The sequence below is a fragment of the Gottfriedia endophytica genome (assembly GCF_017814275.1).
In the GTDB taxonomy this organism is placed as follows: Bacteria; Bacillota; Bacilli; order Bacillales; family Bacillaceae_G; genus Gottfriedia; species Gottfriedia endophytica.
The window spans coordinates 153,186-210,856 of the sequence record NZ_JAGIYQ010000001.1 but is presented as its reverse complement, the minus strand read 5'-3'; the positions used below and the strand labels follow the sequence as shown (position 1 = coordinate 210,856).

The window sequence follows — 57,671 nt, the reverse complement described above, 5'->3', positions numbered from 1 at the left end:
TGTAAATGCAGCAGACGATAAAAAAGCTGAGGATATTGTTGTACTAAATATGAATGGAATTTCATCTGTGGCTGACTATTTTATTATTTGTCACGGAAATTCAGATAAACAAGTCCAAGCAATTGCACGTGAAATTAAAGACCAAGCTAATCAAAATCAAATAGATGTAAAGCGTTTAGAAGGATTTGAAGAGGCTAGCTGGGTACTTGTTGATTTAGGTGACGTTGTCGTTCATGTTTTCCATCGTGATCAACGTGGATATTATAACTTAGAAAAGCTATGGGGAGATGCTCCAACACTTGATGTATATGGAGAAATCCTTTCATGACCTATAATCGATTTGCCACGCTCTATGATGGTCTAATGCAAGATGTACCATATGATAGCTGGCTTAAGTTTCTAGAAGATGCTTTTAGAGATTTAGGATTAACGAATCCATCGATTGTTGATATTGGCTGTGGAACCGGGACATTACCAATTTTACTTGCTAAAAAAGGATATTCGGTTACAGGAATTGATTTGTCCGAAGAGATGCTTAGTATGGCGATGGAAAAAGCAGAACAAGAAAAAGTAACGATTCCATTTTACATGCAAAACATGATGGAATTAGAAGGCTTTGAGAACATCGACTGTATCAGTATACTCTGTGATTCATTAAATTATTTACAAAGTGAAGAAGAAGTTGCAATGACATTTCAGAAAGTACATGAAAGTCTTAAATCTGGTGGATTATTCATTTTTGATGTTCATTCAATTTATAAAATCAAAGAAATTTTTGCAAATGAAACATTCTTCATTGATGATGAAAATTTAAGTCTTGTTTGGAACTGTTCGCAAGGTGAAGAAGACTACAGCGTTGAACATGATTTAGTCTTTTTTATGCGAGATGAAGAAAGTGATTTATATGAGCGATTTGAAGAATATCATATTCAAACAACTTTTCCGGTTAAAACATATGAAAAGCTTTTGAAGGAAGCTGGTTTTCAAATCAAAAAAATCAGTGCTGACTTTAATCAGACGGTCCAAGAAAATTCTGAACGAATTTTCTTTATTGCACAGAAAATGTAAAACCCTTTACGAAAAAATCGTTTTTCGTAAAGGGTTTTTTCATTTTTTGTAAGGCGAAAATTGAATTTTAGATTTTTGTAAAAAGATGTCTGAAGATATACAGTAAAGTTGTTAGAACTGGTCACTAATTTTATTAACTTCTTCACCAAATTTTTTGTGTGTTTTTTTAATCATTTTTTCAAATAAGTCTCCAATATTTGATTCTAGTGCTTTAATTCCTTCACCAGTGATTCCACCCTTAACACATACCTTTTCCTGAAGAGTTTTCAATGAAAAATGCTTTTGCTCAATCAATTTTCCGAAACCGACAATCATCTCTTCAGCAAGAAGGGTTGCTTGCTCAGTTGAGATGGACGTTTCTTCCACAGCAGCGTTAATGAATTTTTGTAATAAAAAACTAAAAAAAGCAGGACCACAGCTTGTGATATCAGACGAAATACGAGTAACTTCATCTGAAATTAAGGTAGGTTTTGAAATATGTGAAAATAAGTTGATTAGTTTTTCTTGCCATTCAGTCGAACAATGGTTACCAAAGCTTACTAACGTCACACCGTGTAATGCTAAATTCGTAATACTAGGAATAATTCGAGCAACATGACATGGAACAATCGATTCTATTTGTGAAACAGTTACTGGACTTGTAATCGAAACTAAGCACTGATCAGGCTTAAAATCTGTTTGTAATGAAGTAAGGAGTTGATGGATTTCGTGTGGTTTTATACAAACAATAACAAGTTCGCAATGTTTAACAATTTCCTTAGCTGTATCAAGTACATGAATTTCAGGAGAAATCTTTTTTAGATCATTTGCTTTATGAATTGACCTATTTGTAACGAATAGTTCGGAAGGCTTTACGGCTTTAGACGTTATAAAAGCATGGGTCAGCATTGATCCCATATTACCAGTACCAATGATGCCAATATTCATGGGTTCATCCCTTCCTTTAAATACAATCTCTCCTACACTATATGTTATAGATGGGGAAATGATGATTATTCTTATGGAGGCTAAAATATGCCACAGTTGTTTAAAAATAAACTAGTTTGGTTAGCAGGGGTTATTGTAGTTTGTCTTATTTATACTGGATATCAAACAGTACATAGTAATCAAGTCGATTTTTCTGAAAAAGAAAAGAAGGTACTAGAGGATAAAAATAACATTTTTAAACAGAAAGAAACAAATGTAAAAAATATAATTGTTCAAACATATATGGTGGATGTAAAAGGTGCGGTAGTGAAGCCAGGCATTTATCAAGTAGGTATGAATAATCGAGTAGACGATGCCATTAAACTTGCTGGTGGCTTCAAGTCTACAGCCGATTCAACAAAAGTAAATTTAGCTCAAAAAATAAAGGATGAGATGGTCATCTATGTACCTGCAAAAGGAGAGAAAGGATTACCATCAAATGATGCAGGAATAACAAATGATGTTAGCGGTCAGGCGGATTCAAAAAAGGTAGACATCAATCATGCAACTGCGGTAGAACTTCAAACGATTCCTGGAGTTGGGCCGTCAAAAGCTCAAAAAATAATTGATTATATTCAGCAAAAGGGCCCGTTTACTTCAATTGAACAACTAGATAATGTGAGTGGTTTCGGACCAAAGACAGTTGAAAATATAAGACCATATGTCATCGTTCAATAGGTACGAATGATGGATGTTTATTTAGTCTACATACTATTATTCCAAATAGGAGGAATTCTGCTTTATACAAAACAGATGATTCTATTTGGTCTTTTTATCATTTTTGTACTGTACTATCTTTTTAAAAATGGTCATAAAAAGCTAATTGTGATTTGCCTAAGCTCCTTATTAATTTCAATTTCAATCTGTTATTTACAAGATTTCATCGATAAAAAATTTTCAGTAAAACCGAGCAATATAAGTAAAGGGCAAATTATTTCAAGCCCATTAATTGATGGGAATAAAATTTCATTTATCTTTAAAATCAATCATAAATCAGTAATGGTTTTTAGTTATGCAGATAAAAAAAGTGAATTGGAATTTTTTCAGAACAGGCACGTAGGTGACATTTGTTTATTAAGTGGAGATATTAATCACCCGGAACAGGCGTCAAACCCGTATTTATTTGACTATGAGCAGTACTTAAAAGATAAACATATTTATTGGATTTATCAAATCAAGAGTACTAGTCTCCAAAATTGTATGAAAGGAAAGTTAACTCTGGTTCAGTCCGTTTGGTATGGTAGAGAGTTTTTAACAGAATATGTTGAAAATCATTTTGGCGAACGGACACAAGGATATATTAACGCATTACTATTTGGAGATCGTTCCAAAATGAGTCAAGAAACCGAAAGCTACTATCAATTGGTTGGAATTGTTCATTTGTTAGCAATTAGTGGATCACATATTAATTTGATCAGTGTATTAATCTATTTTCTGTGTATACGCGTGGGGATGACAAAAGAGACCTCATTACTAATTAATATCCTATTTCTTTTAGTTTATTTATTTCTTGCAGGTGCATCAGCATCAGTAGTCCGCGCAGTAATTGTAGGAGTGATTGTTTGTACGATTAAGTTAATTAAAAAGAATAGTAGTTTCTTCTCTATTCTTTGTATAACCTGTATCTTTATGTTAATGATTCATCCAAACTATCTGTTTGATATCGGATTTCAATTTTCTTATTTGACGAGTGCTGCACTAGTTTTGACGTTTAATAAAAATAATACAGGGAACAATCCTCTTAAAGAAATGTTAAAAGGGTCAATTGTTTCTCAAATAGTTTCATTACCAATCTTATTGTGTAACTTTCATGAATTTTCCCCTTATAGTATTTTATTGAATCTCTTATTTATTCCTTTCATTTCACTAGTCATTATGCCCCTTTGTATCGCTTGTTTTCTACTTTCTTTTATTTCATCCTATTTAAGTACTATTATTGAAAAAGTTCTAGAACAATTGATTATTTTTTCTGAGTATCTATTAAAAATATGTATGAAGTTACCCTTTATTAAACTAATCTTCATACATCCTCCATATTGGCTCGTGCTGATTTATATACTTTGTATCATCTATCTGTTTGATGCGATCCAACAAAAAAATCAAAAGCAGCTCAAAAAGGCTTCTGTTTTGTTTTGTGCCGTTCTTTCTATGCACTATTTTTCACCGTACATTAATCCATTTGGTAAAGTTATGTTCATTGATGTTGGACAAGGGGATTCAATTTTAATCAAATTACCATTTAATAGGGGGAACTATTTAATTGACACAGGTGGGAAGATGAGCCTAAAAGACGAGGCATGGAAGAAACGAAAAAATTCATTTTCAACCGGAAAAGACATTGTTATTCCGATGCTTAAAGGTGAAGGAATTAGTAGTTTAGATAAACTTATTTTTACTCATGGTGATTTTGATCATATTGGTGGAGGAATTGATTTACTTAAGGGTTTTAAAGTGAAAACTTTATGTGTGGGAGATAAATTACAGTACAAGCCAGTTGAAAGGGACATGATTCAATTTGCAATGCAAAATGGAATAACAGTTAGTAAATTACACGAAGGACTTGGCTGGGAAAATAAGAGTGGCGAATTCCATGTTTTGTCTCCACAGAGTCACTACCAAGGAGAAGAGAATCACGGTTCTGTTGTTGTTTATGCAATAATCGGAGGACATTCATGGTTGTTTACGGGAGATTTTGAACAACTAGGTGAAAAACAGTTAATTCAGCGTTATCCAAATTTATCAATTGATTATTTAAAAGTTGGTCATCATGGAAGTGAATCCTCAAGCTCACTCGAATTTTTGAAAAAGATTAATCCAAAAATTGGAATCATTTCAGTTGGCAAAAAAAATCGATATGGCCACCCTAAACCAGTTATTCTAAATCGTTATGCATCAATGGACATTCCTATTTTACGTACAGATCAACAGGGTGCAATAATTTTTCGATTTTTTGGTAGACATGGAACCTTTTATACATTCAAGACATATCGTAAATCATAAGCAAAAAAAAGAAAAAGACTGCAAGTTGCAGGCTTTTTCTTATCTACCAATATACTCAATAATTGTAGCAATGATGAAGATTGTTGCAAAGAAGCCGAATGCAACGCCAAATCCAACGCCAGCATCTGTTGCATCATTACGAGTACATTGTACATTTTTTTCAAAAGTATTCACAATAACCCCTCCTAATTCACAATTTCAGTATAAATCAATTTTTCTAAAAAATCTATACAATGTTTGACAAAAATATGAAATGTGTCATATAATTCGATATTCTCAAATAACTGTTTTTGTTAAACGATTACTTCCCTCTATGAAATTTCACTTCTACTTTATTTTTCAATTTTTCATGTGTAGTTTTGTTGATGCCTAGCAAGCTCTTTTTCTATTATACTCCAATGTCTGTCGATGGTAAGCGAGTTGCTTCCGCATTTCTTATTGTCTAGCTGCAGCAACTACCTTCTCGGCCATTTCACAAAAACCAAGTGAAGTGAAAAGCACACTTCCCGTGGTTTTTGCTCCAATGTCTGTCGAAGGTAAACGAGTTGCTTCCGCATTTCTTATTGTCTAGCTGCAGCAACTACCTTCTCGGCCATTTCACAAAAACCAAGTGAAGTGAAAAGCACACTTCCCATGGTTTTTGCTCCAATGTCTGTCGAAGGTAAGCGAGTTGCTTCCGCATTTCTATGTATTATCGTTTTAAACATAGTGTCCGGGACTTTGTTTAAAACGTTTATTATATAAAAGGGATATGCGATGAGCTATCCCTTTCTTAATGTAATTCTATTAAAGTAAGTTTAATATTAATGGTGTGATGAATAACTGTTGAGATGTGAGCAGCATTATTATTATGTTCACTGAAGAATTTACATAAAATATTTATAGTTAGAATAAGAATGGATAATTAAACGGAGGATCTTTTTTCAATTTAATTTCTTCACAATCCCATAAAAGACACTGAACGCATCAGTGTCTTTCTTCGTGGGCGGTGTAGAAGGACATCACTATTTATTTTTAAGTCGTTCAGGTACTGGCTTAAGTTCTGTGCCCCAAACATTCCAAAAGAATAGGTCTGCGGCATGTTGATCTGCTGCAAAGTTATGAACTTCTTTAATTCGTCCATTCTCGATTTTATACGTTAGAACCCAGTTCATATCTACTTGATGTTCCCCATATTCACCCCATCCACGATGTACATCAACAACGTGATCTTCACTAGCGGAAAGTGTGATAACTTCAGCTTTAAAGTTAGCTTTAGCTATTGTTGCAAAATAAGCAACAATTTCATCAGCACCTTTCTTCACACCAGCTAGAGGATGATGACCAGGAATAATCCATGAAACATCTTCAGCCAAAATTTCACTTTTCATTGTTTCTAAGTCACCAGTTGCATAACACTCAAAAAATTTTTGTACTAATTTTAGATTATCATTTGCTTGTAACATTGTTGATTCAATCCTTTCAAAATAATATTAAGGAAATATACTCTAGATTATGTGGACACAAACTTTCTTTAGAACAAATTCTTAAGAGTTTTAAAAGAACCTAGAATGTTAAGTTCGCAACAGAACATTTACTTAAAAATGTTTAATAAACAACAATTTTTACGAAAACAGCTAAAGAAATGAGAAAAAGCCAATCCTATTTGTAAGGGATTAGCTAAAAATTAGACGGCTTTTTTCTTATCCTAGTCATCAGACTGGATGAAAAAGCAGAATCAGAACGGAACAATTTCCGGAATATAAAAAAAGACGCTCTCTATGAGCGTCTTTTGTATGTAGAATGTATGTTCGTTTTGTGGAGCTCGCAAATTAAGAAGTTAGTAACCTCGAATTTCATATTATTAGTATAAACCAAATTAAATTATAAGTCTATACTTAATTTTTAGAATATTTTATCATATTGATACCTGGCCGGGATTTAATGAAAAAATGAACTTTAGAAAAGAGGGGATTTTTTGAAGTTGCAATTATGGGATGTCAATTTGAAAATACGATTAATTGGTGAGACGTTGTTTAATTTGTTATATTGGATGTATTTTCCTTTTATTGCGGTTTATTTTAGTGAAGCATTAGGCAAACATATGGCAGGAGTGTTGATGAGTGTTCCGCCGATTATAATGATCCTTGGAAGTATGGTTGGGGGAAATTTAGCGGATAGGATGGGCCGTCGTCCTGTCATGTTAATTGGTACTTCCATACGGACCATTATGTTTGCATTGTTTGCTTTGTCCGGTTCTCCTTGGCTGAGCTATTTCTCCTTTATCGGAGTTGGATTAGGAGGTGCTATTTATTCACCGGCTAATGATGCCATGGTTGCTGATTTAATTCCTGACAAGGAGAATCGTAGGCAAGTTTTTGCCACATTTATTACGGGTAATAATATCGGTGCTGTATTAGGGCCAGCACTAGGTGCATTTTTTTTCTTTCATTATCGAAGTGAGCTATTGTTGACCTGTTCGATTGTCATGCTGCTTTACTCCATCATGATCTTTCTGAAAACACATGAAACTATGCCTGATTCCACAAAAAAGGTAGTTAAATTTAGTGAAATTTCAACATCCATTAAACAACAATGGAAAGGATATGGCATCATTTTCAGTGATAAAATATTTCTCCTTTATATTTTGGGTGGGGTTTTCTCCACAATAACGATTATGCAATTGGATTTGTATTTAGCTATATATGTAACGAATTATGTCCCATCCCAGCCATTTCTCTCTTGGGGGAATTGGTCATTTGTTCTTTCTAGTAAAGAAGCTTTTGGATGGATACTCGGATTAAATGGACTAATGTTTGTTTTATTAGTCTTACCTGTTGCAAAATGGTTCAAACTTTGGAAAGACAGAGACCTGTTTATTCTCTCTTCAATCTTGGCTGGGGTAGGGATGTTCGCAGTTGGTTTAACGACAAATATTTGGTTCTTATTCATACTCACTGTTATTTTTACGTTTGGAGAAATTGTGCGTTCCCCAGTAATGAATAATTTTGTAAGTGAATATGCTCCTGTAAACGCAAGAGGGCAATATATGGGTGCTTCAAATTTACAATACACGTTTGGAAGATTTTTAGCACCGTTGACCGTTTTTATATCTGCATGGGTGCCTCCAATGGGCGTTTTTAGTGTCATACTCGTATGTGGATTCATTAGTGCCGTTCTCTATTTTAAACTTTTTAAAATGCATGGACAGCGGCAGTTTTAATTTCGTTATTTTCTAAACAGAGTCTCTCATTAAAGTGAAATTAATCAACTAACACATACTTAAAAAGCAACAATGTATATGAAAAAAGCCTTCACTAGAAAACTTACTGGTATGGACATGCTATAATGTAGATATGAAAAATAATTAGGAGTTTAGATTATGTTAAAGGATTTGGAAAAGCGATTAAAAAGTAATGTTGCCCCAATATATTTATTAGTTGGTACAGAGGAGTACTTATTAGAGAAGGCAGAAGATTTAATTGTCAATGAAGTACTGAAGGGTGAGGTAGACGATTTCAACTTTCAAACTTATGACTTAAAGGAAACCCAAGTGTCTGTTGCCTTAGAGGATGCGCAAACTCCTTCATTTTTTGGAAATAACAAAGTGATCATTGTTAAGCCATGCATATTTTTAACTGCACAAAAAGAAAAGTTATTACAAAACATTGATTCTTTAACAGAATATATTGAAGATCCATCGCCTTTTACTACGCTTATTTTTGTTGCACCATTTGAAAAGCTTGATGAGCGTAAAAAGATTACGAAGCTGTTAAAAAAACATGCCGAACTTGTTGAATGTAAGCCAATTGAAATAGATAATTTAACAGATTGGATCAAACAACATTTTCCACCAACTATTACAATAACTGAGGATGCTATTCAAAAGATAAAGGATTTAGTTGGCAGTAATTTATCGATTCTTAATTCTGAATGTGAAAAATTAGCTTTGTATATCGGAGAATCAGGAGAAATAACGGCTGAACTAGTAGAGAAGATGGTAGCTAAATCAATCGAGCAAAATGTCTTTTCCTTGGTTGAAAAAATTGCCGCAAGAAATACCACGGAAGCCTTAACGATTTTCCGTGAATTATTAGCTGTTGGAGAAGAACCAATTAAGATTCTAGCACTATTAGCTAGTCAATTTCGTTTAATCTATGGAATTAAAAACCTATCATCAAATGGCTATTCAAATAATCAGATTGCTTCCTCATTAAGTGTTTCACCAGGCCGTATATTTTATGGTCAGAAACAAGCAAATTTATTTGAGGATAAAGAATTAAAACACATCATTCAGCTAATTGCTGAGACAGACTATGCCATGAAAACAGGACAAGCAGATAAAATTCTTCTCACTGAATTACTGATGTTAAAGATGAATTGTATAGGTTGAGTAATAGATAAAGGTAAGTAGGATGTTAGTGAAATACTAGGATCTTGCTTACCTTTTTTGACATTTTTACCTATAGTCCAACATAACATTAAAGTGACCTGATCAAAGTAATTTTGGAGGAGACTAGGCTTATGAAAGCAGTGATTTATACAAAATACGGCCCACCAGATGTTCTTCAGATCACAGAGGTAGAAAAACCTTTTCCAAAGGACAATGAAATACTCGTAAAAGTATATGCGACAACAGTATCATATGGAGATACGAGAATACGAAATGGTACAAGAAAGACCCTACCTTTCTGGCCCATCTCAAAAATAGGTATAGGTCTCAGAAAACCGAAAATTCCTATACTAGGGTTTGAGTTAGCTGGAGAGGTTGAATCTGTCGGCAAAGAAGTAAAACGATTTAGGAAAGGTGACCAAGTTTTTGGAACTTCAGGGTTTGATTTTGGTGCTTATTCCGAGTACAAATGTCTTCCTGAAAACGGGGTGGTGGCAATAAAACCTGACAATATGAGCTATGAGGAAGCCGCCACTGTTCCAACTGGGGCATTAAGTGCATTACATTTTCTTAGAAAGGGAAATATTCAAAGCGGACAAAAAGTTCTTATCAATGGAGCTTCTGGAGCGGTGGGTACTTATGCTGTACAGCTTGCCAAGTACTTTGGTACAGAAGTTACCGGGGTATGCAGTACAACGAATGTAGAAATGGTGAAATCTTTAGGAGCTGATACGGTTTTTGATTACAGAAATGAGGATTTTACTAAAAGCGGACTGACCTATGATATTATTTTTGACACAGTAGGCAAGACTTCGTTTTCACGTTGTAAAAGCTCTCTAAAGAAAAATGGAATCTATCTTTCAGCTGTGACTGTGTTGCCACTTCTTGTTCAAATTCTATACACTTCAAAAATAGGCAGCAAGAAAGCGATAGGTGGGATAGCAAGAGTGAATACTGAAGATTTAATTTTCCTTAAAGAGCTTATTGAGGCAGGAAAGATAAAATCGGTCATAGATAGATGCTATCCGTTGGAACAAATTGCCGAAGCTCATAGCTATGTCGAAAAAGGACATAAAAAAGGAAATGTAGTAATAACTTTGGAAAATAAAGATGAATAGGATAAGTTGAACAATAAATTAAGGTAAAAAAGATGTTAGTGAATACTAGCATTTTACTTACCTTTTTTTGTTGGAAATGTTTAAAGATTAAAGATGGATCGTGGTATGAAATGATGGGTCAGTCAAATAAGAAAAGGAGGAAATACAATACATTTATGAAGAAAAAAATTAATGATAAATCATAATGATAACAACATTAACAAGGAAAGATAATTTCGTTTTAACATTCAGTGGGGGAAAGAAAACCCCACTTATGGAAGTTTCACTTTATAGTTGATTAGGTGGAGTAGATGCTAATTATAGAAACCGAGGTGTTGCGTCTATGTTAATGGAAAAGCAGCACAACTATTTAATCGAAAAAGGTTATACTATTGTTCAAACAAAAACAATGAATAAATGGCGTAGTATGTTAATTTTAAATAGTAAATGTGGATTTGATGTGATCGGTACTTATACAGATGAAAATGGCCTTCATAAAATCTTGAAAAAAAATTAATGTAATTTCCGGATAAGTTGCCTTTATAATAAATAGAAAAAAGCGAGGTACGTATGTTAATTTACAATAAAGTTGAACAGAAAATAACAACAAGTAAAGTGAGGAAACCAACCGCGGACGAGGTGGTTTGGATTCGCCTGCTGTCGCCAAAAAAGGAAGAAATCATCTATGTTCTGAAAGATTTATTTGATTGTCATAATCTGATTGTTGAAGATTGCTTGAAGATGAACCAGCGTCCCAAAATGGATAGGTACAAAAAGAATATATTTATTTCTTTTTTTGCGGTAGACGAAGAGCTGAATGCCAAGGAAATTGCCTTAGTCATAGGGGAAAACTACGTTATTTCGATCTATGAAGAAAATTTACCTGTTTTAAATCAACTTTATGAAGAACTACAACAAATTGAAGGGAAGATGAATAATCCTGGACATATTTTATATTACATTATGAATCGTTGCGTAGATGAATACGTACAGGTTGTGGATCATGTTGAAGATAAGGTTGAAGAATGGGAAGAAGCTATTCATGAAAACCCATATGCTAAAATAGCTCATGACGTTTTCCACTTGAAACGGGTCACTCATAAATTGCGTCGGATATTTGTGGAAGAAAGAACGGTACTAGGTACCATAAGTCATGAACACTTTCCATATACAAGTGAAGAAGCAGATGTCTACTTTGTCGATATTTATGACCATATTTCTAGGGTTGTAGATTCGATTGATGCGTTTCGTGATTCATTAACCGGTCTACTAGATATGCAAATTTCCATGAAGTCGGACCGAATGAATGAAATTATGAAGACACTAACTGTTTTTAGTACCGTTTTCTTGCCTCTTTCATTCATCGTAGGCTTATATGGTATGAATCTAAAAAACATTCCTGAGTACAGTTGGAATCATGGATATTTGTATGTGTGGGTTCTGATGATTGTTGTTACAGTGGGAATGTGGGTGTATTTTAAGAAGAAAAAGTGGATGTAATGAATAATCCTTTCTACGTAAAAAAGAAGAGGTACTATGTTCTCATATTGAACAAAGTACCTCTTCTTATAACAGTATGTTAACAGGTAACTCGTTGTTTTTTGTTTCTATTCATAACGAACATAAATCCACAAATAAAATACAAAACACCTGCTATATAAAACAAAACATGGATCGTGAAAGTTTCTGCCAGAAAGCCAGCGGATAAAATACAAATCGTTGTAAAAAGTTGAACAAAAAACAATCCGTAACTAGATTTTTGCCAACTTTTATTCTCTTGCTTGATCAGTTCTTTTTCAGCTAATTTATACAATCCTTGAAAAATCCCGTTCCAAGTTTGCAATAGAAATAATAAATAGAGAGAATTTATGTTTGGTATAACGAAGAAACCTATACCCATCCCAATAAATGAAAGAGATGAAAGAATTTCAATATTGATTTTATTAGTAAGAGTTGGTAAAAACAATGTCGCCAATGCACTTGAGAACGAAAAAAGTGCATATAACAGCGCAAACAACCCATACACATTGCCAACATTTTTTAGAATTAAAAGGTAATATGGAAAAACAACAGTCCCAACTACCGAAAACATAATTTGAGAGAGTACTAGTCTATTTCGCATTTTTGTACCTTTCATAGAAAGTAGAGTAAAAGAGTTCTTTTGGATCGTACTCTTTTTTCGTTTTTATAAACTCTTGGAAATTAGGATAAGATTTTACAACTTCACTATCAGTAGCATATGGATAATAAGGTAAATAAAAAGTGCCATGATGGTTTAAAGCAACATCCATTACATGTTGTAATGATTTACTTGTGCTTTTAATTGAATCTTCAGATTTACCATGATTAATTAGTGCAACAAGTGCAATCATATCTTCTTTTTTTGCATACCCAAGTGTTGAAACTTGATCCTTTGGTACATATCGAATGGTTAGATTCAACAAATTGATTTTTTCCTTCTTTAAAACACTTTTTAAATCACTTACATAAGATGAAAATTCATCAATCGGTATAAAATATTCTTGTAAGATATCAGTGTCATTTTGGTTTTTATATAATAGAAAATCACTTTCTGATCTCATGTTGTTATTTCGTGTAATCAGTTTACCATCTTGTAATGTTAAAAATTTTTTCTGTAAATCCCAAAATAAATCTTTACCCCAATCAGAATGTCTTGCTAACTCTAAAACAGAGGCAGTTGTAAATGCACCTACATCTTCTTTAAGTGGGTCAAGTTTTTTCTTTGAATCAAATTTGTAATATTCAATCACATATAATTGATTCAATAAAGAACTAGGAGCAACAGAAATTCGAGCATAGCCCATTTCGATGGCTTTTTGTTTTTTCATATTATGAACATAGTTTGAAAAGTCATTGATGTTGATTTTTTTGGTTTTCGTTTTGTACCAAACATCATTAGTAGCTTGCAATTCGACATCCAAAATGACGCCAAGCAAACCGTACCCACCAATTACATGAGAAAATAAAGTCGGATTACTAGTTCGACTAACTTTTTCAATGGTACCATCAGCTTTTAATAAACGGAACCAATTAATTGTGTTACCTATCGATCCATTAGAACAGTCTCTACCATGAGCATTTACACTTAAACTTCCACCAACCGAAAAGATTTTAAGTGATTGCATGACTTTTACAGATAAACCGTAAGGATAAAGTGCTTTTTGTACATCATCCCATGTTGCGCCACTTTGAACATGAATGGTTTTTCGATTTGGATCTACATTCAGTATTTTACGATAAGTGGTCATATCTAAAACTGTTGCATCTTTATAAAAAGTGTGACCTCCTTGACTATGACGCTCCCCAGCAATGCTGATTTTTCCACCATTTTCACGAGTTTCGTTCACAATTTTAACTAATTGTTCTTCTTCTTTTCCTTTCACTACTCGTTCTACTTTTGTTGGCAATAACCGACCAACATCATTTATCACACCGTTTTGGTATAAATCATCTCGGTAATGCGATAAAGCATAACGAAAACTACCATACGACAAACAAAATACCACTAATAAAAACGAAAGTAGCATTAAGATGATTTTTTTTATTTTCATACGAGGCACCTCTGATATGTATAGATAGAAAAAATTAAATTCTCATTAAAATATGAAAATTATACCATGATTTACATAAAAAAAGATCACCTAAAAGATGTCTTAAGCGCGATTTATTACTGTTTTCTTTGTCTTTATAACAGTCATTGAAACCTATTAAGTAAGTTCAATTGGTCGAATATGCGTTATATGAAAAGACTTCACTGAAACTCAAATAACGAATAAAACCAATAAGGTTGATAAAAACTAAAAAAATTTAATAAAACCACAATGAATTGTTAATAGGTTTATAAAAAATAATTAATAACAAAAGGTTATATTTTTATTAAATCAATGCCATGTTAAATGGTAGAGAGCTACATAACGAAAGGATGTAAAGTATGCAAACGAACGAAAGTAATATGAAAATTATGCTTAACAAGGTACCAGAAGTTACGATTTTCTTCTGGATCATCAAAATTTTATGTACAACAGTCGGCGAAACATTTGCTGATTTCCTAAATTTCAACCTTGGATTTGGGTTAGCTAACACTACCATACTTATGGGAATTGCGTTTTTCATTTTCTTGTTTTTCCAATTTAGAGCAACTAAATATGTTCCAGCAATTTATTGGATCACTGTTGTTCTAATAAGTGTATTTGGAACATTGGTAACGGATAATTTAACAGACAATGTTGGAGTAAGACTAGAGGTTAGTACAGCAGTTTTCTCTGTGTTGCTAGGTTTAACTTTTCTTTTTTGGTTTCTTAGTGAAAAAACACTTTCAATCCACTCAATTTATACAAGAAAAAGAGAAGTTTTCTACTGGCTTACTATTCTTTTCACATTTGCACTTGGAACAGCAGTCGGTGATTTATATTCCGAACAACTAGGTCTTGGTTATCTTAAAACAGGAATAACAGTTATTGTAATAATTGCTATTATCTACTTAGCATATAAATTCTTGAAACTTGATGCGGTATTAGCATTTTGGATTGCGTATATTCTTACTCGTCCACTTGGAGCTTCATTAGGTGATTTGCTATCTCAACCAAAAGTTAATGGTGGGATAGGTTTGGGAACAACTACTACTAGTGTAATTTTTCTAGTAGCTATACTAGCAATTATCGTTTTCCTTGCCGTTACAAAAATTGATACAACGAAAGGTAATGCGGCAGAGATTAACGAAACAAAAGGAAATAAGAAAAATGTTTTAATCCAAACGGTTGTGGTCCTAATTATTTTCTTAGGTGTTGGTATTGGCGGTTACGTTGGACTTAGTAATGCAGCATCACAATCTGCAACCACTACATTAGCTGGACAATTAACAGATTTTATTAACATCGAAAATTCTATGCTAAATCATGTAAACTCAAATAACTTTACTGCGGCGAAAAATGACGCTGACAATTTAGAGCATCAATGGGACGCAGCGGAGTCTAAACTTCGAAAAATAGATGGCACAACATGGACTAAAATTGATGGAACGTTTGACATTGTATTAGCGTCAGTTCGTTCATCAAGCCCTGATGCAAGCAAGTGCAAATCTGTCATTACTAATTCGCTTAGTGTCTTAAACGGAGCAAACAAATCAGTAACGAAAACTGCATCACAAAATACATTAGTTGGAAATTTAACAGATTTTGTTAACATTGAAAATGATATGCTAAAAGATGTAAACTCAAATAACTTTACTGCGGCGAAACAAAAGGCAGACCAGTTAGAACATAATTGGGATGTGTCAGAGCCTAAACTTCGAAAAATAGATGGCACAACATGGACTAAAATAGATGGAACACTTGACGTTGTATTAGCATCAGTTCGTTCAGGAAGCCCTGATGCAGGACAATGCAAATCTGCAATTAACAAGTCACTTAGTGTTATAAACGCAGCAAATAAATAAAAATTTTAAGGAATCGCAAAATTTTTGCGGTTCCTTTTTTATGTTCTTTCTAGCCACAATCTTTTCTAATTATGGTAAAAAGCCCCTTCGAAGGGGCTTTTCGTATGTTCCAACAATTGTAGTTCCAGGTACCCGTTTTTGATTCGTGTTTTGGAGTGATTTAAATAAAAAAACCAAACGATTTATAATTTTGTTTGACGATAAATAAACATTCTTGTATTATGTTTATAAAATAAATATATTAGGAAGGGGTGGTTAAAAATGGCTAGATAAACTTAAGCCTTATGGAGAACGTGGATATAACTCAGAAAAATTAACATGAATAGGGGGATAAAGCTTGATTTCAACTGAAGAAATAAAAAAAGAAGAATTGGCTTCACAGGAACTTAAAGAAAATAGACTTACGATATTACGTCCAATGATAAAATTCTTAATTCCACTACTTTTAAGTAATCTATTGCAATCAATTGGTCAAGTATTTGGAATGATTGTGGTTGGACATTGGTTAGGTGTAAATGCATTAGCTGCAATTTCAGCATTTTTTCCATTGTTATTTTTACTAATTTCATTTGCAATTGGGATTGGATCAGGTAGCTCAATTTTAATTGGTCAGGCTTATGGGGCAAAACTGGAAGAAAGATTAAAAGCAATTGTAGGTACCACCCTCTCTTTTACGTTTATATTAGGACTTATACTTGCGATTATTGGAAGTATTTTTAGTAAAGATATTTTAATAGGAATCGGAACACCTGAAAACATTCTAAATGTAAGTGTTCATTATGCCCGAATCTTATTTTGGTCAATGCCTATTATGTTTTTATATATTGTCTATACTACACTCATGCGAGGAACTGGAGATTCTAAAACGCCATTTTACTTTCTTGTTTTAAGTACAATACTAAATGTAGTTCTTATGCCAATACTCGTGTTTGGATGGTTCGGACTTCCTAAGTTAGATCTTTATGGTGCGGCATACGCTTCACTAATTTCAACAATATTGACATTCGTTACATTATTAATTTACTTATATAAAACGAAACACCCCTTGCAATTAAATGCTTCAAGAAAATATCTTCGAATGGATATTGGAATATTAAAATTGTTATTAAAACTTGGAATACCGACAAGTATTAATATGATTTTTCTTTCACTTTCTGAAATAGCTGTTATTTCTTTTGTAAACAAATATGGGTCAGATGCAACAGCTGCTTATGGAGTAGCAAATCAACTTGTAAGTTATGTCCAGATGCCAGCGTTATGTATCAGTATTACTGTTTCAATCTTCGCTGCCCAATCAATTGGGGCCAATCAATTCGAAAGGTTAAATCAAGTTATACGTGTTGGGATATTGCTTAATTATGTTTTGGGTGGAATAACTGTAATACTAACTTATCTTTTAGCTAAACCGATTCTTCATTTATTCCTAACAAGTCAAACTACGATACAAATCTCTCACAGCTTACTAATGATTACTTTATGGAGTTATCTAATCATTGGTCATTCATATATCCTAACTTCAACGATGCGATCAAGTGGAACTGTCCTTTGGCCAACAATTCTTAGCATTTTATCAATTTGGGGTATCGAAGTTCCTGTAGCATATCTACTTTCTCATTACACTAATTTAGGAATTAAGGGGATATGGATTGGATATCCAGCTGCTTTCATTGTTGGACTTGGATTACAATATTTGTATTATCGTTTAGTATGGAAAAAGAAACGATTATCGCGTTTGGTAATTTAGTTAGTAGTTAAATAAAAGGGTGTTTTCGTATACATTGTTATTTTTTTAGAATGCGTTAGTAGATTACAACTCCAGGTTGCTTAAAAAAGAGTTGCTTTGATAACTCTTTTTTAAGGAATTGTTTGAAAAATAATAAAAATCTTTCATTTCCATACAAATTACTTTAATATTTATAAGGGCACCCAAAAAATAGAAAGAGGTGCAAAAATGTTTGGAATCATTCATTACGAGGTATTTTTATTAACAGGAATATTGTTAAATTTAATTCCTGGTGCAGACACAATGTATATAGTGGGGAGAAGTATGTCCCAAGGGAAAAAAGCAGGTGTTTATTCGGTTTTTGGGATCATCACTGGTTCATTAACTCATACGTTGTTGGTTGCTTTTGGACTATCAATCATACTGACAAAATCGGTTATATTGTTTACAACCATTAAAATTGTTGGTGTTTTGTATTTAATGTATTTAGGGGTTAGGATGTTACTTGATAAATCTGCTGTAGACTTTCAAGCATCTACATCTAGTAATGTAAACCTTAAGAAAATATATGTACAAGGACTATTAACAAGTCTGACGAACCCAAAGGTTTCTTTATTCTTTATTGCTTTTCTTCCGCAATTCATTGATACTAAGGCTTCTGGTCCAATACCTTTTATCATTTTAGGTCTTACCTTTACGTTCACTGGATTGCTATGGTGTTTATTTATTGCTTATTTTTCTTCGTTTGTTACAAAGAAATTAAAAGGTAACAAAAAGGTAGGCAGTGTTCTAAATAAAATAACAGGAATCATCTTTATTGGCTTAGGGTTAAAGTTACTTGGAACAAAAGCTCCTTAATAAACCTGGGATAAAGTAATTGCCCCCTTTATTAGGTTAAGTCGATTCTAATACGATAAAAAGCCCCTTCAGATGCTTTGAAGGGGCTTTTCATTTGCCCTTTAATTATTAAAGGGTGAATTATAAATTGATCATCAACTAATAAACGTTCTTTTCATAACTATGTTTTTTGACTTTGTAGCACTCTCAAATACTTCATGAGGTGCTTATAAAACGAATTCATCAATTTTCCTCACCTTGTTATATTGCTCTACTTACACGCCAGTAAACATATTTCTGCTGGCAGGACCCCAGTTTTCTCCCATGTAACCAGTTCTTCCCTCTAAGTTAACATAGCAAGGGAGAACTGTATACATAACCCCAGACATTGCATTTACATTAAATGTTATGACATATTTTGTTTTTGAATTGTCAACTGGTGTAATCTTTGCCATATCGGGGCGTAGTGCGTTTTTTGCATTAAGTGAATCCGTCATTCCAACACTTGCAATACCGACGGGACCCATATTACTTCTAATCCAATAATTTGAGACGTTTGTTGCAGAAGCTAAATTAGTTGGTTGATCATAAGTTATTAATATTTGATTAGGAGCAATTTGTCGAGCCTCAAGTAGAATCGGATGAGCCGGCATTTGACGGCTGATATTATAATTATACATAGTATTCCTCCGCGAATTAATATAGTGAATTTACCTAATTAAACTGTATGCAGATTGGCTAATTTACGTTCCTAGTTTAGTAATAGAGATACCGCATCATTCCTTTCAATTAATTAAAGGATTTATTTTGATTTTATTGAATTGTTTCAATGGATGAAATTACTAATCAAAGATAAGGTAGGATAAAATATGAAGTTTGAAGTAGTGTTTGATCAATTCCCTCAATTAGTTTCTGATGATCTTGTACTTAAGAAGATTGAAGTAGATAATCTTGAGAAATTATATGAAATTTACAGTAATGTCCGTGTCTTTGAATATTGCGGGATTATTCCAAAGTCAAATAAAGAAACAATTAAATCAATGATTGGGCATTTTGAAAGAGATTATAATAAGAAAACTAGAATTAAATGGGGAATTTTCTCAAATGATGTTTTAGTGGGGATCATTGAAGCTTGTGATTTTAATAAGAAGGTAGATATGGTGACAATAGGGTATTTTTTAGCCGAAGCATACTGGGGTAAGGGAATAGCGTCGAAAGCTTTAAAAATGGTAGTTGAATTCTTATTTGAACAAGTCGAGGTTAATAGAATACAAGCAGAGGTAATGCCTACAAATGAAATATCAAAGAAGGTACTCCTTAAAAATGGCTTTTTAAAAGAAGGAACTTTAAGACAGGCTACTCTATGGTCTAGTAAAGGAATTGTTGATTTAGAAATTTATGGGCGTTTAAAGAGTGAATATGTGCAGTAATTTCTGGATTCTTGTTAACTAGAAGTGATTAAAAACTTAAATAGTAAGAATGGGGTAGAAATGATAATAGACAAACAGGAATTTTATATTAATGGACTAAGCTATAATGTAAGATCTGCAATTGTAAATGATGCAAAAGAATTGTCTAAAGTAAGATTACAGATTGATGGTGAAACTGAGAACTTAGATAGAGAACAAGGGGAAGGATTCATTGATGTAACAGGTTTTGAACAGCTTATCAAAAATGATACTGAAAATACGAGAAACTTATTTTTAGTAGCAGAAGCTCAAGATAAGATCGTCGGATTTTCAAGATGCGAAGGAAATACATTGAAACGATTCGCACATAAAGTTGAATTTGGAGTTTGTGTATTAAAAGATTATTGGGGATATAGTATTGGGAAAAATCTTCTAAAAGAATCGATCGCTTGGGCAGACTCGAACGACATAAAAAAAATAACGTTGAATGTGTTAGAAACGAATGATAAAGCAATCAAGCTATATGAAATGCTTGGCTTTGAAATTGAAGGTGTATTAAAGAAAGATAAAGTACTGTCTGACGGGAAATATTATAACACTATAGTGATGGGTAAATTTAATGATTGAGAACTTTAATCTATTTTTTCGAGATTCGGATTTTAGTAAGGAGATGTAGTATTGAAGAAAGCCCTAGTTGAAGCCTGCAATAAATTTGGTATTTGTTTTAACAAGGTAAATGTAATTTTACAATCTCAACATCACTTTATTGGTTCTTATATTAAAAATGGAGAACAATTTATTTTAAGATTAACGAATGAGTCACATCGTTCACTTGAGATGATAAAGGCTGAGATCAATTGGATTCATTACCTTTTCCAAACAGGGATCTCAGTGTCATGTCCAATACCATCACAATCAGGACAATTTGTTGAAAAAATAGAATTGGAAAATGGTTATGTTACAGCAGTATCTTTTATAAAAGCTGTTGGAAGATCGCTAACAGAAGAGGAATTATATCAAAACGATGATTTGATTAGTGAGATGGGTAGATTCATGGGGAAAATGCATACTGCTACAAAAGGATATAACCCTATTAGTAATGATGCTAAAAGACCTCAGTGGTTTGAAGAAGCGGAAAATGTTGCAACTATCTGTCTCCCAGAATCTGAAACTGAAATTATCCATGAATACAATCGTTTGAATCAAATTTTATCTAAACTTCCAATTTCCTCAGAATCTTACGGTTTAGTTCACATGGATTTTCATTATAATAATTTATTTTTTGACGGCGGGAAATTTACCATATTTGATTTCGATGCATGCAGATACTCTTGGTTTGTAAACGATATAGCCGTTGCATTGTTTTATGCGATTCCACTTCATATGAAGTTTGATGAAAGAAAAGTGTTCGGACAACGCTTCATCAAAAAATTTTTAGAAGGCTATCAAAAAGAAAACCACTTGGATAATGAATGGATAAAAAGTATTCCAACTTTCGCTAGACATCGAGAGATTGGTCGATACATTAAAATCTATCATTCTTTTGGAGGAAATTTAGAATTGCTTACTGGCTGGACAAAAGATTTTATGAATAACCGAAATAAACAAATAGTAGAGAATACTCCTATTGTTGATTTAGAAATTTAATGATTTAAGAAAATGGGGATGGAAGATGGAGATTGTAAAGGTTAAAAGGAAAGTAGATGCGATTGTCTTAGATTTAGATGGTACATTATTAAATTCAAATAAGGAAGTAAGTACTCGAAATTTAAAATCTATAGTAGAGTTACATAAACTTGGAATACCAATCATTATTGCAACAGCAAGACCACCAAGAGCTATAAAAGAATTTCTCCCGCAGGAATTACAAGAAATTGCTATTTTTGTTTATTATAATGGTGCATTAATTATGAATCAGCTATTACAACTAAATGAACATTATTCAATTGATTCTAAGATAAACAAACAAATTATTGAATACTTAATGATCAATGAACCCAATCACTTATTTTCAATTGAGGTCAATGATAAATGGTACAGTTATAAAGAAATTGATTATCGCTCATTTATAAAGGTTTCCGAGAATCCTGAAGTTATTGATCTTGAAAAAATAAAATTGGTAAGCCCTACGAAAATACTAGTGTCACAATTGAAGAATATAGAAGATTTTACAAAGTGGTTCGGTGATCAAGTAAATATTATTACTACGGACTCGAATTCACTAACACAAATAATGAGAGAAGGCATTTCAAAAGAGACTGCCATTACAACTCTAGCCAAAAGATTAGATTTTTCTTTAGAAAAAACAATGGCATTCGGTGATGACTTTAACGATTTAGGTTTATTTCAGCTATGTGGGCTTCCAGTTGCAATGGAAAACTCCATCGACGAATTAAAAACCTTTGCGAAGGAAATTACAACTTCAAATGATGAAGATGGTGTGGCAAATGTTTTGGAAAAGTTATTGAAGTAAAGAGTCCTTAAAGTTCTGTTTCTATGGATTTATGAAAATATAGCAAAGTTTAATAGGAGCATATTAATGCTATAAATAAGGAGAGTCAATTCAGATTAAAGTATCAGGGAGTTTATTCTTAAGTGTTTAAATCTTTTTTTGGAGTCGTGGATTAATGAAACTTTTCTTTAAAATTATCTTATTTTTATTATTTTGTTTCTATTTATTTGTTCTTACACAAAAAATCATGTTTAAATTTCCTTTAAAAACAATTATTTTTCATTTAGATACAACCATTGATTATATAAATACAATCATTCCTTATCATCATTTTACATTTAAGGAAATTGGTAATCACTGGCGTTCAATAAATTTAATCCCTTTTAAAACGATTTCTATTTATTTGTTTGCAGATATAAATTTTAATATTCGAATTGAAAATATAGCTGGAAATATAATAGGCTTTATGCCATTCGGATTTATACTACCATTATTATCAAAAAGATTTTTTAAATTTAAAACGATTACTGTAGCAACATTTAGTTTAAGTTTAACGTATGAACTTATTCAGCTTGTATTTGGTTTTGGTATCTTTGATGTTGATGATTTAATTTTAAATACTCTTGGAGGAATGCTGGGATATTTTTCAATTAAGATCATTTACCTAATCGTTATTTCTACTATGAGGAATTTAAAAAGAGTGAGTCAGTTAATTGATTATTTAAATTATTTATCGGATGACGAAATTAATTACATATAGTAAAAGGGCCAACGTACATCGTACATTGGTTCTTTTTTTAGGGATTATTCAATAAATGAAGAAGGATACTTTAAGAAGGATGTTTTAGAGATTTATAGAATATAAGTCCTGATATATAGGAGTCATAAAATTCTTAGATAATTGGTTATTTCCAAGTTTGTTTAGTCTGCAATCGAATAAGAGAAATAAGGCGCATTATTAAAAGTGCTTCATTCAAGATAAAAGTTGGCTTACAAGTTAATTAATTTAACAGAAGCTGGAAGAAAGAAGGAATTTTAATGATTTATGAAGTGGATATCCATTCAAGAAAAAAATTATTACCTATGTTTAAAAATATGAATCACACTATGATCCTCTCATGTCTTCAGGGACATATGGGAACTGCGTGGGTTGATAACCTTGAAAACCCAACAGTTGCACAAATTATTGTAGGTATCTTTGTATTCTATGCCGGAGATCCCAATGCAATGGGGGCAGAAGATTTACTTTGTAACATTCCTGAAAATATTTTAGCCATTGTCAATACTGAAGAATGGAAAAAGCGTATAGAAACGATTCATGAAGGACGAAGTGATAAATTTCAACGATATGCCTTTAAAAAGAATGATAAAGATTTAAATCGTGATTATCTGGTATCTTTGTTAGCAAACCTACCCGAAGTCTATGAGCTTAAAAAAATTGATGCCTCTATAGCATATGAATCATCTTTTCAGCAACTTTCAGAGGATTTCACGAGTTAGTATGAATCTATTGATGATTATCTGAATAAAGGTGTTGGATATTGTATCTTACATAATGGACAAGTTGTATGTGGTGCATCATCATACAGTGTTTATGATGGAGGAATTGAGATTGAAGTTGATACACACCCTGAGCATAGAAGAAAAGGATTAGCCACTGTGGCATCTTCAGTTTTAATTTTAGATTGTCTTGAACGAGGAATATATCCTAATTGGGATGCAGCAAATCTTGATTCAGTTTATTTAGCGGAAAAGCTAGGTTATGTCTTGGAAGAGCCATATGATACATACTATATAAATTATAAAAAATAGATTTACAGTACAGGAATACGAAGAATGTAATGTAGATTTCCAGACAAATGTAATAATGAAACTTATAAAGTTTGTATTCTTTTAAAGGAGATAGTTTTATGAGTCATAAATGGTTAGAATGGGCCAAAAAAATTCAAGCTATTTCTCAATCAGGATTAACATTTTCAAAAGATCCTTATGATATAGAACGGTACAACGAGTTACGTATCATAAGTGCAGAGATCATAGCTGAATATACTGATTTAGAAATGGAAAAAGTAGTGGATTTATTTGCAAGTGAAACAGGCTATCAAACACCAAAAGTGGATGTTCGAGGAGTAGTATTTAAAGAGAATAAAATATTATTGGTTAGAGAGAGTGAAGATTTAACATGGTCTTTACCAGGAGGATTTTGTGATGTTGGCCTCTCTGCTAGAGAAAATGTTGTGAAAGAAATACAAGAAGAATCTGGATACAACGTAATTCCTAAAAGATTATTAGCAGTTTTAGATATGAATAAACATCCTCATCCACCACAACCCTATCATTATTACAAACTGTTTATTCAGTGTGAAATAATTGGAGGGAATGCAAGCACTGGGCTTGAAACAGATAAAATAGGCTTTTTCAATGAGAATGCTTTACCTCCATTATCAACAAATCGTAATACAGAGTCACAAATACATATGCTATTTGACTTTTTGAGAAATCCTTTGAAGGAAACTATTGTTGATTAATGATTTTTGAAACGAATAGTACCACAAATAAAGGAGGGGACTACTATTTATAATGATAATGAGATTGAAAATGAAATAAAATCTACGAAAAAGAAAGTGAAACTAGTTTTAAGTTTGGTAGCAACTTTATTTTTAGTTCTCATTTTATATGGAATTTATTCCATACAAAGACCTCCAAAAGGAGATTTTATTGAGCAATCTACCTCTCCAAAAGGGACTTATACAGTTAAAACATTTCTTATAAATGGAGGAGCTACTACTGATTTTGCCGTACGTGGAGAATTAATATTTAATAAAAACAAAAGTAAATGTAAAAATATTTATTGGGAATACCATACATCAAAATCTAACATTTATTGGATTGACGAGAACACGATTAGTATTAACGGACATGAAATTTCTTTGCCTTATGGAAAATATGACTATAGATATAATTAAAACTCATAGAAAGGATTAATTTACATGGAACGTCCAAAATTACAAATTAAAACACCCATTGTGGCGAAAATTTTCAATTGGATAGCTCTTCTGTCATTTATAAGCTCTATCGTTTACTTAATAACACAATGGTCATCCTTACCTAACAAGGTTCCGACACATTATAACGGATTGGGTGAACCAGATCATTGGGGAAGTAAAGGATTTATTTTTGTACCACTTATTATTGGTATTGTTCTTTGGAGTGGTTTAACAATTTTAGAAAAGTATCCACATACTCATAATTACATTGGATTAACTGATGAAAATGTGGAAAGAAAATATAAAAATTCAATATTGATGTTAAATTTCATTAAAAATGAAATGCTCGTATTCTTTGCTTATAGTGCTTGGAATGATGTGTTTGTCTCTAAACAAAAAGAAAGTCTTCTTGGGGTATGGGAATTCCCAGGATTCCTGATTATTCTTTTTGGCACACTACTGTTTTTTATAATTCGGACGGTTCGAATAAAATAATTCATCTTTTAGATTCTCTCTTATTGGTATGCCTTAAATGAAAAGGAAATATCATAGATTCATAGAATAAATTATCTATAACGGTAATAGGAAGGTGAATCAAATGAAAGCACTATTAGTTATTGATGTACAAAATGGTATTGTTAAATATGGTGATTTCAAACAAGAACTTTCACTTATGGAGTGTGTTATTAAGGATTTCAAAGAAAGTAGTAATCCTGTAATTTTTATCAGGCATTTTGATGATTCGAAAGAAAGTCCATTGTGTAGAGATTCTATTGGGTCTGAATTACATAGTTCATTAAAAGACTATGCTGATTATGTCATTGAGAAACAAACGCCAAGTTCATTCTTCAATACGGAGCTCTCTAATACATTAGAAAAATTAGGTGTAAATCATCTTTATATTATTGGTTTTGAGACTGAATTTTGTTGTATGTTTACAGCTATTTCTGCATTTGATCGAGGATATAAAGTGACATTCATTAAAGATGCAACTGGAACAACTAATACAGACAAATTATATGAAATGCAGGGATTAGACATTAGGAACTTTGTAGGAAAAGTCCTCAAATGGTCGAGTGTTATTGAAGTATTAGACTACGAAGAATATGTTGGGAAATACAAAGCTGAAAATACTATTTGAGGTATCAATAAAATCCTTAGGCTAGTAGTTTACTGGTCTAAGGGTTTTTTAAAATTTTCCGTATGCTGTTCATTGTAAGAAAAGATCCTACCTTTTGTTTAACTATTAAATGATTCTACAGATTTTAAAGATAATCGGATAAAATTTGTCCTTCCTTAATATCATTTAGAAACAGGAATAAGGATTAAGGAGGATAAAAATGCAGAGCTTTGCTCAAGCTGCCACGTATGAACATTCGTTTTGGTTACAAATACTAAGAGATCATTCTCAATTTATATTAGATGCATTGGTTGAAAAGGAACAACAGGAAATACAAGTAGCCAAAAATTTTATTCAAACATTTAACGGATTATTGGCCAGTTTAAAAAGTGGAGGTAATCTTGACGAAATAACAAGTAATGCCGAAAAAAGTGCACAAAATCTAAGAAGTTTTAAATTAAATTTACTAGAAAAAAAGTTAACATCAGATTTCTCTTTTCACCTAAGTTCAACATTTCTTAACCATATGGTAAATGAATTAGAAGAGTATTTACTTGTCCTTTCTTATTTAAAAAAGAATCAAAACCCTCCAATATTTCATGAATTACACCACCACTTATTATGGACATTAGATGCAGCTGGCCATGCAGGTGCCATTATGATTAATCTAGATGCAACTGAAAATAAACTTCAGAAAAAAAGTGAGAAATTTACAAAACATTTTGAGCAGTTCTATCTTAAAGCCGTTGAATTGACAGGGTATTTAAGAACGAACCTCTCAACTTTTCCAGCACTTAGTAAATACAATAATGATGTAACGTTAGAAATCAAATTGTTTCAAGCCTTTTTAAAAGAAATAGAAGAGTTAGAACTATCTCATCAGGTGCTAGGTACATTTTCAGCTTTAATGGCTGATCACATGATGAGAGAAGAAATCTATTATTTAAAAAAGGTAGCAATGTCTACTGGAATGGAATCCTAAGCAAGAAAAATAGATTTTATCTTTTTCAAGGGTTAGTCCTCTTTTTATTGATTTAATATCTGAATTTTCTTAAAATATAGATAGGATTGGAATAATCAATAAAGGGGGAAGTAGTGTGGAAGAGACTGTACAAAAACCTAGCTTTACACATAGGCAACTTGCTGCATCATGCTTTAATAAGGTTTGGGAGCATCTTGAAAAAGAAAGTAGAACAGCCAACGAGGACGAGGAAATGGTTCACTTATGTCATAGTTCTTTCTGGCACTGGACCCAAGTAGAGGAGCATACACCTACTAATATATCAATAGGTTACTGGCAGTTAGCAAGAGTTTATGCTGTTATCGGACAAGGTGAAACGGCATTACATTACGCTAACAAATGTATTGATGTAAGTAACAATTCTGATATAGCGCCATTTTACAAAGCGTATGCTTATGAAGCAGCCGCAAGAGCTTATAAAGTATTAAATGATCTAGAAAAATGTAAAACTGAATTACAAAAAGCGTATGACTACACTTCGCAAGTAATAGTTGAAGAAAGTAAAGGATGGCTGTTGAAAGATTTAGAAGAAATTCAATCATGATTTATTTCGATTAGTTTATCGATTAGACATTTGTTTGCCAAAATCCTTAGACTTGTAGTTTACAGTCTAAGGATTTTTTTCTTTTAATTAAATTTACAGAAGACGGGTGAGTGTATGAATAAAATCATTAATTACTATAACCAATTTGACGAATGGGGGCGACTAGATCGGGAGCCAATCGAATTTCAAGTAAATTGGCACTATATCAATAAATATATTCCAAAGACAGGGAATATACTAGATAACGGGGCTGGCCCAGGGAAATATGCAATGGTACTTGCGAAAAATGGCTATACTGTAACATTAACTGATTTTACGCCAAAATTGGTTGAAGTTGCTAAAAGCAAAGCTGAAGAACTTGATTTAGCCAAGCAATTCAATGGATTTTATGTTGCTGATGCGAAAGAGCTTACTAGTTTAAAAGACGAACAATTCGACGCATCGTTAATGCTTGGTCCTTTGTATCATTTACAGGAAGAAAATGACCGAATTAAGGCAGTAAATGAATTACATAGAGTAACAAAAAAAGATGGCATTATATTTGTTGCCTTTATGCCTAGAATTAAGCATATTTTTTCATCACTACTGTATCCAGAAAATTGGAAACCGAATAATAATATGGATTCAATAAATCAATTTTCTAAAACTGGATGTTTTAATCATGCAGATGAAGGGCGTTTTACAGGAGCATATTATTTCGATATTGAAGATATCAAACCTTTCATGGAACAGCAAGGATTTGAGAGTATAGAACTGATTGGCTCGAATGTTGCTTCCATCTTAACAAATGAAAACTGGGATTACTGGAAAGACAAAGGGGAAAAAGAGGTAGGTAAAATAATAGAATTAATTATAGAAAGAGCAGTGGACCCTTATATTCTAGGTATGTCGTCTCATTTACTTTATATTGGTAGAAAAAGAGATTCCTAAACTGTTGAGGAATTTTGAGTCAATCTTATAAAAAGAGGATTTCAAATTATTCAGATCACAATTTGAAATCCTCTTTTTAAAACCTATCTAATTGATGAAATAACTTCGACAATTAAAACAATCCCCAACACAGAAAAATAACATAAAGCCATATTTGTCCGTTTCTTTATTAATTCGGATAAACCAGTCATTAAGAACATTAACCATATGCAAAGTTGTATGAGTGGATTCGACATGAAATGATAGTTTTTTCCTGAAAAATAATAATAAAGCGTTAATCCTAAACCTATAATTGCAAACATTTTTCTTAAAAGATCAAACATTACTCAACCACCTTTGCAAAATAGCTTTAAGAATATTACTCTCGTTTGTTTGTAAGCCGTGTTCCGATAACCACAGTAGCATCAAGCTCTTCAGAATAAACCACATGTGGTATCAGACCGTTTCGTGAGAAGATTTCTGAAGTTTGTGGTGCTTGCTTCACACTAGTCTCTATTAAAAGATAACCACCGGGTGCTAGCCACATTGTCGCGGATTCAGCTACTCTTCTTTGGATATCTAGTCCGTCCAATCCCCCGTCAAGCGCTACCCGTGCCTCGTGTAAGCGGGCCTCTCGTGGAAGTAGTTCGACTGCCTTAGTTGGTACGTAAGGTGCGTTAGCAATCAAGATATTAACACGCCCTTTTAGATTAGTAGGAAGTGACTCATAAAGATCGCCTTCGTATACACATCCACCCATTGGAATGATGTTTCGTCGGGCACACTGTACTGCAGCAGTATCAATGTCGGTGGCATGCAACTCAATTCCGTCCATGGCATTAGCTAGCGCAACACCTACAGCTCCTGATCCACAACATAAATCAACCACTACAGACCCGGGATGAGTGATAGTAATGGCTTGGTTAACGAGAAACTCAGTACGTGGGCGTGGGACGAATACCCCTGGATCTATGGCTATTCGTACACCGCAGAACTCTGCCCATCCAACAACGTATTCAAGAGGTAAACCTGAAACTCGTTGGTTTACCATATCAGCAAGATCTCCCTGGGTTTGTGCAGTGGAGATGAGTAAACGAGCCTCTTCCTCAGCAAAAACACAACCAGCGGCCCGAAGCTTTGTGACTATAAGTGAAAAAATGGTATCTCCTTTTGAATCATCGAGATTGTTTCCTAAAGACATATTTTTCAAGTTTATCTAGTCTCCTTGTTCAAATCTTCGTGAGTTTTTCTTCTAGTTCATAAATTTTCTATTTAAGGTGTATTCGATATCGTAGTACTTGAATCCTTTATATTATTTCTGTGCATTACATTCTCTTCAAAAGTAGAGAAAATCGCAACTCTTTATTTATTAAAATCAAATGAAGGTTACTTGTATAGTTTTGTAGAAATTAAGAAGGAGTAGAACAATAGTTGGAAAGAGCCCCTTGTAATAAGTTCTATTTACCAATTCGCATATGTTTCTAAAAAAATAAAACAGTGATAGACTTACATCAATATAAAATTAATCAAATGGAGGACATTGAAAATGAAGCCTATTATAACACCTGATCTTTCTACAAGACCTCATAGCCTGACAGTAGAACGTCTAATGGAGACACCACCTAATGTACTATATAAAGCGTGGACAAAGCAGTTCGATAGTTGGTTTGCAGCACCTGGAACTGTGATAATGAGGGGTGAGGTTAATACACCATTTTTCTTTGAGACAGCCTTTGAAGGACAACGTCATCCTCATTACGGTCGATTTCTAAGACTTGAACAAGACCGTCTTGTAGAAATAACATGGATTACTGGGATTAAAGGAACTAAGGGAGAAGAGACGGTTGTGACAGTTGAACTGGAATCTCATGGTGAAGGTGCGAAAGTGCGTCTTACACATGCTGGATTTCCTGATGAAGAATCAAGAGATGGACACGAACAAGCATGGCCATTTGTTTTAGAGCAGTTAGATGCAAGGATGAAGGAACTTACATAAAACTATTCTAACGAATTGAAGGATAAATAATATCAATTCTGTTAAAACGAGGAGAATTCAATGGCTAAGAACATTTCCAAAGTTACAATCAATGCACCTGCAAAGAAGGTATGGGATGCGTTGACGAAACCAGAACTAGTTAAACAATGGCAGTACGGTAGCAATCTGATTACAGATTGGAAAGTGGATAGTGATATTCTTTTCCGTAGTGAATGGGAAGGGAATGTCTATGAACAATGGGGGAAGGTTTTGGAAGTCGTACCTCATGAGTTGATTAAATACAGCCTTTTTGCACCTCGTCCTGGATTGGAAGATAAGCCAGAAAATTACTTTGTTATGAGTTACATACTGAATGAAAAAGAGGGTATCACACTACTAGCCATCGAACAGGACGATAACAGACCAGGTGCTGGTGTTGAGGAATCTATTGACGAAGATGAACAGTCGGTTCTTACAGTGCTCAAGAAGTTAGTAGAGGCAGAGTGAAAAGGTTGAAAAGGTGCCTGAAAAGGTGCCTGTCAACTTTTGGATTGTGGATAAAGTATGGAAAAAGTCGGGGATAATTTCTCGGCTTTTTTTGTGGAGTTCAGTAGTTGAAAATGATTTTGGCATGTTTTTTGATAGCCATATAGATCCCTCTTAAACTGAAAAGTAGAGTCGTAAAAGAAGAATTTATTGACTATATTTGATTTAGAATTCTATAATTATTCTTTTAATAAATCAACTATTTATAAATTGAAGGGGTGTTTTTGTGAGTAAGATTGGATTAATTGGTGACTTTGATTCAGAAGTTGTAGCACATAATGCGATACCTCAAGCGATTAAATTGGCTTCAGATGATCTTGGATGCCACATCGAAATTGAATGGATACCAACAACTTCATTGGAAAATGACTACGAACAAAAACTATCAAAGTTCCAAGCACTTTGGACAGTTCCTGCAAGTCCTTATAAGAGTATGCAAGGCGCCTTAAATGGGATCCGATTTGCTCGAGAACAGAATGTACCTTTTTTAGGAACATGTGGTGGTTTTCAGCATATGGTTATTGAGTTTGCTAGAAATGTGTTGGGACTTTCAGATGCAGACCATGCTGAGGAGAATCCTACTTCCTCGTTACTTTTGGTTGCACCTCTCACTTGTTCAGTAAGTGAAAAAACACATAACTTTAAACTCGCTCCAAACTCAAAGGTTGCTGATATATATGGTAGTACTGAGATAGTTGAACAGTACGGAATCTGTAATTATGGTTTAAATCCAGAGTTTGCTCCATTATTAGAGGAAGCAGGTATGAGAATTGCTGGAGTAGATTCTGAAGGAGAAACTCGCATTATGGAATTAAGTAATCATCCTTTCTTTATTGGAACGCTTTTTCAACCTGAACGTTCAGCATTAAAAAATATTGTTCACCCATTAATTAAGGCATTTCTTCAAAATGCAATCAAATAAGGACCTGAATGGGTCCTTTTCTTCTTTTATTTAAGATTTTATTCTTCTTTAAGAATTTAATTGTAGTGCTATATATTTAAGATAAGTAAAAAAGTTGAGAAACCAAATAAAACATTAATTTATTGTAAAAACAAACGTATGTTCTTGTTTTGCTTTGAGTAATGATTTATAATTAAGTTTGTAAGAAAATTCCAAAAGAATAGAGGGAAAGTATGAATCGAATTAATCACTTCGAATTTCAGGTGAAAAATCCTAAAAATGCTATGGATTTTTATTCAAATGTTTTTGGTTGGAAGTTTGAACAGTTTGGGGACCAAGAATATTATTTTGTTGTTACAGGTAATGAAGGCCAAGGAATTAATGGCGGGATTATGCCATCACCAGATGGAGAAGCTAGAACTTTTAATACGGTAGAGGTTTCTTCTGTTGATGAGTATCTAGAAATAGTAGTGAAAAATGGTGGAGAAGTAGTTGTTCCGAAAAATGCTATTCCTGGTATTGGCTATGTAGCTTATTGTAAAGATCCAGAAGGTCTTATTTTTGGCGTTTACCATAACGACCGCGAAGCAAAATAAAATTCATTAAACGAAAACTAGTGAGACAAAAATATCGATTTTCTTATTTTTACCCAATAATGGAAATACCTTATGAATGTTAGTAATTAAAAATCTTAGTAAAAAGTATTTAATAAAAAATAAAATCTACTAAATCAAAGGAGTATTTAGAATGAAACATCAAATTACACCTTATTTATACTTTAATGGCAATGCTAGAGAGGCATTAGAATGCTATAAAGAAATTTTTGATGGAGAAATTATGGGATTACAAACTTATGGAGAAGCTAATTTTCCATCTCCTCCAGAAGCTGACAATCTGATTATTCATGCTCAGTTTAAAAAAGGTGATTTATTCATTATGGCGTCTGATGCAATGGGAGATAAAACAGTTGAAATTGGAAGTAATATTTCATTAGCTCTTGAATTAGAAAGCGAAGAAGAAATTCAAACATTATATGATCGTTTCACTCAACACGGAACAGTGTTAATGGAGCTTCAAGATACTTTCTGGGGTGCAAAATACGGTAAAGTGAAAGACAAATTCGGCGTAATCTGGGATTTAAACTATACTAAACCTCAAGCGTAAGATAACAGTTTAGATTACATAAACTAAAAACTGTACGAATAAAAAGACGATATTTCCTATTTCGGGAAGTATCGTCTTTTTTACATTACCCAAAATAGAAACGAATGATTAAAATAAGGCTTTGTTAAAATGGTACTTCCCTAGTTATGGGGATAACAAGCAGGCATCTCTTTTTTAAATTTTGGTAAAGGTCCGGAATAGTTCAATACCAAATTAGGTTTTCAGTTTTATAGGTGGCGTTTTTACTTTAGAACTGATATTCTATTTAAATGAAAAATTAGAAAAAGATAAATTTTCATTCAATTTAAATCAAGAAGAACCGATAAGGTTTTTATAATGCAAGTTTTTGGCAAAACAATAGTACTAAGAAAAACGAAAGGTTGCAAATTAATGAATCTATTTAAATTTCACAAAAACATTAAAATTCGACTACTTGAATCTTTCTTAAGTTCGTCGATTGGTAGTATGATTTTTCCGTTTATGGCAATTTATTTATCGAAGTATTTTGGCGTTAAAAATGCTGGGTTACTACTGCTGATAAATGTATTTATTGGAATTATTCTTAACTTTTTTGGTGGTTATTTTTCCGATCAATTTGGTCGAAAAAAGATAATGGTCTTTGCTGAAACATTACGGTTATTTGCGTTTATAACGATGATGTTCTGTAATTCACCGTGGTTTTCATCACCGATCATAACGTTTCTCATGATGACAGTCAATAGCATTTGTTGGGGATTAGCAGGCCCTGCGAATCAAGCAATGTTAATTGATGTAAGTAAACCGGACGAACGAAAAATGATGTATACCATCATGTACTGGTCGAACAATCTATCCATCGCGATTGGTGGGATGTTAGGTGGATTTTTATTCAAATCGTATTTATTTGAACTGTTGTTGGCTCTTTCAATTGTCTCGTTTATAACATGGGTCTTAATTACATTTTTCGTAGAAGAAAGTATGATTATTCAACAATCAGAGACGAAAACGATCCGTCTTCACGCTAAAAAAATGATTTCAAATTATCGTGAAGTATTTCGGGATAAGCTCTTTATCCATTTTGTCCTCGCTGGGTTACTTGTCCTTTCGATGGAATTTCAATTAACGAATTACATAAGTATACGGTTAACAAATGAAATGACCACCCAACACATTCTGAATTGGACATTCGGAGGAATTGAAATGACTGGTTTCCTTCGTACGGAGAACACGATTCTAGTAGTCGTGATGGCTCTATTTGCTACAAAGATTGTGAATAGAATGAACGATCAACTTACGCTTATTTGGAGTTGTGTTGCGTTTGTTGCTGGATACGCAGTGATTTCATATAGCAATTCAATTTGGTTGCTATTTACTGCGATGTTTGTAGCAACGATTGCAGAAGTGTTACGTGTTCCTGTTCAACAAAACTATATGGCTCATTTGCCAGCTGAAAATACAAGAAGTTCTTATATGGCTGTTGCTGGTTTGACATTTAATTTAGCAATGTTTATATGCTCATTAACGGTTTCACTAAGTGCATTTCTATCAAAGTTTACGACTTCTTTCTTTTTAACAAGTTTAGGTGTGATTGGCATTCTCATATTCGTCCGAATTACACCTGCATTAGAAAGACGAGCTAAAGGGGAATCCTTAAGCGAACCAAGTCGGAAAGTCGAGATGAATACTTAATAATGAACAAGAAACTAGAACATATAATATCTGTACCGTTAAAAAATAGTATATATTTAAGAAATATAAAATTAAGTGATTTGAGGTAATAAAGTTGAAAGAAACCATTTTAAACGCTTTAAAGAAAATCGAGGAAGACTATCAAGTCAAAATCCTTTTTGCTTGCGAGTCAGGTAGTAGAGCATGGGGATTCCCATCTAAAGATAGTGATTATGATGTAAGATTTATTTATGTTCATAAAACAGAAGACTACCTAACAATTGATCAGATCGGTATTGGGAATAAAAGAGATGTAATTGAATTACCGATAAATAATTTGCTTGATGTTTCAGGGTGGGATTTAACTAAAACATTGAAATTATTTAGGAAATCAAATCCACCGTTAATGGAGTGGCTTCGTTCAGGAATTGTATATTATCAAGCTTTTTCAACCATTGATCAGATGAGAGACCTAAGTAAAACCATCTTTGCTCCAAATTCTTGTCTTCATCACTACCTAAATATGGCAAGTAATAATTTTAGGGAGTTTTTACAAGGTGAAGAAGTTAAGATAAAAAAATATTTCTATGTTCTAAGGCCAGTATTAGCATCAAAATGGATCGAAAAATATAATGAGTTTCCACCATTGGAATTTCCAATATTATTGAACACCTTATTACCAGAAGGTGAATTAAAGAATGAAATCCAAATTCTTTTAAAAAGAAAGATGGATGGGGATGAACTAGATTTAGAACCAAAAATCCAAGTTATAAACGATTTTCTGAATGAAGAAATCACACGTCTACGTGAATATGCAAAAACACTGAATCTTAGTAATCAAGACTTTACTCCAGAATTGGATAAACTTTTCAGAGACACCCTTGAAGAGGTATGGAACAAATAGGATTTAGTTAAGAGCAGGATGTAGGCAGTTAAACTCTAAAAGGTTTAGGTTTCGATAATCAATTTGAACAAAATATTTCTAAGACGATACTTTCCTTAATTTCTAATGGAAGTGTCGTCTTTTTGTTTAGCTTGAATATTTTCTTTTAAAATAGTTGTTAAAAAGTTCAAGTTTTAATAGTCTGAAAAAGATAATGACAAACTATTTAAAATAAATCGAACGAAATTAATGGATTTTACCAATATATAGTAAAAATAAAAAACAGGAGGATAGAGAATGTGTGATCAGAACGAGTACAGTAAGCTTATTAGATGGATTCTATCAGGTGATAAACATGCTTATAGTGAGCTTTATGATAAGACAATTCTATATGTCTATAAAAATGTTCATTTTCTTGTAGAAGAAAAAAATGATATAGATGATCTAATTCAAGATATCTACATTCAGTTATATAAATCACTAAGCAATTATGATCATGAAAGACAGTTTAAGCCTTGGTTAATGGGGATTGTAATAAAACAAATTCAATCATATAGAAGAAGTAGATGGATGCGCCTTCGTATAGCAAAAAAAGCGGAAGAGTACAAACAAGTTACAGAAGTTGATTTTTCAAATGATTTAGTTGATAAAATTGCAAACGAAGATCTTATTAAATTAGTAAATAAATTGCCTTATAAACTTAAACAAGTTATTATTCTTCGCTATTTGAACGATCATTCTCAAGAAGAAGTAGCTAGTATCTTAGATATACCTGTTGGAACTGTTAAATCAAGAATTCATTCGGCATTAAAGAAACTACGGTCTAATGAGCAAGGAAAGAAGCTATTTTTTGAGAAAGTGGGGAATGTGTAATGGATATCAATACTCGTTTAAGAGAGTCTATTAAAGAAAAAGGTAATCAATTAATTCCTTCAACTGAACTGAAAGTCAAAGTGATTAGTAATTTGAATAACCCAAGAAATGGGAAACCGAAAAATAAATTGATAAAAGTTGTAATATTTGCAGCGCTTTTAATACCTACAAGTGCTTTTTCTTACCAAGCCTATTTAGCAGATGGTCTTTATGGATCATTCGAAAATTTAAAGAAGCATATAGCAAGTGCAACAATGGATAGTTACTTTTTGCTTAATGCAAAATTGATGCAGGCTAAAGGGGATTTAGGTGAATCAGGTTATAAAGAATTTAAAAAAGAATTATCTATCGTAACAAATGCTAAACTTAATTATGGTGATAAATACGGAAACATCGATTACGATAAATTACCACTAGAAAAAGCTAGGGAATTAGAGAATGTTTATCTAAAAATCCAGCCTTATTTTGATAAGTTGAATGGTCTCCCTTCAAGTAAAGACGTGTTAACATCACAGGAATATAGGGAATATATTAAATCTCTAATGACATATGAAAAAATTATGGTTCAAAGTGGAATAAACCCCAAAAAATTAGATACTAAGGATATACCTCCATATCTTCAAGAGGAATACCAAAAAGCATTAAATTTTATGAGATATGTGGATAAGAAGCAAGAACAGGAATAGTAGATTCAAAAGACGATATTTTCCTTAATTTCTAAGGCAAGTGTCGTCTTTTTTTGTATTAATTTAACGAATTTAGAATTATGAAGTTCTTAAAGATGGCCCTACTAAAAGATCACTTTTAATTATATATGGAGGTATTCTTTCATAAAAATAGAAAGTATTAGATATAATCCATGTTTTAAATTAATGAAAGTGCCTATTAAGCCAAATATTGGGAGTGGTATAACAATGAAAATTGGATTTTTAATTATAGACATGCAGAAATTATTTTTACAAGAACAAAACGAAGTATTAAATGTAGAAAGGGCATGTGAATATATTAACTATGTTGCTAAATTGATTCGTTCAAAAAATCAGTTAGTTGTACATATTCAGGACATGGAACAAGCAAATGAAGTTTCATCTGATTTATTGTCAATTATCCCACAAATTAAAGTAGATAAAGAAGATATTCGCATTACTAAAGAAGAATCGAATGCATTTTGGAACACTGAATTGGAACAGATTTTAAAGGAAAATGATATTGATTTAGTCATTTTATCGGGCTTTGCAGCAGAACACTGTGTTCTCTTTACCTATAACGGTGCAATGGAGAGAGGGTTTAAACCAGTCATTTTACAAAATGGAATTTTAAGTACAAAAAGTGATGTGATCACTCAGACTTATCGAGATCGAAATATCATTTCACACCCAGTAATTCCGTTTCTTGTATGAACTAAATTAAAAAGGATGAAAAGAAAAGTGAGATTTGACAAACGGAAATATTGGACACTGTTACCACCATTTTTATTAATTTCAATTTTATTAATAGTATATTTACCGAGAAACTCAAAATCATCAATGATATATTTTTTAGTACCATTAACATTTTGGGTACTTTATTATACTTGGATTTATGTGGAGAATAAGATAATAAAGAAAAAGACGAAATTGTATGTAATAGATAAATTTCCTAAAGAATAGCTTCTGTTTAAAGAACTTTGTTGAAAAAGTCACAAAAAGGGAAAGTTATTTTTTAGATTTTCTTAGAGCCAACAGTTGATTGGAACGGAAGGTGCGAGACTCCTGTGGGAGCGGCGGGAAGGTGAGACCACGCAGGCTACGCCGAGGAGGCTCGCCGCCCGCCCCACGGAAAGCGAGCAACCTGGAGTTCCAATCAACAACAGCAACAAAGTATATGAAAACAGCCTTTTAATAATAGAACAAAACGACTATCCAAAATTTTTTTGAATAGTCGTTTTATTTTTTTAGGCAAAGAAAAAAGGCTACCTCATCAGAAGTAACCTTTAAGTATTACGCGTTTAAACCGTTAACTTGTTTAGTTAAACGAGATTTTTGACGCGCAGCAGCGTTTTTGTGAATTAAATTGCTGTTAACAGCTTTATCTAATTTCTTAGAAGCAACTTTAAGAGCTTCATTCGCTTGTTCAAGTTCGTTATTAGTAACTAACGCTTCAACAGTTTTCACAGCAGTACGCATATCAGATTTGATAGATGCGTTGTGAGCACGACGAGCTTCAGTTGTTTTTACACGTTTGATTGCTGATTTGATATTTGGCATTCTTTTCACCTCCGTTAATGCAGTCGAGGGATGCCCTCGATCACAAATAGAACAAAACTTATTTTACCAAAAGGATTGTGTGTTTGCAATACCAACATAGAGGGTTTTTGTACATTTAGTATAGAAAATCATGCGATTCGTTTAGAAATACATAAAACTAGCTAAACTACTGATAGATTGATTTTTAAATTTAAGAGGAATCTATTGGAGGTTTTGGGATGAGTGAACTAGATTTAAGCAAATATAGTGTTCGAACGGATTTAGCAGTTGAAGCAAGACAGATGGCACAGGAAAAGGAGCAAAGTACGCAAGAAATTCCTGGTGTCACTATAAAAGAGCGCGAAGAAGACGGGATCTCAATTTCAAGTATGGCAATAGATGAAAGTGCAGAAGAAAGATTAGGAAAAAAAGCTGGTAATTATCTTACGCTTCAAGTTCAAGGAATTAGAGAACAAGATACTGAGCTTCAAGAAAAGGTTGAAAGAGTGTTTGCAAAAGAGTTTTCAGCTTTTCTCAAAAATCTTGGTATTACTGAGGATCAAACTTGTTTAGTCGTTGGACTTGGGAACTGGAATGTGACTCCTGATGCGTTAGGTCCGATGGTAGTAGAAAATTTAGTAGTGACAAAGCATTTATTTGAGCTGCAACCTGAAAGTGTTCAAGATGGATACCGTCCTGTTGCGGCGATTTCACCTGGGGTAATGGGAATTACTGGGATTGAAACGAGTGATATTATTTCTGGTGTCATTGACAAGGTTAAGCCTGATTTCGTTGTTGCGATTGATGCACTTGCTGCGCGTTCGATTGAGCGAGTAAATACAACTATTCAGGTAACGGATAATGGGATTTCTCCTGGGTCTGGGGTAGGAAATAAGCGAAAAGAATTAAGTAAAGATACGTTAGGGATTCCAGTAATCGCAATTGGCGTTCCAACTGTAGTGGATGCCGTGGCGATCACAAGTGATACGATCGATTACATATTAAAGCATTTTGGAAGAGAAATGAAAGAAGGCGACAAGCCTGTTAAAGCACTTCTTCCATCTGGATTTACGTTTGGTGAGAAGAAAAAATTAACAGAAGAGGATCTGCCAGATGAAAAACAACGAGCTACTTTTCTTGGAATTGTTGGTACGCTAGATGAAGATGAGAAAAGAAAGTTAATTCATGAGGTATTAGCTCCTTTAGGACATAACTTAATGGTAACACCAAAAGAAGTAGACTCATTTATGGAAGATATGGCAAATGTTATTGCTGGAGGCATGAATGCAGCATTCCATTCGAAAATCAATCAAGATAATCTTGGTTCGTATACCCACTAATTTGTAATTGGAGAGAGTTCGTGATGATAAAGAAAATTTTCCAATACCTACTTATATTTAGTGTGTTTATCATGTTAGCTCTTACTGGAATGCAGGTTGCAAAAAATGGCATCAGTAAAGTCACTAGTACAAATTACTATCAACTCAAGGACATCGTTTCAGTTGGAACAGTAGATGGGAAACGAGAAGCAACTGTATTAGGACGAGATTTTACTGGGGAAGAATTGAAAAAACGAGAACAAGAGCTCGAAAAATTAAGTGCATTTAATTATGTTACTTCCATTGGAAAAGGAATTACGTCATTTGTAACAGGAGTTGTAGGGCACGTCATTAAGTTGATTGAAAAAGTTCCTTCCCTCTTTTAGAAACAGTAATATGTACCAGTCCCATTTTGACAGCTGTTGTCATATAATAGTTTTAGTCATTGAAGAATACGTTAGTAATTGATATAATCAAATCTATCTATGCTGTCGAGAAATATTAGGAGTGGTAGAATGAATAAAGAGGAAAGACTGGAAAGACAAAAGCGTATACGTAACTTTTCAATCATCGCACACATTGACCATGGCAAATCAACGTTAGCTGACCGTATCCTTGAGAAAACAAATGCACTTTCTCAACGTGAAATGAAAGCTCAATTACTTGATTCAATGGATTTAGAGCGTGAACGTGGAATTACGATTAAATTAAATGCAGTACAATTAAAATATAAAGCAAAAGATGGTGAAGAGTATATTCTTCATTTAATTGACACACCAGGACACGTCGACTTTACGTACGAAGTTTCTCGTAGTTTAGCGGCTTGTGAAGGGGCAATTCTTGTTGTTGATGCTGCGCAAGGTATTGAAGCGCAAACTTTAGCAAACGTTTATTTAGCGATGGATAACGATTTAGAAATCCTTCCTGTTATTAATAAAATTGATTTACCAAGTGCAGAACCAGAACGTGTTCGTCAAGAAGTAGAGGATGTAATTGGCTTAGATGCATCTGAAGCGGTATTAGCTTCTGCAAAAGCAGGGATTGGTATTGAAGATATTCTAGAACAGATCGTTGAAAAAGTTCCAGCACCAACTGGAGATTCAGAAGCACCGTTAAAAGCATTGATTTTCGACTCGTTATTTGACCCATACCGCGGAGTAGTTGCTTACGTTCGTATTGTTGAAGGAACGGTTAAAGTAGGTCAAAAAATTCGAATGATGGCAACGGGTAAAGAGTTTGAGGTTGTTGAAACAGGCGTATTCACACCAAAATCAGAAGCTAGAGACGAATTAACGGTTGGAGATGTAGGATTTATTACAGCTTCAATTAAAAACGTTGGAGATACTAGTGTAGGGGACACAATTACTCATGCACATAATAGAGCTACTGAGCCACTACCTGGTTACCGTAAATTAAATCCAATGGTATTCTGTGGATTATACCCAATTGATACTGCGAAATATAATGATCTTCGTGATGCATTAGAAAAGCTACAATTAAATGACTCAGCTCTTCAATTTGAGCCAGAAACATCACAAGCATTAGGATTCGGTTTCCGTTGTGGATTCTTAGGATTATTACACATGGACGTTATCCAAGAGCGTATCGAACGTGAATTTAAAATTGACTTAATCACGACTGCTCCAAGTGTTATCTATCAAGTACATTTAACAAACAAAGATGTATTGGTCGTTGATAACCCATCAAACATGCCTGACCCTCAATCAATTGACCGTGTTGAAGAGCCTTATGTAAAAGCTGCAATCATGGTACCAAACGATTATGTAGGTGCAGTTATGGAGCTTTGTCAAAAGAAACGTGGTAATTTCATTGATATGCAATATCTTGATGCAAATCGTGTAACATTAAAGTATGAACTACCATTATCTGAAATCGTGTATGATTTCTTTGATCAATTAAAATCAAATACTAAAGGATATGCGTCATTTGACTACGAGCTAATTGGATATAAACCTTCTAAGCTTGTGAAAATGGATATCTTATTAAATGGTGAACAAGTCGATGCTTTATCATTTATCGTTCACAGAGATTCTGCATATGACCGCGGTAAGATTATTGTTGAAAAGTTGAAGGAATTAATTCCAAGACAACAATTCGAAGTGCCAGTTCAGGCTGCAATTGGTCAAAAAATCGTAGCACGTACAACGATTAAATCAATCGGTAAAAACGTATTAGCAAAATGTTACGGTGGTGACATTTCTCGTAAACGTAAACTTCTTGATAAGCAAAAAGAAGGTAAAAAACGAATGAAGGCTGTTGGTTCTGTTGAAGTACCACAAGAAGCATTCATGGCCGTTTTACGAATGGACGATTAATCTAACCTAGTTAAATCAAAAGAAATAAGTCCCTGAGTTAGCACCTTACGAGTAAGGATTACGCTAACCCGGGGGCTTTTCATTAGGAAAAGAAAAAGGGGGAACAACATGGCTTCTTCAGTCTATATACATATCCCATTTTGCCAACAAATTTGTTATTACTGTGATTTCAATAAATTTATGATGGATCGCCAGCCAGTAGATGAGTATTTAGATTATCTTGAAAAAGAAATCAAAAGCACACTTACTACTCATCCAATCAACGAATTAAAAACAATTTATGTCGGTGGAGGCACACCAACTGCATTAGATCTGAAACAAACCGAGCGACTATTAGAAATCATAAAGTCAAACATATTAAAGCATCACGAAAACGTAGAATACTCATTTGAAGCAAATCCGAACGATATTTCAAAAGAAAAACTAGTATTACTACATCAAGGTGGTGTCAACCGAATTAGCTACGGAGCACAAACCTTTGATGAAGGCCTGCTAAAGAAAATTGGACGAACTCATTCACCGGATGATATCGGCAATGCAATCCATTTAGCAAAAGAAGTCGGATTTAAAAATGTGAATCTCGATTTAATGTATGCCTTACCAGGCCAAACAATGGAACAATTCCAAGACTCATTAAACAAAGCAATTGCCCTACCAATTGAGCACATTTCTGCGTATTCGCTCATTATTGAACCAAAAACAGTTTTCTATATTGAAATGAACCGTGGCAGATTAAAGCCTTCTCCAGAAGACGATGAAGCTGCGATGTATGAGTTTTTAATGAAGTTTGCTGAGGAGCATCAATTCCATCAATATGAAATCAGTAATTTTGAAAAAGGTGGACACGAAAGCAAGCACAACCTCGTATATTGGAATAATGAAGAGTACTATGGATTCGGAGCAGGGGCGCATGGATATGTAAATGGTGTGAGATATTCAAATGCTGGTCCATTAAAGAAATATTTCAATGAAATCGATGGAAAAGGAAATTCAATCATCCATGAACACACCGTTACAAAACAAGAAAAAATGGAAGAAGAAATGTTTCTTGGGTTACGAAAAATGGCTGGCGTATCAGAATCCTTATTTACTAAAAAGTATGGAGTGAACTTTGAAGAAGCATTTCCACACGTTGTAGAAGACTTAACAAAGAAACAATTAGTCATAATGGAAGATGAATATCTGAAGTTAACACATAGAGGAAAGCTACTAGGAAATGAAGTATTTCAGTCATTTTTATTATAGGCACTTACTTGTTGTTTAAGGCTATGTTAAAGTTCTTGGTTTATTTAGAATCTCAAACGCGTTGAGATTAAGGTATATTGCTTTTTAACAGTTCTACTTAATGGTAGAGAGGGATTTTAATAATATGAGAAATAAACAATTAAAGAAGATTGAAATACCGAAGTGGGGAAATTATTTACGTGGGAGATGGCGTGAATGTTTTGCAAGTCATCTTACATCAGAGGATCAAAGAGAGGTTTGGATGGATAATTTTCTTTGACACTTATGTAGTTGGGAAAAGGTTAAATGCCTTGAGAAGGACGAAGCAATAACAGCTTTTCTTAATCAATCAAAGCATAAATGTACAATATTTTATCAATTTATTAACGAAGCTTACCTTCTTGAGAATGTAGAAACACTTTCAATCGAGGAACTACCATATATTAAACGCCACATGTACTATAGTGACATTTATGTAATGGATTGGGATTATAAATGGACATTTATTATGACCCATGAAACTGATTGTGGCCCATATTTTATTAAGAAAGTTTAAATAAGCACGCCATTCCTAAATTAACGGGTTTGGTTTAAGAGTACAAAACAGAAAATAGTACACGAAATAGCAGTCCAATTAGCGATAGAGCTGGGCTGCTTATTTTTATCCCGTAAAAGCCCGATTGGTTCAACTAACCATTAGTTGGGGATGAAGAAAACCCCCACTGATGGAAGTTTCGCTTTATTGATAAACAGGATTTAATCATATAATAAATTCAAAATAGTATAGGAAGTCACATTTCTTTTAGCAAGATGACACAACTTATTGTCACCCATTGAATTAGTATGTTAAAACGAATGATAATTCCATTGTTTACTTTCAGTTTTTCACGAAGGTTTTCTGGGTATTTATATTAAAATTAATGGAGAATGCTATTCAAGTAATTGACAGATAGTTGAATAAGGATAAAAGGTTATAATATCTATATTGTTGCTTCTTATGGAGGGAAAATATCAAATAATTAACTTAGTTTTGTGTACTTAAAAAATATTTAATTTACTATATAAAAATTTTGCAAGGATTTGTCACTTTGAATCGTATTAGTAGTGAGAGGGGAAGAAAATGATAAAACAACCGGTTGAAGATATGATTAAATTTTCCCTCGAGAAATACGCTGATATGGTTCGAAAAATAAGTTTTATGTATTTGCGAAATCGTAATGACGTGGATGACGTATTTCAAGAGGTCTTTCTTAAATTTTTGCAAAATAAAGTACCTTTCGAGAACGAGCAACATGAAAAGGCTTGGCTTATTCGAGTAACAATTAACAAATGTAAAGACCATTGTAAAAGCTTCTGGCGCCAAAACACGGATACAATTGAAGGTCTTGAGATTGCTTTTGAAGATAAGGCGGAGAGCGACCTTATACGAGCAGTGCGTGGGCTTCCAGCAAAGTATAAAGACGTGATTTACCTTTATTACTATGAAGGGTACAAAGTGCCTGAGATGGCTAAAATGCTAGAACAAAAGGAAAATACGATTTACTCGAATTTGCACAGAGCGAAGCAACTTTTGAAGCAGGAATTAGGAGATAATGCAAATGAATATACGTTTTAAATCTGCGATGGATCGTGTAACAGCGGAGGAAGATCTAATTCGGAGAACCGAATTTTTCTTAAAAGAAAAACTAAATGAAAAAAGCAATCAAACAAATGTAGTGAAATCAACTAGAAGGAAATTTATGATGAATAAATGGATTGCAGTTGCTGCAACAACATTTTTGGCTATTAGTGGTGGCGCTCTTGGTTACAAAGTGTACGAATATAAAAATACACCAGTATCATATGTAAGTTTAGATATTAATCCAAGTGTGGAAATTTCTGTAAACGCTTCTGGGGATCCAGTAGACGTAGAATCATACAATCAAGATGGAACTACTATACTCAAAGGAATTGATGTTAAGGGGAAAAGCTTAAAAAAGGCTGTAAGTGAACTTGTGCTGTCGGCTGTTAATAACCAATTCATTGAAGCAGATGGTTCAACAGTCGTATCTGTTACTACGGAAACAGACGATAAAACTGTCGCAAAAGAGCTTGGAAAAGACGCTGAGATGGGTGTGAACGAAGCTTTAAAAATCTCAGGAAAAACCGTAACAATTGAAAAAAACAATATAGCTCTTTCAAATCGAATAGAAGCAAAGAAGCTTGGTATTAGTCCAGGGAAACTGAATCTTATACATAAATTGCAGGAGCTTGACCCTGCTATTTCAGTGGATGACTACAGATACGCAAAAGTTAAGGACATTATGGCAGCCATTCATGGAAAAGAAGGAAAAGCGGTGTCAGATAATCCATTAAACAATGTGAATGAACAAAACAAAAACAATCGTGATCAAAACAATTCACAGATAAGTGATCAAAACAAAGACGATGACAATAAAAATAATTCACAAATAGATGAACAAAACAAAAACAATGGCGTTCAAAACAACTCAAAGATTGAAGACCAAAACAAAAATGACAGCAATCAACAAAACAGTAATGACGGCAATATAGAAAATGATAATCAATCTTCAAATAAAAGTAATCAGAATTCAAAAGGAAAAAGCCAATCTTCAGGGAACTCTTCAACCAAGCAAAGTGGTCAATCCTCTAGTGAGGATCATCAAGGTGATAATGGAAGCCAGGGAGATGGCAATAATTAATAAGCAATTAATGACAAGTGTTACTATCGAGCACGCGTAAGTTAAATTAGCAGAATAAAAGATTTAAACTAATAAATAAGGAGAGTATAAAAATGAAAAAACTAATTTTAATATCATCTATTGCAGTATCATTAGTAGGAGGAGCTGTTGGGATTTCTTATGCAGCTACAGATTCTTCAAATACAAAGTCTGAAGAACTATCTAAAAATGTACCAATCACTAAGGAGCAACAAGCTAACTTAAATAAGGAACAGCCTGAAAATGCCGATGTTGAACAACAAGCTAACGTCGATGAAGGACAGCAAGGAAATGTTGATGATAAGCAACAAGGAAATGTTGAAGATAAACAACAAGGAAATGTTGATGATAAGCAACAAGGAAATGTTGATGATAAGCAACAAGGAAATGTTGATGATAAACAACAAGGAAATGTTGATGATAAACAACAAGGAAATGATGATGAAAAGCAACAAAGAAATGTTGATGAAAAGCAACAAAGAAATGTTGATGAAAAGCAACAAAGAAATGTAGTACATAAACAACAAAGTAATAAAGATGAAGGTCAAGAAGGAAACAAAGATGAGGAACAACAAGGAAATAATGATGAAGGTCAACAAGGAAATAATGATGAAGGTCAACAAGGAAATAATGATGAAGGTCAACAAGGTAACTCAAATAACGAACAATAAGAATCCAATTTAAATAAAATAAAAATCAAAAAGTCAGTGTTAATGAATAATTTACACTGGCTTTTTTCTATTCTATTAGTACATCTTTTTGCAGCTTATATAACTTACACATTCATAAGTAGGAGGTTACTTAGTTGCTTTTGGGACTTCTTATAGGAATTGTGGACAATATAGTTTAATTGGGTAAAAGAAGTTCTAAGTAATTCATCGAAAAGAAAAGATAATTATGTAATCATTTCTTTCCCAGGTGAAACTGAAGAAAAATTTTATGTTAAATTAGGTGATGCTGTTTTTTGGAGAAAGGTGATTGGAGCGAAAGGTGCGAGACTCCTGTGGGAATAGCGGACAGGCGAGACCCCGCAGGCATCTGCCGAGGAGGCTCACCGGCCCGCCCCATGGAAAGCGAGCAACCTGGAGCGGAAGTCTCTTATCACTATCCTAAAAAGCACATCGTTAATGAGACCTTCTTAAAATGAAAAGTATTAAAATTTCAAGGCAACATTATTGACATTATAAAAAGAGTTTGTTAAGTTAATAATAGATTTAGCACTCACTAGATGAGAGTGCTAATAGAGGTGATAAACATGCTGACAGAACGCCAATTATTAATTTTACAGATTATCGTGGATGACTTTATTCGCATGGCACAACCAGTTGGTTCGAGAAGCCTTTCTAAGAAAGAAGGAATCTCGTTTAGTTCAGCGACAATTCGAAATGAAATGGCAGACTTAGAAGAGCTTGGGTATATTGAAAAACCACATAGCTCTGCAGGGAGAATTCCTTCAGAAAAAGGCTATCGTTTTTATGTAGATCATTTATTGTCACCACAGCCAATTAAAGAAAATGACCTACAATCAATTAAAGGGTTATTTGATGAGAGAATCTTTGAAATGGAAAAGATTGTAAAGAATTCTGCCGAAATTCTCTCAGATTTAACAAACTATACAACAATTGCTTTAGGTCCTAAGCTTAATCAAAACAAACTACAAAGTATCCAATTAATTCCAATTGGACCAAACAAAGCTGTTTCGATTATCGTAACGAATACAGGTGTTGTTCAAAACAAAACGGTCACATTGCCTGATGGTGTTTCCATTAGCGATATTGAAAAAATGGTTGCCATCCTAAATGAGCGTCTTGTTGGGGTACCAATTCAGGAATTGAATGATAAATTATTTAAAGAAGTGGCAATTCTATTAAGGCATCATATTACTAATTACGATAGTATGCTAAAAATGATGAGCAAAACACTTGAAATTCCATTTGAACAAAAGATGTTCTTAAGCGGAAAAACAAACATTTTATCTCAACCTGAATTTCATGACTTTGAAACAATGACAACATTGCTTCGAATGATTGAAAAGAAGGAAGCAATCAGAAGTTTACTGCCAAAGGATCAGGCAGGATTAATTATTAAAATTGGGAAAGAAAATGAAAAAATCGGTCTCAATAATATCAGTATTATTAGTGCTACTTATTCTTTAGGAAATAATGAATTAGGTACAATAGCTGTATTAGGACCGACACGAATGGAATATTCGCGAGTAATCGCGTTAATGCAAATAATAACATCCCAAATTAATAATCTTATTTCACCTAAAGACTGACGAGCGAAGAGATTTCTCTTAGTTTGTTAGTCCTCAAGATACTATTAGGGAGGTGAAGATAATGAAAATGAATGAGGAGTTAGTGAATAACGAAATGGAAAATAACGAAAAAGTAGTAAATGAAGAAGTGGTTGAAGAAGTAATTGGAGAAACTTCTGCAGAGGTAGAAGAAACTTCAGTTAATGAAGAAACAAATGTCGAAGCAGAAATTCAAAAGCTTCAAGCAGAAGTCGAAGAAAAAGAAAATAAATATCTTCGCTTACACGCTGACTTTGAAAACTATAAAAGAAGAGCATTACTTGATCAACAATCAATGATGACTTATCGTGCACAAAGTATCGTGACAGATATTCTTCCTGTTCTTGATAACTTTGAGCGTGCATTACAGGTTGAAAGCACTGACGAGCAAACGAAATCAGTCCTTCAAGGATTAGAAATGGTTTATCGTCAATTAGTTGAAGCTGTTAAGAAAGAGGGCGTAGAAGAAATTCCGGCTCTTGGCCAGCAGTTTGATCCAAATGTACACCAAGCAGTAATGCAAGAAAGCGATTCTTCTAAGGAATCAAATGAAATCCTTCAAGAATTCCAAAAAGGATACAAATTAAAGGATCGAGTGATCAGACCTTCAATGGTAAAAGTAAATCAGTAAGGTGGATTTAGACCACTACATATATAGGAGGAACAAATCATGAGTAAAATTATCGGTATTGACTTAGGTACAACTAACTCTTGCGTAGCAGTATTAGAAGGCGGAGAGCCAAAAGTAATTCCAAATCCAGAAGGCGGACGTACAACACCTTCAGTTGTAGCGTTCAAAAATGAAGAGCGCCAAGTAGGGGAAGTTGCAAAACGTCAAGCAATCACAAACCCTAACACAATCATGTCAATCAAACGCCATATGGGCACAAACTATAAAGTAAATGTTGAAGGAAAAGATTTCTCTCCACAAGAAATCTCAGCTATTATCCTTCAAAACTTAAAAGCATCTGCTGAAGCATACTTAGGAGAGCCTGTAACAAAAGCTGTTATCACTGTTCCTGCTTACTTCAACGATGCTGAGCGTCAAGCTACTAAAGATGCTGGTAAAATCGCTGGTTTAGAAGTAGAGCGTATCATCAACGAACCAACGGCTGCTGCATTAGCATACGGTTTAGATAAAATGGATGAAGACCAAACAATCCTAGTTTATGACTTAGGTGGCGGTACATTCGACGTATCAATCCTAGAACTTGGTGATGGTATTTTCGAAGTTAAAGCGACTGCTGGTGACAACCGTCTTGGTGGAGATGACTTTGACCAAGTAATCATCGACCATTTAGTAGCTGAATTCAAAAAAGACAACGGCGTAGACTTAAGCCAGGACAAAATGGCTTTACAACGTTTAAAAGATGCTGCTGAAAAAGCGAAAAAAGACTTATCAGGTATCACATCAACTCAAATTTCATTACCATTCATTAGCATGGGCGCAGCTGGTCCTTTACACTTAGAGTTAAACTTAACTCGTGCAAAATTCGAAGAGCTTTCTCACAACCTAGTAGAACGCACTTTAGCACCAACTCGTCAAGCAATGAAAGATTCTGGCTTAACTGCAAGCGAAATTGATAAAGTTATCTTAGTAGGTGGATCAACTCGTATCCCTGCTGTTCAAGAAGCAATCAAAAAAGAAACTGGTAAAGAACCACATAAAGGCGTTAACCCTGATGAAGTAGTAGCATTAGGTGCTGCGATTCAAGGTGGCGTATTAACTGGAGACGTAAAAGACGTTGTATTACTTGACGTAACTCCACTTTCTTTAGGGATCGAAACAATGGGTGCTGTGTTCACGAAATTAATCGACCGCAACACAACAATCCCAACATCTAAATCACAAGTATTCTCAACTGCTGCTGATAACCAACCAGCTGTTGATATTCACGTACTTCAAGGTGAGCGCCCAATGGCTGCTGACAACAAAACGTTAGGTCGCTTCCAATTATCGGATATCCCACCAGCACCACGTGGAATTCCACAAATCGAAGTTACTTTCGATATCGACAAAAACGGTATCGTAACAGTAAAAGCAAAAGACCTAGGTACACAAAAAGAGCAAAACATCGTAATCCAATCTTCTTCAGGTTTAAGTGACGACGAAGTAGAACGCATGGTTAAAGAAGCTGAAATGAATGCTGAAGCTGATGCGAAACGTAAAGAAGAAGTAGATCTTAAAAATGAAGCAGATCAATTAGTGTTCCAAACTGAAAAAACATTAAAAGATCTTGAAGGTAAAGTAGACGAAGCGGAAGTTGCAAAAGCAAACGAAGCGAAAGATGCATTAAAAACTGCATTAGAAGCTGGTAACTTAGACGACATCCGTACGAAGAAAGATGCTCTTTCAGAAATCGTTCAACAGCTTACTGTGAAGCTATATGAGCAAGCACAAGCAGCTGCTCAACAAGCTCAAGGAGCTGAAGGTGCTCAAGGCGGAGCTGCAAAAGATGATGTAGTAGACGCTGAGTTTACTGAAGTTAAAGAAGAAAAATAAGAAAAGTGTAGCGGGCTCGTTTAGTTCTGACAGGCATTGGAGCAAATAACATGGGAAGGGTGATTTTCCCCTTCACTTGTTATTTGTGAAATGACCGAAGAGCTAGCACGCGAAACTAGACATTTCTATATCTATATAGTGAAAAAGTAAAGTCAAAGTCAGGCAAGTCTTGGCTTTGGCTTTTTTTGATGATTTTAATTTATTGTAGCTTTTCGCGTTCAATGTTAGAATAATCTTTATGTGAAAGGAGCGGTTCATTTCGATATGAGTAAACGTGACTATTATGAAGTTCTTGGTGTCAGCAAGGACGCTTCAAAAGATGAAATTAAAAAAGCATTCCGTAAACTAGCAAAATCATACCATCCTGATGTGAATAAAGATCCTGGTGCACCAGAAAAATTTAAAGAGGTGCAAGAGGCTTATGAATCGTTAAGTGATGACCAAAAACGAGCTCACTATGACCAATTTGGACACACTGATCCAAACCAAGGTTTTGGTGGCTTTGGTGGAGGCGGAGGAGACTTCGGTGGCTTCGGCTTTGAAGATATTTTCAGTCAGTTCTTCGGTGGTGGTGGAGGCGGTAGACGTCGTGATCCAAACGCTCCACGCGCAGGTGCTGATTTACAATACACAATGACGATTCAATTTGAAGAAGCGGCATTCGGCTTAGAAAAAGAAATTGAAATTCCTACAGAGGAATCATGTGGTACATGTCACGGGTCAGGAGCAAAACCTGGTACATCAAAAGAAACATGTAAAAACTGTGGTGGCTCAGGCCAAACTACAGTTGAACAAAATACGCCATTTGGACGTATGGTTAATCGTACAACTTGTTCATACTGTCAAGGAACAGGTCAAACAATTAAAGATAAATGTTCAACATGTAATGGTGCAGGCCGCGTGAAAACACGTAAGAAAATTAACGTAAAAGTTCCTGCAGGTATTGATGATGGTCAACAAATCCGTCTTTCTGGTCAAGGTGAACCAGGTAAAAATGGTGGTCCAGCTGGAGATTTATACATCGTATTCCATGTTAGAGAACATGAGTTCTATGAGCGTGATGGAAATGACTTATACTGTGAATTACCTTTAACATTTGCTCAAGCAGCACTTGGTGATGAAGTAGAAGTACCAACATTGTATGGTAAAGTGAAAACGAAAATTCCAGCAGGTACACAAACAGGTACGAGACTTCGCTTAAAAGGTAAAGGAATGAAAGACGTACGTGGCTATGGTCAAGGTGATCAACATATTATTGTTAAAGTTGTGACACCAACTAAGCTATCAAGCCGTCAAAAAGAATTATTACAAGAGTTTTATGATATCGGAAAAGAGCAAAAGGATGAAAAGCATGATTCATTCTTTGCAAAATTAAAACGTGCTGTGAAAAACTTCTCAGAATGACGAATTTTGACGTTTCAGGTGAACGATTTTCTTCACCTGAAACGATTTTTCATGTAGAATGCAAGTAGCATACGTTTTAAGAGAACACTATTTGTAGATGATGATAGTAGAGAAACAAGAATGGAGTTGGTAGATTTATGAAATGGTCAGAACTAAGTATTCATACAACACAAGATGCGGTTGAACCGATTTCGAACATCTTACACGAAGCAGGAGCTAGCGGAGTTGTTATTGAGGATGTATTTGATTTAACAAAGGAACGAGCTCAAGTGTACGGTGAAATCTACCAGCTTAATCCAAAAGATTATCCAGAGGAAGGTGTTATCGTTAAAGCATACCTTCCTGTGAATAGTTTTTTAAACGATACAGTTGATCAAATTAAAGAAGCAATCAATAACTTAATCACGTTTGATATTGATCTTGGAAAAAATACATTCTCATTAATTGAAGTTAATGAAGAAGACTGGGCAACTGCTTGGAAAAAGTATTATCACCCAATTTCAATTTCAGACCGTTTTACAATTGTCCCAACTTGGGAAGACTATACGCCTAAATCAGCAGATGAGTTAATCATTGAATTAGATCCAGGTATGGCATTTGGTACTGGTACGCATCCAACGACTGTGATGTGTATTCAAGCACTTGAAAAAGTTGTAAAACCAACTGACAGAGTGATTGACGTTGGTACTGGTTCAGGTGTACTAAGTATTGCAGCGGCTAAGCTTGGTTCAACACAAATTGAAGCATATGACTTAGATGATGTAGCAGTACGAAGTGCAAAAACAAACATGGAAATCAACAAAGTTCATGAGATCGTAAAAGTAGGTCAAGGTAACCTATTAAATGGTATTGAAGGACCATTCCAAGTAGTAGTTGCAAACTTACTTGCTGAAATCATTTTACGCTTTGTGGATGATGTGTACCGCGTACTTGAGCCAAACGGAACTTTCATTTCATCTGGTATCATTGGTGCAAAACAACAAGATATTGAAGATGAGTTAAAACGTGTTGGCTTTGAAGTTCAAGAAGTTCTTCATATGGAAGACTGGGTTGCGATTATCGCAAAAAAACCAGCTCAATAAGGTGAGAAAAAATGCAGCGATATTTTATCGATGAAAATAGCTTACAAAATGATATCGTAACAATTACAGGAGATGACGCGCATCATATCGCAACCGTCATGCGAATGAAGCCAGATCAGGAAATCATTTGTACGATTCCTGGCGCGTCTACTGTGCGTTGTGCACTTACAAATATTTCTAGTGAAACGGTCGAAGCGACTGTTGTAGAATATGTTGAGAATACGAATGAACTACCAATATCCATTACGATTGCGAGCGGACTGCCAAAGGGTGATAAGTTAGAGCTGATTATTCAAAAAGGTACCGAACTTGGTGCATCAGCTTTTTTACCATTCCAAGCAGCTCGTTCGATTGTTAAATTAGATGAAAAAAAGGGTGCGAAGAAAGTAGAGCGCTGGCAAAAAATTGCCAAAGAAGCAGCAGAACAATCTTATCGTCACATTGTTCCTACTGTATTCGCTCCTTTTAGCATTAATCAATTACTCAATGCCATTCCAGACTATGATGAATGCATTGTCGCATATGAAGAAAGTGCAAAATCAGGAGAGTCAGCACAGCTTGTTCAAACGTTTCAATCTTTAAAAGAAGGTTCAAAACTACTTGTTGTATTTGGACCAGAAGGTGGATTATCAGAAAAAGAGGTTGAACAACTGACAGAAAAAGGTGCAAAGTTATGCGGATTAGGACCTCGCATCCTACGCACAGAAACCGCACCATTTTATGTATTAGCTGCTGCTTCCTACCATTTTGAATTAATGAGGTGAGGAAATGCCACAAGTTGCTTTTCATACATTAGGTTGTAAAGTAAACCATTACGAAACAGAAGCAATCTGGCAGCTTTTTAAAGCAGCTGGATACGACCGTACGGAATATGAAAAAAGTGCGGATGTTTACGTAATCAACACTTGTACTGTAACAAATACAGGTGACAAAAAAAGCCGACAAGTCATTCGTCGTGCAGTTCGTAAAAACCCTGATGCAGTTATCTGCGTTACAGGATGTTACGCACAAACATCACCAGCTGAAATTCTAGCAATTCCTGGTGTTGATATTGTTGTCGGAACACAAGACCGGACGAAAATGCTTGAATATATCACACAATACCGCGAAGAACGTACACCAATTAACGCGGTAGGAAATATCATGAAAGCACGCGTATACGAAGAATTAGACGTACCTGCATTCACAGACCGTACACGTGCATCATTAAAAATCCAAGAAGGCTGTAACAACTTCTGTACATTCTGTATTATTCCTTGGGCACGTGGTTTAATGCGTTCTCGTGATCCAAAAGAAGTTGTACACCAAGCACAACAACTAGTTGACGCTGGCTACAAAGAAATCGTCCTAACAGGTATTCATACTGGTGGATACGGACAAGACATGAAAGACTACAACTTAGCAATGCTACTAAAAGACTTAGAAGCAGTTAAAGGTCTAAAACGTGTACGTATTTCATCAATCGAAGCGAGCCAGATTACGGACGAAGTAATCGAAGTACTACGCCACTCAAACATTGTAGTTCGTCACTTACACGTACCATTACAATCTGGTTCAGACACAGTATTAAAACGTATGCGTCGTAAATACACAATGGCAGAATTCGCGGACCGTCTAGAAAAATTACGTGAAGTCTTACCAAACGTTTCAATCACATCTGACGTAATCGTTGGTTTCCCTGGCGAAACAGAAGAAGAATTCATGGAAACTTACAACTTCATCAAAGACAACAAATTCGCTGAATTACACGTCTTCCCATACTCAAAACGCACAGGAACACCTGCAGCACGTATGGAAGACCAAGTCGATGAAGAAATCAAAAACGAACGAGTCCACAGACTAATCAGTCTATCAGACCAATTAGCAAAAGAATACGCATCTCAGTTCGAAGGTGATGTATTAGAAGTTATCCCAGAAGAAACGTACAAAGAAGGCGAAGAAGAAGGCCTACTAACAGGCTACACAGATAACTACCTAAAAGTTGTGTTCAAAGGAACAGAGGACATGATTGGTAAGATTGTTAAAGTGAAAATTTCTGAAGCTGGTTACCCTATCAATAAGGGTGAGTTTGTACGAGTTTTGGATGATGTGGTTGTTGGTTAGTAAGGACACAAATTAGTTAAATAAATGAAAATAGATAAGAGCCTGGTGCATGGAGACATGTGCTGGGCTTTTTGTGTTATGTAATTTGTAAATAATGGAATAAGGAGGAAGGTTTTGAATGAATAATTTAGGAGAAGTTAATAAAGTTGCAAACTATACAAAATTAAATTTGCAGTGTTATTTCTATAATTGGTTCATTTACTCAATTTGATGCAATACACTTTCTGGAATAAACTAGAAATGGGGAGTGTAGGAATTCCTTTTAGAAGGGATGTGTTACTATGTTTGAACAATTAGTATTTGTTTTCGCTAGCCTACTAATTGAAATGGACTTAGTTACATTTTTCTTATTTTTACTTCATAAGTAATTGAAGTGGAATATTCTAAAGGGAGAGGAGATCTAGTTCGATCTTTATCCTACGCTCCTTCTAATTAGGATGGACAATTTGAATTGATATTAAACAACCACTTTTAATTAATAATAAAAGTGGTTGTTTGTTTTGTATGAATGAAAAATGCATTCAATTAGATTGAATGCATTTTTTTTATTATGCTTGCAAGTCGATTGTGTTACCTAGAGTTGGATGTGGTGCTTGTAGCATTTGAATCATTTGATTTGCTGATTGTTGCGCTGTTTCCATTGCTTTTTTTGTTAATGCGATACTGACGTTTTGTTGTAGAGTTGATTGGTTCATATTAATTGAGATTGCTGCGATGTCCATTTGGTCCACCTCCTTAATTTAGTTATCGGTTAGAATTAGGAAATGGAAAAGAAATAGTGTATTGTGAAATTAAAAAGTAAATTATTTTTGTTGGATAAGATATTTATTAAAGTATTATTTACTGTAGGAGCTATAAATTCCACCATCAAAGAATGTTGAGAGTTAGACATACTTAATTTAAATATGGATTATTATGTTGTGATAATTGAAACTGGCCATTATTATCAATATAATTATTGTATTAACAGAAAAAAGGACTGAAACTAAAAATGAAAAAACAAATCAAAGTAGTAGGTGCAGTAATTCGTAACGAACAGAATCAAATACTATGTGCTCTAAGATCAACAGAAATGAGTCTACCAAACCTTTGGGAATTTCCTGGTGGGAAAATTGAAGAAGGAGAGCAACCAGAAGAATCATTAGTGCGTGAAATTCAAGAAGAATTAGACTGTGAGATTAAAGTAGCTGATTTAGTTGAAGATGTAGTGCATGAATATCCTGGAGTCATTGTTAATCTATTAACATATGAAGCAACTGTTTCATCAGGTAGACCAGTTGCAAGTGAGCATGCTAAATTAGAATGGAAAGAAATAGCTGAGTTAAAAGAGCTTGAATGGGCTCCGGCAGATATACCTACTGTTGAAAAATTAATGAAATAGTAAAAAGGCGTTCTCTAGTATAAAAGAGAGCGCCTTTATATTACTTAATTAAATCAATAAATAAATCCTGTGGAACTGGATGGTGTAATCTCCAATGAATATTCATTGGTTTATCTCCTTTACTTGAGA

60 protein-coding genes and 3 pseudogenes (2 of these 63 cut by a window edge) are annotated in these 57,671 nt (G+C 34.0%); 51 read left to right on the top strand and 12 right to left on the bottom strand.

Annotated elements, in window-relative coordinates; genetic code table 11:
• Together rsfS and J5Y03_RS00975 are read left to right on the top strand one after the other, a co-directional pair.
• Window positions 1–328, top strand: the 3' portion of a protein-coding gene (gene rsfS, locus J5Y03_RS00980; RefSeq protein WP_209401456.1) for a ribosome silencing factor. It extends 29 nt beyond the left edge of the window; 328 of the gene's 357 nt are visible here — the last part of the coding sequence; its start codon lies beyond the left edge, outside the window; the stop codon is at window positions 326–328.
• Window positions 325–1,068, top strand: a complete 744-nt coding sequence (locus J5Y03_RS00975) for a class I SAM-dependent DNA methyltransferase (protein ID WP_209401454.1) — start codon at window positions 325–327, stop codon at window positions 1,066–1,068. The genes rsfS and J5Y03_RS00975 overlap by 4 nt, the downstream gene beginning before the upstream one ends.
• A 111-nt stretch (window positions 1,069–1,179) precedes the next feature.
• Here J5Y03_RS00975 and comER read toward each other — a convergent pair whose 3' ends face one another.
• Window positions 1,180–1,995: a late competence protein ComER gene (gene comER / locus J5Y03_RS00970; protein WP_209401452.1), complete on the bottom strand. Its 816-nt coding sequence runs from the start codon at window positions 1,993–1,995 to the stop codon at window positions 1,180–1,182.
• Window positions 1,996–2,082: 87 nt separating this feature from the next.
• Between comER and J5Y03_RS00965 the strand changes: the two genes are divergently transcribed.
• Both J5Y03_RS00965 and J5Y03_RS00960 read left to right on the top strand, forming a co-directional pair.
• A complete protein-coding gene (locus tag J5Y03_RS00965) occupies window positions 2,083–2,712 on the top strand; it encodes a ComEA family DNA-binding protein (RefSeq protein ID WP_209401450.1) in 630 nt (209 codons plus the stop codon).
• 9 nt (window positions 2,713–2,721) lie between these two features.
• Window positions 2,722–5,034 (top strand): DNA internalization-related competence protein ComEC/Rec2, encoded by a 2,313-nt coding sequence (locus tag J5Y03_RS00960; protein ID WP_209401448.1) that lies wholly within the window; start codon window positions 2,722–2,724, stop codon window positions 5,032–5,034.
• A gap of 39 nt (window positions 5,035–5,073) precedes the next feature.
• Here the strand turns inward: J5Y03_RS00960 and J5Y03_RS00955 are convergent, their stop codons facing one another.
• The 3 genes from J5Y03_RS00955 to J5Y03_RS00945 all read right to left on the bottom strand — a co-directional run bounded on the left by J5Y03_RS00955 (window position 5,074) and on the right by J5Y03_RS00945 (window position 6,479).
• Window positions 5,074–5,208, bottom strand: coding sequence for a YqzM family protein (locus J5Y03_RS00955; protein WP_209401446.1), 135 nt, complete (start codon window positions 5,206–5,208; stop codon window positions 5,074–5,076).
• A gap of 386 nt (window positions 5,209–5,594) precedes the next feature.
• Window positions 5,595–5,741, bottom strand: coding sequence for a hypothetical protein (locus J5Y03_RS00950; RefSeq protein WP_209401444.1), 147 nt, complete (start codon window positions 5,739–5,741; stop codon window positions 5,595–5,597).
• A gap of 297 nt (window positions 5,742–6,038) precedes the next feature.
• Window positions 6,039–6,479 (bottom strand): nuclear transport factor 2 family protein, encoded by a 441-nt coding sequence (locus tag J5Y03_RS00945; RefSeq protein ID WP_209401442.1) that lies wholly within the window; start codon window positions 6,477–6,479, stop codon window positions 6,039–6,041.
• A gap of 512 nt (window positions 6,480–6,991) precedes the next feature.
• On the opposite strand from J5Y03_RS00945, the gene J5Y03_RS00940 reads away from it, so the two are divergent.
• The 5 genes from J5Y03_RS00940 (at window position 6,992) to corA (ending at window position 12,003) form a co-directional block, all read left to right on the top strand.
• Window positions 6,992–8,236: an MDR family MFS transporter gene (locus tag J5Y03_RS00940; protein WP_209401440.1), complete on the top strand. Its 1,245-nt coding sequence runs from the start codon at window positions 6,992–6,994 to the stop codon at window positions 8,234–8,236.
• Window positions 8,237–8,395: 159 nt separating this feature from the next.
• Entirely contained in the window at window positions 8,396–9,406 is a 1,011-nt protein-coding gene (gene holA, locus J5Y03_RS00935; RefSeq protein WP_209401438.1) for a DNA polymerase III subunit delta, read from the top strand.
• A 131-nt stretch (window positions 9,407–9,537) separates the two neighbouring features.
• The gene (locus J5Y03_RS00930; RefSeq protein WP_209401436.1) at window positions 9,538–10,524 is read left to right on the top strand and encodes an NAD(P)-dependent alcohol dehydrogenase; all 987 of its coding nucleotides are present in this window, start codon (window positions 9,538–9,540) and stop codon (window positions 10,522–10,524) included.
• 322 nt (window positions 10,525–10,846) lie between these two features.
• Window positions 10,847–11,020, top strand: a complete 174-nt coding sequence (locus J5Y03_RS00925; RefSeq protein WP_322099529.1) for a hypothetical protein — start codon at window positions 10,847–10,849, stop codon at window positions 11,018–11,020.
• 53 nt (window positions 11,021–11,073) lie between these two features.
• On the top strand, window positions 11,074–12,003 hold the full coding sequence (corA, locus tag J5Y03_RS00920; RefSeq protein ID WP_209401434.1) for a magnesium/cobalt transporter CorA: 930 nt from the start codon (window positions 11,074–11,076) through the stop codon (window positions 12,001–12,003).
• Window positions 12,004–12,082: 79 nt separating this feature from the next.
• Here the strand turns inward: corA and J5Y03_RS00915 are convergent, their stop codons facing one another.
• Both J5Y03_RS00915 and J5Y03_RS00910 read right to left on the bottom strand, forming a co-directional pair.
• On the bottom strand, window positions 12,083–12,625 hold the full coding sequence (locus J5Y03_RS00915) for an MFS transporter (protein WP_209401432.1): 543 nt from the start codon (window positions 12,623–12,625) through the stop codon (window positions 12,083–12,085).
• Window positions 12,615–14,075: an FAD-binding oxidoreductase gene (locus J5Y03_RS00910; RefSeq protein WP_245208679.1), complete on the bottom strand. Its 1,461-nt coding sequence runs from the start codon at window positions 14,073–14,075 to the stop codon at window positions 12,615–12,617. Before J5Y03_RS00910 ends, J5Y03_RS00915 begins: the two co-directional genes overlap by 11 nt.
• A gap of 380 nt (window positions 14,076–14,455) precedes the next feature.
• Here J5Y03_RS00910 and J5Y03_RS00905 point away from each other — a divergent pair, with 380 nt between their 5' ends.
• The 3 genes from J5Y03_RS00905 to J5Y03_RS00895 all read left to right on the top strand — a co-directional run bounded on the left by J5Y03_RS00905 (window position 14,456) and on the right by J5Y03_RS00895 (window position 18,539).
• Entirely contained in the window at window positions 14,456–15,958 is a 1,503-nt protein-coding gene (locus J5Y03_RS00905) for a COG4705 family protein (RefSeq protein WP_209401430.1), read from the top strand.
• Between the two features lie 418 nt (window positions 15,959–16,376).
• On the top strand, window positions 16,377–17,702 hold the full coding sequence (locus tag J5Y03_RS00900; RefSeq protein ID WP_209402179.1) for an MATE family efflux transporter: 1,326 nt from the start codon (window positions 16,377–16,379) through the stop codon (window positions 17,700–17,702).
• A 207-nt stretch (window positions 17,703–17,909) separates the two neighbouring features.
• Window positions 17,910–18,539 (top strand): LysE family translocator, encoded by a 630-nt coding sequence (locus J5Y03_RS00895; protein WP_209401428.1) that lies wholly within the window; start codon window positions 17,910–17,912, stop codon window positions 18,537–18,539.
• 254 nt (window positions 18,540–18,793) lie between these two features.
• Here the strand turns inward: J5Y03_RS00895 and J5Y03_RS00890 are convergent, their stop codons facing one another.
• Complete coding sequence (locus J5Y03_RS00890) at window positions 18,794–19,198, bottom strand: hypothetical protein (protein WP_209401426.1); 405 nt, start codon at window positions 19,196–19,198, stop codon at window positions 18,794–18,796.
• 189 nt (window positions 19,199–19,387) lie between these two features.
• Here J5Y03_RS00890 and J5Y03_RS00885 point away from each other — a divergent pair, with 189 nt between their 5' ends.
• The 13 genes and pseudogenes from J5Y03_RS00885 (at window position 19,388) to J5Y03_RS00825 (ending at window position 28,981) form a co-directional block, all read left to right on the top strand.
• The gene (locus tag J5Y03_RS00885; protein ID WP_209401424.1) at window positions 19,388–19,948 is read left to right on the top strand and encodes a GNAT family N-acetyltransferase; all 561 of its coding nucleotides are present in this window, start codon (window positions 19,388–19,390) and stop codon (window positions 19,946–19,948) included.
• Between the two features lie 60 nt (window positions 19,949–20,008).
• Complete coding sequence (locus tag J5Y03_RS00880; protein ID WP_209401422.1) at window positions 20,009–20,554, top strand: GNAT family N-acetyltransferase; 546 nt, start codon at window positions 20,009–20,011, stop codon at window positions 20,552–20,554.
• Window positions 20,555–20,605: 51 nt separating this feature from the next.
• Window positions 20,606–21,574, top strand: a complete 969-nt coding sequence (locus J5Y03_RS00875; RefSeq protein ID WP_209401420.1) for a phosphotransferase enzyme family protein — start codon at window positions 20,606–20,608, stop codon at window positions 21,572–21,574.
• A gap of 25 nt (window positions 21,575–21,599) precedes the next feature.
• A complete protein-coding gene (locus J5Y03_RS00870) occupies window positions 21,600–22,400 on the top strand; it encodes an HAD family hydrolase (protein ID WP_209401418.1) in 801 nt (266 codons plus the stop codon).
• Window positions 22,401–22,554: 154 nt separating this feature from the next.
• Window positions 22,555–23,139: a VanZ family protein gene (locus tag J5Y03_RS00865; RefSeq protein ID WP_209401416.1), complete on the top strand. Its 585-nt coding sequence runs from the start codon at window positions 22,555–22,557 to the stop codon at window positions 23,137–23,139.
• 278 nt (window positions 23,140–23,417) lie between these two features.
• Window positions 23,418–24,191, top strand: a pseudogene (locus J5Y03_RS00860) (GNAT family N-acetyltransferase).
• 98 nt (window positions 24,192–24,289) lie between these two features.
• Window positions 24,290–24,907 carry an NUDIX hydrolase gene (locus J5Y03_RS00855; RefSeq protein WP_209401414.1) on the top strand — a complete coding sequence of 206 codons (618 nt, stop codon included), beginning with the start codon at window positions 24,290–24,292 and terminating at the stop codon, window positions 24,905–24,907.
• Between the two features lie 6 nt (window positions 24,908–24,913).
• Window positions 24,914–25,345 carry a DUF5412 family protein gene (locus J5Y03_RS00850; protein ID WP_209401412.1) on the top strand — a complete coding sequence of 144 codons (432 nt, stop codon included), beginning with the start codon at window positions 24,914–24,916 and terminating at the stop codon, window positions 25,343–25,345.
• 24 nt (window positions 25,346–25,369) lie between these two features.
• Window positions 25,370–25,861: a DUF1648 domain-containing protein gene (locus tag J5Y03_RS00845; protein ID WP_209401410.1), complete on the top strand. Its 492-nt coding sequence runs from the start codon at window positions 25,370–25,372 to the stop codon at window positions 25,859–25,861.
• Window positions 25,862–25,964: 103 nt separating this feature from the next.
• Window positions 25,965–26,507: an isochorismatase family protein gene (locus tag J5Y03_RS00840; protein ID WP_209401408.1), complete on the top strand. Its 543-nt coding sequence runs from the start codon at window positions 25,965–25,967 to the stop codon at window positions 26,505–26,507.
• Window positions 26,508–26,706: 199 nt separating this feature from the next.
• Window positions 26,707–27,468, top strand: a complete 762-nt coding sequence (locus J5Y03_RS00835) for a DUF2935 domain-containing protein (RefSeq protein WP_209401406.1) — start codon at window positions 26,707–26,709, stop codon at window positions 27,466–27,468.
• A 115-nt stretch (window positions 27,469–27,583) separates the two neighbouring features.
• The gene (locus J5Y03_RS00830; RefSeq protein WP_209401404.1) at window positions 27,584–28,051 is read left to right on the top strand and encodes a hypothetical protein; all 468 of its coding nucleotides are present in this window, start codon (window positions 27,584–27,586) and stop codon (window positions 28,049–28,051) included.
• Window positions 28,052–28,165: 114 nt separating this feature from the next.
• Window positions 28,166–28,981: a class I SAM-dependent methyltransferase gene (locus J5Y03_RS00825; protein ID WP_209401402.1), complete on the top strand. Its 816-nt coding sequence runs from the start codon at window positions 28,166–28,168 to the stop codon at window positions 28,979–28,981.
• Between the two features lie 83 nt (window positions 28,982–29,064).
• On the opposite strand, the gene J5Y03_RS00820 is transcribed toward J5Y03_RS00825, so the two are convergent.
• Together J5Y03_RS00820 and J5Y03_RS00815 are read right to left on the bottom strand one after the other, a co-directional pair.
• The gene (locus tag J5Y03_RS00820) at window positions 29,065–29,304 is read right to left on the bottom strand and encodes a hypothetical protein (RefSeq protein ID WP_209401400.1); all 240 of its coding nucleotides are present in this window, start codon (window positions 29,302–29,304) and stop codon (window positions 29,065–29,067) included.
• A 35-nt stretch (window positions 29,305–29,339) separates the two neighbouring features.
• Window positions 29,340–30,161 carry a putative protein N(5)-glutamine methyltransferase gene (locus J5Y03_RS00815; protein ID WP_209402176.1) on the bottom strand — a complete coding sequence of 274 codons (822 nt, stop codon included), beginning with the start codon at window positions 30,159–30,161 and terminating at the stop codon, window positions 29,340–29,342.
• Window positions 30,162–30,506: 345 nt separating this feature from the next.
• Here J5Y03_RS00815 and J5Y03_RS00810 point away from each other — a divergent pair, with 345 nt between their 5' ends.
• The 10 genes from J5Y03_RS00810 to J5Y03_RS00765 all read left to right on the top strand — a co-directional run bounded on the left by J5Y03_RS00810 (window position 30,507) and on the right by J5Y03_RS00765 (window position 38,349).
• On the top strand, window positions 30,507–30,956 hold the full coding sequence (locus J5Y03_RS00810) for an SRPBCC family protein (RefSeq protein WP_245208678.1): 450 nt from the start codon (window positions 30,507–30,509) through the stop codon (window positions 30,954–30,956).
• A 60-nt stretch (window positions 30,957–31,016) separates the two neighbouring features.
• Window positions 31,017–31,442, top strand: coding sequence for an SRPBCC family protein (locus J5Y03_RS00805; protein WP_209401398.1), 426 nt, complete (start codon window positions 31,017–31,019; stop codon window positions 31,440–31,442).
• A gap of 265 nt (window positions 31,443–31,707) precedes the next feature.
• Complete coding sequence (locus J5Y03_RS00800) at window positions 31,708–32,403, top strand: CTP synthase C-terminal region-related (seleno)protein (RefSeq protein WP_209401396.1); 696 nt, start codon at window positions 31,708–31,710, stop codon at window positions 32,401–32,403.
• Window positions 32,404–32,615: 212 nt separating this feature from the next.
• Complete coding sequence (locus tag J5Y03_RS00795; RefSeq protein ID WP_209401394.1) at window positions 32,616–32,978, top strand: VOC family protein; 363 nt, start codon at window positions 32,616–32,618, stop codon at window positions 32,976–32,978.
• A gap of 151 nt (window positions 32,979–33,129) precedes the next feature.
• Window positions 33,130–33,546: a VOC family protein gene (locus J5Y03_RS00790; protein ID WP_209401392.1), complete on the top strand. Its 417-nt coding sequence runs from the start codon at window positions 33,130–33,132 to the stop codon at window positions 33,544–33,546.
• Between the two features lie 390 nt (window positions 33,547–33,936).
• A complete protein-coding gene (locus J5Y03_RS00785; protein ID WP_209401390.1) occupies window positions 33,937–35,214 on the top strand; it encodes an MDR family MFS transporter in 1,278 nt (425 codons plus the stop codon).
• A 94-nt stretch (window positions 35,215–35,308) separates the two neighbouring features.
• Entirely contained in the window at window positions 35,309–36,097 is a 789-nt protein-coding gene (locus tag J5Y03_RS00780; protein ID WP_209401388.1) for a nucleotidyltransferase domain-containing protein, read from the top strand.
• A 276-nt stretch (window positions 36,098–36,373) separates the two neighbouring features.
• On the top strand, window positions 36,374–36,949 hold the full coding sequence (locus J5Y03_RS00775) for a sigma-70 family RNA polymerase sigma factor (RefSeq protein ID WP_209401386.1): 576 nt from the start codon (window positions 36,374–36,376) through the stop codon (window positions 36,947–36,949).
• Complete coding sequence (locus tag J5Y03_RS00770) at window positions 36,949–37,635, top strand: DUF3600 domain-containing protein (RefSeq protein ID WP_209401384.1); 687 nt, start codon at window positions 36,949–36,951, stop codon at window positions 37,633–37,635. The genes J5Y03_RS00775 and J5Y03_RS00770 overlap by 1 nt, the downstream gene beginning before the upstream one ends.
• Window positions 37,636–37,863: 228 nt before the next feature.
• Window positions 37,864–38,349, top strand: coding sequence for a cysteine hydrolase family protein (locus tag J5Y03_RS00765; protein ID WP_209401382.1), 486 nt, complete (start codon window positions 37,864–37,866; stop codon window positions 38,347–38,349).
• 579 nt (window positions 38,350–38,928) lie between these two features.
• Here J5Y03_RS00765 and rpsT read toward each other — a convergent pair.
• Window positions 38,929–39,195, bottom strand: coding sequence for a 30S ribosomal protein S20 (rpsT, locus tag J5Y03_RS00760; RefSeq protein ID WP_209401380.1), 267 nt, complete (start codon window positions 39,193–39,195; stop codon window positions 38,929–38,931).
• Window positions 39,196–39,413: 218 nt separating this feature from the next.
• Here rpsT and gpr point away from each other — a divergent pair, with 218 nt between their 5' ends.
• The 15 genes and pseudogenes from gpr (at window position 39,414) to mtaB (ending at window position 56,161) form a co-directional block, all read left to right on the top strand.
• Entirely contained in the window at window positions 39,414–40,514 is a 1,101-nt protein-coding gene (gpr, locus tag J5Y03_RS00755) for a GPR endopeptidase (protein ID WP_209401378.1), read from the top strand.
• 23 nt (window positions 40,515–40,537) lie between these two features.
• Window positions 40,538–40,879, top strand: coding sequence for a DUF3679 domain-containing protein (locus tag J5Y03_RS00750; protein ID WP_209401376.1), 342 nt, complete (start codon window positions 40,538–40,540; stop codon window positions 40,877–40,879).
• Window positions 40,880–41,008: 129 nt separating this feature from the next.
• Window positions 41,009–42,829: a translation elongation factor 4 gene (lepA, locus tag J5Y03_RS00745; protein WP_209401374.1), complete on the top strand. Its 1,821-nt coding sequence runs from the start codon at window positions 41,009–41,011 to the stop codon at window positions 42,827–42,829.
• Between the two features lie 108 nt (window positions 42,830–42,937).
• Window positions 42,938–44,074 (top strand): radical SAM family heme chaperone HemW, encoded by a 1,137-nt coding sequence (gene hemW / locus J5Y03_RS00740; protein WP_209401365.1) that lies wholly within the window; start codon window positions 42,938–42,940, stop codon window positions 44,072–44,074.
• A gap of 100 nt (window positions 44,075–44,174) precedes the next feature.
• A pseudogene (locus J5Y03_RS00735) lies at window positions 44,175–44,609 on the top strand (DUF4275 family protein).
• 564 nt (window positions 44,610–45,173) lie between these two features.
• Window positions 45,174–45,668, top strand: coding sequence for an RNA polymerase sigma factor (locus J5Y03_RS00730; protein ID WP_209401363.1), 495 nt, complete (start codon window positions 45,174–45,176; stop codon window positions 45,666–45,668).
• Complete coding sequence (locus J5Y03_RS00725; RefSeq protein WP_209401361.1) at window positions 45,652–46,755, top strand: anti-sigma-I factor RsgI family protein; 1,104 nt, start codon at window positions 45,652–45,654, stop codon at window positions 46,753–46,755. The genes J5Y03_RS00730 and J5Y03_RS00725 overlap by 17 nt, the downstream gene beginning before the upstream one ends.
• A 92-nt stretch (window positions 46,756–46,847) precedes the next feature.
• Window positions 46,848–47,444: a hypothetical protein gene (locus tag J5Y03_RS00720; RefSeq protein ID WP_209401359.1), complete on the top strand. Its 597-nt coding sequence runs from the start codon at window positions 46,848–46,850 to the stop codon at window positions 47,442–47,444.
• 584 nt (window positions 47,445–48,028) lie between these two features.
• A complete protein-coding gene (gene hrcA, locus J5Y03_RS00715) occupies window positions 48,029–49,051 on the top strand; it encodes a heat-inducible transcriptional repressor HrcA (protein WP_209401357.1) in 1,023 nt (340 codons plus the stop codon).
• A 61-nt stretch (window positions 49,052–49,112) separates the two neighbouring features.
• Window positions 49,113–49,700: a nucleotide exchange factor GrpE gene (grpE, locus tag J5Y03_RS00710; protein ID WP_209401355.1), complete on the top strand. Its 588-nt coding sequence runs from the start codon at window positions 49,113–49,115 to the stop codon at window positions 49,698–49,700.
• Between the two features lie 39 nt (window positions 49,701–49,739).
• The gene (gene dnaK, locus J5Y03_RS00705; RefSeq protein ID WP_209401347.1) at window positions 49,740–51,572 is read left to right on the top strand and encodes a molecular chaperone DnaK; all 1,833 of its coding nucleotides are present in this window, start codon (window positions 49,740–49,742) and stop codon (window positions 51,570–51,572) included.
• Between the two features lie 264 nt (window positions 51,573–51,836).
• Window positions 51,837–52,976 (top strand): molecular chaperone DnaJ, encoded by a 1,140-nt coding sequence (dnaJ, locus tag J5Y03_RS00700; protein WP_209401345.1) that lies wholly within the window; start codon window positions 51,837–51,839, stop codon window positions 52,974–52,976.
• 137 nt (window positions 52,977–53,113) lie between these two features.
• Complete coding sequence (gene prmA / locus J5Y03_RS00695) at window positions 53,114–54,058, top strand: 50S ribosomal protein L11 methyltransferase (RefSeq protein WP_209401343.1); 945 nt, start codon at window positions 53,114–53,116, stop codon at window positions 54,056–54,058.
• Between the two features lie 11 nt (window positions 54,059–54,069).
• Window positions 54,070–54,822, top strand: a complete 753-nt coding sequence (locus tag J5Y03_RS00690) for a 16S rRNA (uracil(1498)-N(3))-methyltransferase (protein ID WP_209401341.1) — start codon at window positions 54,070–54,072, stop codon at window positions 54,820–54,822.
• A 4-nt stretch (window positions 54,823–54,826) separates the two neighbouring features.
• The gene (gene mtaB, locus J5Y03_RS00685; protein ID WP_209401339.1) at window positions 54,827–56,161 is read left to right on the top strand and encodes a tRNA (N(6)-L-threonylcarbamoyladenosine(37)-C(2))-methylthiotransferase MtaB; all 1,335 of its coding nucleotides are present in this window, start codon (window positions 54,827–54,829) and stop codon (window positions 56,159–56,161) included.
• A gap of 548 nt (window positions 56,162–56,709) precedes the next feature.
• Here the strand turns inward: mtaB and J5Y03_RS00680 are convergent.
• Window positions 56,710–56,883: a YjfB family protein gene (locus J5Y03_RS00680; RefSeq protein WP_209401337.1), complete on the bottom strand. Its 174-nt coding sequence runs from the start codon at window positions 56,881–56,883 to the stop codon at window positions 56,710–56,712.
• 269 nt (window positions 56,884–57,152) lie between these two features.
• On the opposite strand from J5Y03_RS00680, the gene mutT reads away from it, so the two are divergent.
• Entirely contained in the window at window positions 57,153–57,542 is a 390-nt protein-coding gene (gene mutT / locus J5Y03_RS00675) for an 8-oxo-dGTP diphosphatase MutT (protein ID WP_209401335.1), read from the top strand.
• Between the two features lie 40 nt (window positions 57,543–57,582).
• Here mutT and J5Y03_RS00670 read toward each other — a convergent pair.
• Window positions 57,583–57,671, bottom strand: a pseudogene (locus tag J5Y03_RS00670) (DUF3427 domain-containing protein) (its annotated part continues 76 nt past the right edge of the window); the annotation flags it as partial.

Bases quoted from the DNA above. Each gene is read 5' to 3' on its own strand.
- J5Y03_RS00950 (WP_209401444.1), bottom strand. From the start codon at position 5,741: ATGTTTAAAACGATAATACATAGAAATGCGGAAGCAACTCGCTTACCT.
- J5Y03_RS00905 (WP_209401430.1), top strand. From the start codon at position 14,456: ATGCAAACGAACGAAAGTAATATGAAAATTATGCTTAACAAGGTACCA.
- J5Y03_RS00725 (WP_209401361.1), top strand. From the start codon at position 45,652: ATGAATATACGTTTTAAATCTGCGATGGATCGTGTAACAGCGGAGGAA.
- J5Y03_RS00790 (WP_209401392.1), top strand. From the start codon at position 33,130: ATGAAACATCAAATTACACCTTATTTATACTTTAATGGCAATGCTAGA.
- J5Y03_RS00965 (WP_209401450.1), top strand. From the start codon at position 2,083: ATGCCACAGTTGTTTAAAAATAAACTAGTTTGGTTAGCAGGGGTTATT.
- comER (WP_209401452.1), bottom strand. From the start codon at position 1,995: ATGAATATTGGCATCATTGGTACTGGTAATATGGGATCAATGCTGACC.
- J5Y03_RS00775 (WP_209401386.1), top strand. From the start codon at position 36,374: ATGTGTGATCAGAACGAGTACAGTAAGCTTATTAGATGGATTCTATCA.
- J5Y03_RS00815 (WP_209402176.1), bottom strand. From the start codon at position 30,161: ATGTCTTTAGGAAACAATCTCGATGATTCAAAAGGAGATACCATTTTT.
- grpE (WP_209401355.1), top strand. From the start codon at position 49,113: ATGAAAATGAATGAGGAGTTAGTGAATAACGAAATGGAAAATAACGAA.
- J5Y03_RS00750 (WP_209401376.1), top strand. From the start codon at position 40,538: ATGATAAAGAAAATTTTCCAATACCTACTTATATTTAGTGTGTTTATC.
- J5Y03_RS00880 (WP_209401422.1), top strand. From the start codon at position 20,009: ATGATAATAGACAAACAGGAATTTTATATTAATGGACTAAGCTATAAT.
- J5Y03_RS00825 (WP_209401402.1), top strand. From the start codon at position 28,166: ATGAATAAAATCATTAATTACTATAACCAATTTGACGAATGGGGGCGA.
- dnaJ (WP_209401345.1), top strand. From the start codon at position 51,837: ATGAGTAAACGTGACTATTATGAAGTTCTTGGTGTCAGCAAGGACGCT.
- J5Y03_RS00915 (WP_209401432.1), bottom strand. From the start codon at position 12,625: ATGCGAAATAGACTAGTACTCTCTCAAATTATGTTTTCGGTAGTTGGG.
- J5Y03_RS00865 (WP_209401416.1), top strand. From the start codon at position 22,555: ATGAAACTTTTCTTTAAAATTATCTTATTTTTATTATTTTGTTTCTAT.
- J5Y03_RS00945 (WP_209401442.1), bottom strand. From the start codon at position 6,479: ATGTTACAAGCAAATGATAATCTAAAATTAGTACAAAAATTTTTTGAG.
- J5Y03_RS00885 (WP_209401424.1), top strand. From the start codon at position 19,388: ATGAAGTTTGAAGTAGTGTTTGATCAATTCCCTCAATTAGTTTCTGAT.
- J5Y03_RS00845 (WP_209401410.1), top strand. From the start codon at position 25,370: ATGGAACGTCCAAAATTACAAATTAAAACACCCATTGTGGCGAAAATT.
- holA (WP_209401438.1), top strand. From the start codon at position 8,396: ATGTTAAAGGATTTGGAAAAGCGATTAAAAAGTAATGTTGCCCCAATA.
- J5Y03_RS00890 (WP_209401426.1), bottom strand. From the start codon at position 19,198: ATGTATAATTATAATATCAGCCGTCAAATGCCGGCTCATCCGATTCTA.
- J5Y03_RS00730 (WP_209401363.1), top strand. From the start codon at position 45,174: ATGATAAAACAACCGGTTGAAGATATGATTAAATTTTCCCTCGAGAAA.
- corA (WP_209401434.1), top strand. From the start codon at position 11,074: ATGTTAATTTACAATAAAGTTGAACAGAAAATAACAACAAGTAAAGTG.
- J5Y03_RS00810 (WP_245208678.1), top strand. From the start codon at position 30,507: ATGAAGCCTATTATAACACCTGATCTTTCTACAAGACCTCATAGCCTG.
- J5Y03_RS00680 (WP_209401337.1), bottom strand. From the start codon at position 56,883: ATGGACATCGCAGCAATCTCAATTAATATGAACCAATCAACTCTACAA.
- J5Y03_RS00910 (WP_245208679.1), bottom strand. From the start codon at position 14,075: ATGAAAATAAAAAAAATCATCTTAATGCTACTTTCGTTTTTATTAGTG.
- J5Y03_RS00975 (WP_209401454.1), top strand. From the start codon at position 325: ATGACCTATAATCGATTTGCCACGCTCTATGATGGTCTAATGCAAGAT.
- J5Y03_RS00855 (WP_209401414.1), top strand. From the start codon at position 24,290: ATGAGTCATAAATGGTTAGAATGGGCCAAAAAAATTCAAGCTATTTCT.
- J5Y03_RS00840 (WP_209401408.1), top strand. From the start codon at position 25,965: ATGAAAGCACTATTAGTTATTGATGTACAAAATGGTATTGTTAAATAT.
- J5Y03_RS00960 (WP_209401448.1), top strand. From the start codon at position 2,722: ATGGATGTTTATTTAGTCTACATACTATTATTCCAAATAGGAGGAATT.
- J5Y03_RS00805 (WP_209401398.1), top strand. From the start codon at position 31,017: ATGGCTAAGAACATTTCCAAAGTTACAATCAATGCACCTGCAAAGAAG.
- J5Y03_RS00925 (WP_322099529.1), top strand. From the start codon at position 10,847: ATGTTAATGGAAAAGCAGCACAACTATTTAATCGAAAAAGGTTATACT.
- J5Y03_RS00895 (WP_209401428.1), top strand. From the start codon at position 17,910: ATGTTTGGAATCATTCATTACGAGGTATTTTTATTAACAGGAATATTG.
- rpsT (WP_209401380.1), bottom strand. From the start codon at position 39,195: ATGCCAAATATCAAATCAGCAATCAAACGTGTAAAAACAACTGAAGCT.
- J5Y03_RS00690 (WP_209401341.1), top strand. From the start codon at position 54,070: ATGCAGCGATATTTTATCGATGAAAATAGCTTACAAAATGATATCGTA.
- J5Y03_RS00930 (WP_209401436.1), top strand. From the start codon at position 9,538: ATGAAAGCAGTGATTTATACAAAATACGGCCCACCAGATGTTCTTCAG.
- J5Y03_RS00785 (WP_209401390.1), top strand. From the start codon at position 33,937: ATGAATCTATTTAAATTTCACAAAAACATTAAAATTCGACTACTTGAA.
- dnaK (WP_209401347.1), top strand. From the start codon at position 49,740: ATGAGTAAAATTATCGGTATTGACTTAGGTACAACTAACTCTTGCGTA.
- J5Y03_RS00765 (WP_209401382.1), top strand. From the start codon at position 37,864: ATGAAAATTGGATTTTTAATTATAGACATGCAGAAATTATTTTTACAA.
- J5Y03_RS00900 (WP_209402179.1), top strand. From the start codon at position 16,377: ATGATAAAATTCTTAATTCCACTACTTTTAAGTAATCTATTGCAATCA.
- hemW (WP_209401365.1), top strand. From the start codon at position 42,938: ATGGCTTCTTCAGTCTATATACATATCCCATTTTGCCAACAAATTTGT.
- mutT (WP_209401335.1), top strand. From the start codon at position 57,153: ATGAAAAAACAAATCAAAGTAGTAGGTGCAGTAATTCGTAACGAACAG.
- gpr (WP_209401378.1), top strand. From the start codon at position 39,414: ATGAGTGAACTAGATTTAAGCAAATATAGTGTTCGAACGGATTTAGCA.
- hrcA (WP_209401357.1), top strand. From the start codon at position 48,029: ATGCTGACAGAACGCCAATTATTAATTTTACAGATTATCGTGGATGAC.
- J5Y03_RS00870 (WP_209401418.1), top strand. From the start codon at position 21,600: ATGGAGATTGTAAAGGTTAAAAGGAAAGTAGATGCGATTGTCTTAGAT.
- lepA (WP_209401374.1), top strand. From the start codon at position 41,009: ATGAATAAAGAGGAAAGACTGGAAAGACAAAAGCGTATACGTAACTTT.
- J5Y03_RS00720 (WP_209401359.1), top strand. From the start codon at position 46,848: ATGAAAAAACTAATTTTAATATCATCTATTGCAGTATCATTAGTAGGA.
- J5Y03_RS00820 (WP_209401400.1), bottom strand. From the start codon at position 29,304: ATGTTTGATCTTTTAAGAAAAATGTTTGCAATTATAGGTTTAGGATTA.
- mtaB (WP_209401339.1), top strand. From the start codon at position 54,827: ATGCCACAAGTTGCTTTTCATACATTAGGTTGTAAAGTAAACCATTAC.
- J5Y03_RS00795 (WP_209401394.1), top strand. From the start codon at position 32,616: ATGAATCGAATTAATCACTTCGAATTTCAGGTGAAAAATCCTAAAAAT.
- prmA (WP_209401343.1), top strand. From the start codon at position 53,114: ATGAAATGGTCAGAACTAAGTATTCATACAACACAAGATGCGGTTGAA.
- J5Y03_RS00835 (WP_209401406.1), top strand. From the start codon at position 26,707: ATGCAGAGCTTTGCTCAAGCTGCCACGTATGAACATTCGTTTTGGTTA.
- J5Y03_RS00770 (WP_209401384.1), top strand. From the start codon at position 36,949: ATGGATATCAATACTCGTTTAAGAGAGTCTATTAAAGAAAAAGGTAAT.